Below are 53701 nucleotides of genomic sequence, written 5' to 3'. Positions count from 1 at the left end.
CAGAATGCGGTCGGCGCCGTCGGCGAGCATCGCGGCGGCGCGCTCCTGGCCGCGCGCGGGATCCTGGAACGGGCTATTGCCGCCGACCCACAGCGTCGGGGAAATCTTGACGTCGGGCTTGGCCTGTTTGGCGCCTTGAATGAAGGCGTCGGTGTAGCGATGCAGGAACGGGATATCGAGCGCGCTGATCGCGCCGACCTTGCCTGTCTTGGTGGTCAGCGCGGCCTCGGCGCCGGTGAGGAAGCTCGCCTCATATTCGCGGAACACCGAGCAATAGATGTTGGGCTTCATCTTGCCGAACGGGCAGGAATCGATCTGCAGGAATTTCACATTGGGATAGGCGGCGGCGACGTCGGGCAGCATGTCGTTGAATTCGAAACCGATCGCGATCACCACCGCGGCGCCCGCCTTGGCGGCGGCTTCGAGATTCTGCCGCTGCGTCGTCGGATCGGTGCTCTCATAGGTCTTGGCGTCGGCGCCGAGCGCCTGGGCGACCCGATCCGTGCCGGCCTTGCCGAGCTTGAGGAAATCGTCGACGCCCAGCGCATTGGGCGAGACATAGACGAACAGGGGCTTGGCGGCGGCCGCCGACGCCGCGGACGCGAGAAGGCCGGCAAACGCCAGGGCCGCCAGTTTCGAGGAGAGTTTCACGCTTTTGCTCCGGTCTTGCGAGAACGGGCCGAAGACGGCCCCCCAGGGAATGTCCGGGCGAATTCGATCAGAACTTTTGCTGCGGCGCAATGAGGGGGCGTGGCGGGGCGCGGGCTGCGTCGGCGCCGTGGGCGCAGACCGTAACGCCCAACAGCGACCCACCTGGGCCGTTCAGCCAGAGGAGCCTAGCATGAATATCTTCTTGAAACTGTGCGCGGCCGGTCTTGCCTGCGCTTTCATCGCCGCCGGAACGATCGCGGCGAACGCCAATCCGATCCCCGCCGATGTCACCGCGACGACGGTCGCCCCATCGACCAGCGCAATCGTCATCGCCTTGAATCCGCAGCCCCTGCCGCCGGGCCGCGCCGACGACTTCGACGATTACGATTTCGAGGGATAGTCGCGAAGAGGAGCCGCGAAAGCGCGCGGCTCCGTCCGCGAATGCCCGGAATCGACCGCGAGCGGTCTTTCGCTATAGCGCTCAACCGACCGTCGGCGCGCGGAGCCAGCATAAAGCGGGTTGTTCTGAGGCGCGTCAGCCGTTGCGAAACGTGTAGCTGTAACCGTTGAGCGCCGGCGCGCCTCCCAGATGGGCGAAGAGCACCTTCGATCCTCTTGGGAAGAACCCTTTTTGGACGAGGTCGATCATACCCTGCATCGACTTGCCCTCGTAGACAGGGTCGGTGATCATCCCTTCCAGCCGTGCGGACATGCGTATCGCCGCAACGGTCTCCTTCGACGGCACGCCATAGACCGGATAGGCGTAATCCTCCAGCAGAACGATGTCGTCCGCCGTGATGTCCCTGCCGCCGACCAGGGCCGAAGTCTTTTGCGCGATGTCGAGCACCTGCGCCTTGGTCTGCATGGGGGTGCACGAGGCGTCGATACCGATGACATGGCGTGCGCGGCCATCGGCGGCAAAGCCCACCACCATGCCGGCATGGGTCGAGCCGGTGACGGTGCAGACGATGATGAAGTCGAATTTCACGCCCATCTCTTTTTCCTGCGCCCGCACCTCCTCTGCGAACCCGACATAGCCCAGGCCGCCGAACTTGTGCACCGAGGCGCCCGCCGGGATCGCGTATGGCTTGCCGCCCTTGGCCTTCACATCCTCAAGCGCCGCCGTCCAACTCTCGCGGATGCCGATGTCGAACCCTTCATCCACCAACTGGATCTCGGCGCCCATGATGCGGGAGAGCAGGATGTTTCCCACCCGGTCGTAGACCGCATCCTCGTGCGGAACCCAGCTCTCCTGGATCAGCCGGCATTTCATCCCGATCTTCGCCGCGACCGCCGCCACCATGCGCGTGTGGTTCGATTGCACTCCGCCGATGGAGACCAGCGTATCCGCATTGGCCGCGATGGCGTCGGGCACGATATATTCGAGCTTGCGCAGCTTGTTGCCGCCGAAGGCCAGGCCGGAATTGCAGTCTTCGCGCTTGGCGAAAATCTCGACATCGCCGCCCAAATGCGCGGTCAATCGGGACAGCTTTTCAATCGGACTGGGACCGAAGGTCAACGGGTAGCGTTCAAATTTCGACAGCATCGCAGCCGCCTCCTTATGATGACGATGCCGGTACGCTACCAAAAACAAAGCGAAATGTGCTCTCGACTTGCTCGGTCTGATTGCAGTATCCTATCGTCGGATGACCGCCATGAGCGGATATCATCCAATAGTTTGCTAATAAACGGAAGATTCTCTCATCGCTGATCGACTCGACAAAATCGATTTCAAAATTCTCCGCCTGTTGCAGGCGGACGGGCGCATGGCCAACGCCGAGATCGCCATGCGGGTGAACACCAGCGCCGCGACCTGCCATCGTAGGATGCAGCGGCTGTTCGAAGAGGGTTACGTCAGCGCGGTGCGCGCGCAAATCGCCCCTCACAAGGTCGATCGAGGATCTCTGGTGATCGTGGGGGTCGTTCTGGATCGTTCAACGCCGGAGAGCTTCGCCGCTTTTGAAAAAGCGACCCGATCCATACCCATGATCCTGGACTGCCACCTCGTCGCCGGCGACTTCGACTATTTCCTCAAAATTCGCGTGCGCGACATGGCCGATTTCAACCGGCTCCACAGTGAGAAGTTGATCGCCTTGCCGGGCGTGCGGCAGACGCGGACTTTCTTCGTGATGAAGGAAGTCATCGACAACGCCCCGTTGAACATATGAATGTGGCGCGCGCGTTTTGACCGCTCTCCCGTTGCGGTCATTCTCAACCGGCCGTCGTATTCGCCGGTCGCGCGCAATTGCGGCGAGGCGCCCGTACTTACCAAATCATCAAGAGGTCGACGACGATGCGCTATGAGGCAAGACGGGACGCATCGTTGCAAACCCCGCTCAATCACTGATTCCTTGCCGCCCTTCGAGCGCCATCAATGTCGCGGTGAGCAGCGCGATCAGCTTCTGCTGTCCCCCGCTCTCGGCGAACACCTCTGTCTGGGCAAGCGTCAAGGTGCGGCCGGCCTTGACCACCCTGCCGCGCGCCAGGATGCGATCGCCGACTGCGGGCGCGACGAGATTGATCTTGAACTCGGTCGTCAGCACGCCCCTGTCCGGCGGCATCAGGCTGAGAGCGGCATAGCCGGCCGCCGTATCGGCGATGGCGCTGACGGCGCCCGCGTGAACAAAGCCGTGCTGTTGCGCGACCGCCGGCGTGGGGCTGAGCGCAATCTCGACGAGACCGGGCGCGACGCTGACGAGCGTGGCGCCCAAGGTGCTCATCAACCCCTGCTTGGCGAAGCTCGCTCGAACGCGGTCCTCATAACCGGCAATCTCTGTTTCACGGCTCACGGCTGACCCTCCGACCGCCGAACGTGACATTGGCTCAGGCGGTCTGCAATAGGTCGAAGCAGCGCGAGCCTCGGCGCCGTCCGGATCCGAGCCGCCTGATTTAAGGCGCGTTGCCCGATGGGCGCGCGCCGTAGCGCAGCCCGTCGACGAGCAGGGCGACCATGCGTCGCGCATGTTCGGGTCCCTGATTGTAGGCGTGCATGCTCAAGCTCGCGACTGCGTTCAAAAGATCGGCGGCGGCGATATCGGTGCGGACCGCGCCAGCGGCTGTCGCCGATTCAAGCAGCGCCCGAAGCGCGGGTTCCTGCCGCTTCTGGAAGTAAGCGGGCAAGGCGCCATATGCCGGGTCTCCTGAATGGAGGGCCGTGGCGAGTCCGCGCTTGGCCGCGATGAAATCCACGTAACGCTGCATCCATCGCGCGAGCGCCTCGCCGGGCGCGTGCTCGGCGGCCAAAACGGCCGCAGCGTCCGCGCAGGCGTCGATTTCACGACGGAAGACGGCCGCGATGAGGTCGGAGCGCTGCGGAAAGTGGCGGTAAACGGTGCCGACGCCAACGCCGGCCTTCTCGGCGATCTCCCGCACCGGCGCGTCCACGCCGGAGGTTTTGAACACCGCCATCGCCGTCTGGAGCAACGTGTCGATATTGCGCCGCGCGTCGGCGCGCACGGGACGGTCCGCGCTTTCGCTCGGTTTTGAACCCTCATCCTGCTTCTTCGGTTTGCCGCCCATCACAACACGCTTGCTAAACGGAACAACGTTCCGTATAATCGGAATCACGTTCCATTTAACACCCATAACGCAACGCGGCGGCTTTGGCCACAGCAACCCACAATGGAGATTACCATGGAATATCGCTCGTTGGGCCGAACCGGCATCAAGGTCAGCCCCTATTGCCTGGGCGCTATGATGTTCGGCGGCATCGCCAATTCCGATCACGACGACTGCATCCGCGTCATTCACAAGGCGTTGGACTTCGGCATCAACTTCATCGACACGGCCGACCGCTACAGCGCCGGCGAGTCCGAAGAGATCGTCGGCAAGGCGCTGAAGGGGCGGCGCGACAAGATCGTGCTCGCGACCAAAGTCCATGGGCCGATGGGCGACGATCCCAACCAGCAGGGCGCGTCGCGGCGTTGGATCATGCAGGCGGTGGACAACTCGCTGCGCCGCCTGCAGACCGACGCCATCGACCTCTACCAGATCCATCGGCCAGCGCCGGACACCGACATCGAAGAGACCTTGTCGGCGTTCACCGATCTCGTGTGCGCGGGCAAGGTTCGCGCGATCGGCTCCTCGACCTTCCCGGCATCGGAGATCGTCGAAGCGCAATGGGTTGCCGAGCGGCGCGGGCTGGCGCGTTTTCGCACGGAACAGCCGCCGTATTCGATCCTGGATCGCGGCATCGAGCGTGAGGTGCTGCCGGCGTGCGAGCGTTACGGAATGGGCGCGATGGTTTGGAGCCCGTTGTCGAAGGGCCTGCTCACCGGACGCTACCGCAAGGGACAGCCGCTGCCCGACAGCCTACGGGTGAAATACCTTCCCCGGCAGATGTCCGACGCGCGCAGTCTGGAGGCGGTCGAACAGCTCATCCCGCTGGCGGAAGAAGCGGGGCTGTCGCTCACCCATATGGCGATGGCCTTCGTGATGGCGCATCCTGGCGTAACGTCGGCCATCCTCGGGCCGCGCACGATGGCGCATCTCGACGATCTGCTCGCCGGCGCCGAGCTTCGTCTCAGCGACGAGGTTCTGGACCGGGTCGATCAGATCGTCCCGCCTGGAACCGACGTCGGATTGAATGAGGCGGCCTACAATCCGCCGGCGATCCTGAAGGCCGATCTGCGCCGCCGGCCCAACGCCGAACGCGCCGCCGCATAGCGCCCAAAGACAGCGCCCGGAAGCCCAACATTCGTGGGACTGAAGGGTAGGACAATACCCACTCGAAGGAGATGACAATGCCAAACAAACCCGTCGCACTCGTTACCGGCGCCAATCAAGGAATCGGTCTGCAAATCGCTAGGGATCTCGTCGCGCAGGGCTTCACCGTTCTCGTCGGGTCGCGCAATCTCGAACGCGGCGAGGCGGCGGCCAAGGAGGTTGGGCCGGACGCGCACGCGCTCCAGCTCGACGTGACGGATCAGGCTTCGATCGCCGCCGCGGCGGCGCGCGTTCGCAAGGAGTTTGGCCGCCTCGACGCGCTTATCCAGAACGCGGCGATCTCGAATACGAACAAGCGGGCCGGCCAATCCGTCGAGGAATATGCAAAGACCACCCGCCCGAGCAATGTGTCGCTCGATGAAATGCGCGCGGTGTGGGAAACCAACGTCTTCGGCGTTCTCGCCGTCTACCAGGCAATGCTGCCGTTGCTGCGGGAGACGCCGGGCGCCCGCATCGTCAACGTGTCGAGCGGCGTCGGGTCGCTGGCGAGGAACTCGGACCCGGCCTTCGCCTACCGCGCGATCTTCGGCCCCGTCTACCCCGCGTCCAAGACCGCCCTCAATGCATTGACCGTCGCCATGGCGATCGAGCTGGAGCCGGAGGGGATCAGGGTCAACGCCGTCTCCCCGGGCTTCACCAAGACGAACCTCAACGGATATGCGGGCACAGAGAGCGTCGAAGAGGGCGCCCGCGAGGCGGTGCGCGTGGCGCTGCTCGGTCCGGACGGCCCGACAGGGACATTCTCGGGCGCGAGCGGCCCGATCCCGTGGTGATGAAGTCTCCAACACGTGAGACTTAGCGCAGCAGGCCGGCGTCGGCTGCAGATCCATGAACAAGAAAGAACAGACCATGCAATACCGCACGCTCGGAAGAACCGGAATCAAAGTCAGCCCTTATTGCCTGGGCGCGATGATGTTCGGCGCCGTGGGCAATGCCGACCATGACGACTGCATCCGGATCATCCACAAGGCTTTGGATGCGGGAATCAACTTCGTCGACACCGCCGACTTCTATAGCGCCGGCGAGTCGGAGGAGATTGTCGGCAAGGCGCTCAAGGGCCGCCGCGACAATATCGTGCTCGCCACCAAGGCGCATCTGCCGATGGGCGCCGATCCGAACCAGCAGGGCAATTCGCGGCGCTGGCTGACCCGCGCGGTGGAGGATTCCTTACGCCGCCTGCAGACCGATCACATCGACCTCTATCAGATTCACAGGCCGGCGCCGGAGACCGATATCGAGGAAACCCTTTCGGCGCTCACCGACCTGATGCGGGCAGGCAAGGTGCGCGCGATCGGGTCGTCGACCTTCCCCGTCTCGGAAATCGTGGAGGCGCAATGGGTCGCGGAGCGACGCGGGCTGGCGCGCTTCCGCGCCGAGCAGCCGCCCTATTCGATCCTCAACCGCGGCATTGAGCGCGAAGTGCTGCCAGCTTGCCAGCGTTACGGAATGGGCGCGCTGGTCTGGAGCCCGCTGGCGATGGGCATACTCACCGGCCGCTACCGCAAGGGCCAGCCGCAACCCGATAGCGCGCGCGCCAAGAGATTCCCCAAGCAGATGGCCGACGAACGCAGGCTGGACGCGGTCGAACGCCTCATTCCCGTGGCCGAAGAAGCCGGGCTGTCGCTGACGCATATGGCGATGGCTTTCGTGATGGCGCATCCCGGCGTGACATCAGCGATCCTGGGACCGCGAACGATGGAGCAATTCGACAATCTGCTGGCGGGCGCGGAGATCGTGCTGGATGATCAGGTTCTCGACCGGATCGACGCGATCGTTGCGCCGGGCGCCGATCTTGGATCGCTGACCGCGGCCTACGATCCGCCGTCGATTACGCAAGCGCCTCTGCGCCGCCGGCCAACCGCCGAACGCGCCGCGGCGTGATCGGCGTCAGGGGCAGGAAGCCAGAAAAGCCGGCCCCTCATTGCTTATAATCGTAGTCGCTCAGCAGCTTGGCGATCCGCACCGGCGCTTCGGAGCCGCTTTTGGTCTCAATGTCGTCGATCTTCCATTGGCCGTCCTCGCGCACGAAAAAGTAGGTGTTGACGCAGGCAACGGCGAGGTTGGTGAATTTGACCGTCACCGTCGCCTTGTCGCCGGCGACGACGAGGGCGTCGACTTTGACGTTCGACAGCGTCCAGGCCTGGCCGTCGATGATGAAATCCCAGTCAAGCGCGCAAACGCCGCCCTCCTTCACTTCGCAAGCGTCGTCCCGCTTGAACAGCGCCGCAAGCGATTTCGAGGCCCGTTTCCCCATGAGCTCGGTGCTCGACGATATATCCGACGGCGACTTTTCCGCGCGATGGTAGAGAGCGTAGATCTGGCGCAGCCAAACCGCCGGGTCGGGCTCGCGCGCATTCACCTGCGCGCGCGCCGGCGCCCCGCTCACCAAGAGCGCTCCCGCGAGCGCCGCCGCCAGCGCCCAATGCTTACAACCCGTCATCGCCCCGCCTCCTCGCGCTTGTTCCCGTTCGCCGATGGGCGTCCGGGCTCGAATCAATGCCGTTTGCGATAGTCGCCGCTGACTTCGCAGGACGGCCCATGAAAATTAAGGCAGCCGTCTTCTTCTTCGACGCTGACGCCCTTCTTGGTGCGGCGAATAACGAGAACGCAGGTGTAATTGTCCTCTTTGGCTTCGGCTTTCAGCGTGTCGCCGTCCGCTGCGCCGAGCGCGTCGGCGACCATGCCCGAGCAGCCCTCCGTCCCGACGACGGCCGTCACGTCGAAGCGGCCGTCCGCGCGATGCTTGATCGTGAGTTCCTGCCTATAATCCTTGGAGCCCGCGACATAGCGCCCCTCGAACGCCAGAGCCGCCTGAGAGGCGAAAAACGCCGCGCCGAACGCCAACGCCGATGTCATCCATTTCGACATGAGGGCGCCGATGATCATTCGGTTCATTGTCCTGACCCTATGCGAAGCCGATGAGCGCGGAGCGGCGCATCGAAGAGAGCTTTACGGAATGACAAAGTTCAATTTTCGGTTAATTCGGACGCCTTTTTACCGGCCTGTGATCATTGGCGTCGGCGCGCCATCGAGGCCCGCAAATTTTGATGGCCGGCGCTGAAACGGCATATTTCCCGATGCGGTTCGAAACCAAGCCGTCGATAAACCGACAGCGCCGCCGGATTGGCGCTTGAAACGCTCAGTCCAGCGGGGCGATCCAGTCCAGCGCCGGCTGCTTGCAGGGCGCAATACGCCAGCGTGGTTCCAAGCCCTCGCCCCTGGTATTCAGGATCGGACGAAAACCCCTCGAGGCCGCGGCGCGCGCGTCGGCGAAGCGACCAGTCGGCGACGGTTCCACACCTATTCCACGTGACCGCCGAATAAACATCCTGCCCGCGCTTTGCTCGCTAGTCCGGCAATCCGTCACAACATTGGTTGATGAATTGCTGTACCAAGCGCGCCCGATGAGCATCGATTCGGCAGCGCAATACTCGCCCCTCGCGGGTCTGCGTGATGAGTCCGATGCCCGCCAGCTCCGCCAGGTGGTGAGAGACGGTGGATTTGGGCAGTTTCAGAGCCTGCTGGATGTCGGAGACCTTGCATCCGGTCTCGCCCAACTCCGCCAACAGGCTAAAGATTTGCAGACGAGACGGGTGTCCAAGTTCAGCCAAGCATCGCGCGGCGACCGCGAAAGGGAGGCTTTCCGTCACCTAGCCGCACCCTTGCAAAGACGGCCGCGCGACTTTCATGGATTCAGAGCGCGCCTTCCAGACCGGAGTCTTTCGCGGCGGGAGACGGAGGGCGTCAAGCTGATCTCTTCGAAGCCCGATATCGTCTAAATCGCGGTCCCCTAAGAGCTCTAGCCTATTCACGAAGTTCTGCCGCTCAAAATGGGCGGCGATCTCGGACAGCCAATTGTAAATTCCGTTGAGCATGGCATTGCTCCCTTCTGACGATAGTTCTAGAATAGTCGTCCTAATGCGAAAAATCAAGGGAAAAGCCGATGGCTGATCAAAGCGATTCCGCGCGGGCGACCGGAAGCTGCCTCTGCGGGGCGGTGCGCTTCTCCATACATGGCCCCATGCGCGAAGTGGTTTATTGTCACTGCGCGATGTGCCGCCGCGCATCGTCACATGGCGTGGCCTATACCGCCTGCGCCCCGGAATCGCTTCAGGTCGCCGAACGCCGCAAGCTCAAGTGGTACAGATCATCGCCTAATGCTCGCCGAGGATTTTGCAAAGACTGCGGCTCGCAACTGTTCTGGGAATCGGCGCACGCGGCGCAAATATCCGTTTCAGCGGGAAGCCTAGACCAACCGACAGGACTTCGCTCGGGGAAGCACAAGCACCTCGAGTATGTCCCAGACTACGAGAGGCAAGTAGAGCCGTAGCAGCGAGCAATGTGGGCGCCGCGGTCGCTCGACCATCGCTCAAGATTTCCCGCAGCGCCCCGTCATAGGCGCGGCTTTGCCGCCCTCTCAAATTCCTTCCGTTTTGAGAGATGACATTTGACCCGTCAGACCGCCGTCAGCCCGCCATCGACCGATAGCTCGACGCCGGTGATGAAGCTGGCTTGGTCGGACGCCAGGAAGGTCACGGCCGCGGCGACCTCCTCGGGCTGGCCAATGCGTCCGACCGGAACCTGCGCCACCATCGCCGCGGCGCGCTTCATGACCTCTGGATTGTTCGCTCCGATGGTTTGGTGGAGCGGGGTGTCGATCGGGCCGGGGCTAACAGCGTTGACCCGGATCCGCCGGTCTTTCAGTTCCGTCGTCCAGGTTCGCGCGAAGGCTCGGACAGCCGCCTTCGAAGCGCTATAGCCGCTCGCGCCGGGCATGCCCTTCACGTTGGCGATCGACGTCGTGAGAACGATCGCGCCACCGTCGGCAAGCAGAGGGAGCGCCTTCTGCACAAGGAAAAACACGCCCTTCACGTTCAGGTCGAAGGTAAAATCGAACTGTTCTTCCGTGAGCTGATCCAGCTTGCCGGGTTTGCTGCCGCCGGCGTTGGCGAACACGATGTCCAGTCGACCGTGGCGCGCTTGGATGTGCGCGAAAATGGCGTCAAGATTGGCTATCTTGCTAACATCGGCCTGCACGGCGGTCGCCCTGGGGCCAAGTTCCTGGAGCGCAGAGTCAAGCTTTGCTTGATCGCGCGCTACGATGACGACGCTCGCGCCTTCGCTGATGAAACGCCTAGCCGTCGCCAAGCCGATGCCGCTGCTGCCGCCCGTGATGAGCGCGATCTTGCCGCCAAGCATGTTCGTCATGTAATTGCGCCTTGTGTTTGAGCCAACCTTGGAGGCGCGCTCATGTCGCGAAGACGTTGGAGCACAACTCGATTTCGTCGATCATGCTCGTGTCGGCGAGACGGGGGTAGCGTCCGCCGAGGCATTTGATTTATGCTTGGGGGGCATGAGCGACCGCCTCTCCGCCCTTCGGCTCTTCGCCCGCGTCGCGCGCAAGGGCAGCTTCTCCGCGGCCGCTCGTGAGCTGGGTCTCACCCAGCCGACGGCTTCCAAGATCATTGCCGCGCTCGAACGAGAGGTCGGCGCGTCGCTTCTGGTCCGCACGACCCGCGCCGTCACTCTGACCGAGGTCGGAATCAGTTACCTCGCCCGGATCGAGCAGGCGATCGCCGAACTGGACGAAGCGGATCACGAGGCTCGCGGCGGCGGCGAACTTCGAGGCGTGCTGCGCGTCGCCCTCACCTCCAGCATTGCCGTGCGGGAAATCATTCCGCGCCTGCCAGCCTTTGCATCCCGGCATCCCGCGCTGCGGATCGTGCTGCTCGTCGACGACGAACGCCAGAACCTGCTTGAAGAGGGCATCGATGTGTCCCTTCGGCTCGGGCCGCTGGAAAGCTCAAGCATGATCGCCAGACACGTTGGCGAGTGGCCCTTCGTGGTCGTCGCCGCTCCCGCCTATCTCAATGCCGCCGGGCATCCGGCGACCCCTTCCGACCTCCGCGCCCTGTCGACGATATCCCATTCAGAGAGCCCGACAAATCTGTGGACTTTCCGGAAGGGGAACGCTGTCGAAGCGATCGAGCTGATTCCGAAATACGTCATCAACAGCAACGAGGGTTGTATCGCAGCCGCCAAGGCGGGGCTTGGTTTCACATATTCAGCCACGCTTGCGGTCAGGCGCGAGCTTGAGGAGGGTTGTCTGATTCGCATCTTGCCCGAATGGCACATCGGCTCTTTGCAATTGAATGTGCTGTTCCCTGCCGGAAAAGCGGTCAAGCCCGCGGCGCGCGAATTTGGAGCGTTCGTGCTCGGCCTGCATCTTTGACCGTCGCCATTCCGGATCGGCTTTCCTGACGAAACAGCTTTGTCTCTTAAAAGTCCCCCTATTTTCAGGCAAAAGGCGCTTCGTCGTAATTCTTGAGTTCCGTACCGCTGGCGTGCTGAAGGTCGCACTTGGCTTGATTTTTCAACCGAAGACGGGCGTGATCCGGACATCCCCATAACATCCGAAAATGCCTGTCGGCGGCACGCGCCGCCGACAGGCCTATCTATGCAAAGGAGGCCCAAATGAACAGGCTCGCCCAATGCCATTGCGGGTCGCTTCGCGCGAACATATCCGGCGACCCGCTCATGATCAGCCTATGCCACTGCCGCGATTGCCAGCGAAGGACTGGAGCGTTCGCGGGCGGCGGCGCGATTTTCGAGACGACTCAGGTCGCCATCGAAGGGGATCGCAAGGTTTTCGAGCGAGATGGACAGGAAGGGCGCAAAATTCGCTTCCACTTTTGCCCGTCTTGCGGAACATCGTTGTATTGGGATGGAGATTTCCGGCCAGGCTGGTGCGTCGTCGCTGTCGGCGCATTCGCGGACCCGACATTTCCGCCGCCTTCGGCATCTGTCTTCGAAGAATCGAAACATGCCTGGGTTCAGCTTCCCGATGGGATGAAGCATGCCCAACGTGGGCTCGCCTCGTCAGCGGCAAAGGTCGACGCCGAGCCGCGCGACGATTAGTCCCAGCCCCTTCTTGGCTGCGGTCCCGCGTGTTGCAAAACTTGATATCCTCACCACGCCCAACCAACAGCACGTACCGTTGCAGATCGATGGGCGCGACGCTATACTGCCGGCGTCGGAAAAGGCAGACTTGGTTTGGTAAGCCCAAGTCCTTTCGGAAACGGAAGCTCTGTCCCTGCCTCGTGCATGAGTTCCCCTCGACGAACGTCGGACGCCGCTCAAGCGTCCGTTGTTCGTCCGTGTGGTTCTCAAAACGACGAACCGCTCCGGTCGAACGACCCAAAGGAGTAGTTCATGCACAACCCCCACTCGGCGCCCTATGATGTCGTGATTGCCGGCGCCGGCCCCGTTGGCTTGTTTCTCGCCTGTGAGCTGCGCCTCGCAGATCTCTCGGTGCTGGTTCTGGAGCAAGCCGGGGACCCGGACTCCCCGTTGAAGCGGCTTCCATTCGGCAGGCGCGGCCTTTGGGCGCCCACCATCGAAGCCTTCCACCGTCGCGGGTTGCTGAACGACATCGCGGCGCCGCAACCCGCGAAAAATGACCCGGACGGCGGCGGCGCCTCGACGACCGCACAAGGGGCGGAGCAGCCGCGCCGCCAGGCCGGTCATTTCGCCGGCATCCCTTTCGACACCGACAATATCGACGCCTCGAAATGGCGATATCGCCTGCCAAGTCCGGCCGACGCCAATATGGCGGCCGATATGGAGCATATCGAATCCGCCCTGGCCGCTCGCGCGAGCGCGATGGGGGTCGAGATCAGGCGCGGCCGCGGCGTCGAAGACTTCGACCAGTCGAACGAAGACGTGACCATTCGCGCGGGCGGCGAGACTTTTCGCGGACGCTGGCTCGTCGGATGTGATGGCGGCCGCAGCACAGTGCGCAAGGCGGGCGGCTTCGCGTTTGTCGGCACCGATCCCGAGTTCACCGGCTATTCCGTTCAAGTCGAGATGGCTGATCCCGATAAGCTCAGCCAGGGCCGCCACTACACGCCGACGGGCATGTATTTTCAGTCGCGGCCCGGGGCCATCGCGATGGTCGAGTTCGACGGAGGCGCTTTCCATCGAACCCAGCCGATCACGCTCGAACACGTGCAGGCGGCGTTGCGTCGCATCTCCGGCGCGGACGTCACCCTGACGGCCCTCCGGCTCGCCACCACTTGGACGGATCGCGCCTACCAGGCGACGACTTACCGCAGAGGGCGCGCGCTGCTCGCCGGCGACGCCGCGCACATCCATTCCCCCTTGGGCGGCCAAGGGCTCAACCTAGGGTTTGGCGACGCCATGAACCTTGGATGGAAGCTCGCCGCCGTCATCCGTGGCGACGCGCCGGCCGGTCTGCTTGACAGCTATTCGAGCGAACGGCATCCGGTGGGCGCGCAGGTTCTTGACTGGTCGCGCGCTCAGGTCGCGCTCATGCGGCCAAGCCGGAGTTCGCGCGCGCTCGAAGCCATCATCCGTGATCTCATCGACACGCGCGACGGCGCGACCTATTTCGCCGAACGCGTGTTGGGCGTTTCTCTGCGCTACGATCTTGGCGGCGGGCACCCGCTGGTGGGCCGCAGCGCGCCCGACTTCGAGTTGCTCGACGGGACGAAGCTCGGTGAACGCCTCAGGACGGGGAAAGGCCTGTTGCTGGACTTTGACGCTCGTGCGCCGCTTCAGGCGCTTGCAAACCGCTGGAATGGTCGGATCGCGTATGTCGCCAGCGACGCCAGGGACCGGTTGGGCTTGAGCGCTGTGCTCGTGCGCCCCGACGGCTTCGTCGCCTGGGCCAGTGAGGGCGCCTCAAACCATGAGGAAGCGGCTCAGGCCGCATCGCGCTGGTTCGGCGAACCCTAAGAGATGCGCGCACCTTCCCGAGCCGACTCCTTAATCCGGCGCCGAGATGGAACGGCTACGCCACGCTGTAAGAATAGTCTCAACGTTCTGTTCGAGCGGCTGCGTCGTGTCGATTTCCAGGTTATATCGGCAGAAATCGTGCGTCTTCAGGTGGTAAGCGCCTTCGCCAATCTGACGATTTCCTCGTAAGCGCTCTCTCCGCTCAATCTCGGCCGCCGGCGCATGAACGCCAACCCAGAAAACGTTGAAGGGCGATAGCAAGGCCTTCAGATCGTCGGCCCAGCTCTGGCGTTCCACAATATGTTCCACGAGGAGGTCCAAACCTACCTCTGCGAACGCGGGTATCGATCTGTGGAATCCTTCAAAGAAAGCTTCCCTGTACTGAAACCGAACATCTTTATCGAGCGGGCGAAAGCGCGCATCTGCGAGCTGATCAGAGGAATAGTAATGAAATTGAGGCTCAAGCCGGACCCTCAATTCCTTCGCCAAGGTGGACTTGCCTGCGCTAGAAGTACCGTTCAGCAGAATGATTCTTCCCTTGGATTGCGCCATGCCGCCAACCTCAGATCGTGGATTCCATCGGGCTATATCAAGCAAATCTCGGCGCGGCCGCGATGCGCCGAACGTCAACCATGCTCGGAGGACAATAACGCATGGCGAATGATGATCGCATCAAGATAATTCCCAGGAGAACGCCCGAATCCGCAGCCATGTTGGCGAACGTCAAACGGGCGATGGCGATCACCGTCCATCTCAACCGTCTGACCTTCGACGATGCGGACGAAGTCCGGGCCTTGTTCAGCGATCTCATCGGCAAGCAGGTGGACGACAGTTTTTTATTGATCCCGCCATTCTACACAACCGGCGGGGCCGACATCACGATCGGGCGCAATGTTTTCGTCAATCAGAACTGCACTTTTTATGATCTTGGCGGCCTCGACATCGCCGACGATGTGATGATCGGGCCGAATGTGAGCCTCATCACATCAGGCCATCCCCTCGAACCGTCGCGGCGGCGCGCCTTCACCATCGCCAAGCCCATCGCGATTGAAAGAAACGTATGGATCGGCGCCGGCGCAACGATCATCGGCGGCGTGACGGTCGGCGAAAACTCGGTTGTCGCGGCGGGTTCCGTCGTCACCAAGAACGTTCCCCCCAACAGTCTTGTCGGAGGAAACCCGGCGAAGGTCATTCGTTCGATTGCCAAATGAGGGCGACTTTCCTGCGTCGTTCAAAACTCACCGATTTTAGACCTGAAATCGCTGTCACAGCCGTCTTGGATTATGCGCGCCCGATCATCGCTACGCGGACAAGCCTTGTGCAATCTTCGACGCTGCGTCCCGCCGTGTCGATCCTCAAGCGATCCCGATCCCACGGCTCGTAGTCGTGGTCCATCACGGCTTGCCAATTCGGGAGAATAAGACCGGGCACCTCGCTGCGCCTTGTTTCGACGCGCCGCCGATGCTCCTCAAGGTCTGAACATATCGTTTCGACCTCGATGATTTGAGCCCCGGCCCGCAGGGCTGCGTCTCGCCAAGCCTTCCGCGTCGCCGGCCAGCCATTCACAGAATCGCCGATGACGTCATGGCCAGGCGCAAATTGTCTTCCGCCACAGCATAGGCCGCGCGATAGCCCGCGTCGTCCATCGATCCCGGCAAAATGCCGGATTCGCGGATCGCCTGTTCTAGGGAATCGATGCGCAGCCAAAAGGCCCCGGTCTCTCTCGCCAGTTCGCGTGCGATTGACGATTTCCCGCTACCTGGAAGACCGCCGAACACGATCAGCATAGCCATTGTCTCGCACCTCGAATCATCGGCCGGTAGGGTCTCCCAAAAGCTCCGGCTTTTCGAGCTAAAATCGCTTTTGGAAAAAGCTTGATTTCTGCATCAACGACGGTGCGCGAGTTTAGAGAGCTTGCTCCATAAAAAGGCTGATGGGGGAGGCCTTGTAAGGCGAGAAGGGTTCGCGAGGCTTGTAACCGGCGCCCCGATACAGAGCCTGCGCTTCTGTGTTGTGGATGCCCACCTCCAGCAGAGCGGCATGAGCGCCGAGTCTGCTCGCCTCGATGTGGGCTTTGCTGAGCAGCGCCGCGCCGACGCCGCATCCGCGCGCACTTTCTTCGACGATCATACGCTTGATCTCGACCGTTCCGTCGCCACGCTCGAAGACGACACAGAGGCCGACCGCTGTTCCCGAAAGGCGCGCAACGAGCACATGGGCGCCCGGCTCCCCCAAGGACTCGCAAGTGATGGGCCGCCGATATTCGCCGGAATAAAGCCGGGCCGCGACACCATCCGAATGGGCAAGAAGCGCCGCGACCTCCCGCTGCAAAGGGGTTTCCACTTCCACGGACGCCAAATCCGTCACGGTCCGGGCGCTTCCCATGAGGTTGCTCCTCCAAGGCTATGCGATCCGGGGATCAAAGCCCCGCGGGCGGCCGCATTCAAGATTACGCCCTGTACCGCTGTCTCTCAAAAGCCGCTGATTTTCGGCCAGAAAACGCTGTTCCGAATATTTTGATTTTGCACGTCCGATAGATGCGCCCTCTATTCGTGATGCGCCGCGAAGGCGGCGCGCATATGCTGGCGCTGTTGAATGACTGCGAGCCACGCGCAAAACGCCAGGGCGCAGCCCAACAGGAGCGGAATTTTCAAACCCCAGGCATCGGCGACCGCGCCGATCAGCGCTACCCCCAGGGCGCTGGCGCCCTGTTGCATAAGAAACTGGGCGCTCATGATTCTTCCGCGCAATTCATCCTGAGTCGAGGTCTGGAGAAGACCCACCGTGCCGGTGCGGCATATTTCGAAGCAAAACCCGCGCGCGACCATCGAGAGCGCCCCCAGCGCGAGCGTTGAAACGCTCAAGAGGGCGCATGTCCCGATCAAATACCCGAGAAAGGCGAGCATGATCAACCCGATTTTCAATCGCTTGCGGCCCCCCTGCGCCAGCCAGAGCGCTGAGAGCGTCGCCCCGATGCCGGCGCCAGCGAGCAACGTCGAAAGACCTTCAATCCCCGCGTGCAGCCCTCGGTCGGCAAAAGCGGGCAACATCTGACGCACCGCGGCGCCAAGCGAATCCCCGAACAACATCAAGGTCAACAATCCGCGAATGCCTGCGTGAGTCCAAATCGCGCGGATTCCGTCCAACAGATCGTGCAGGAACGCCTTTGTCGGCGGTGGGGTTCGCCGGTAGGAGCTCGGGGTCCGCATACGCGCCGCTGAGGCAAAAAAGACTCCGTAGCCTGCCACATTGCTGGCGAACGCGGCAGTAGGTCCGAAATGTAAAATGATCCATCCAGCGAGCGCGGGCCCGACGAAAATACCCAGTTGCGTGTATGCGGACGCCACGGCAATGGCGGACGAAAGGCGCTCAGGGGCGACGAATCTCGGCAGCAAGCCGAAAGCCGCCGGCACGCTGAATGCGTGTATGACGCCGTGCGCCAAAGCCAAAACGGCGAGCCACTCGACCGTAAGGCGTCCGGAGAAAGCAAGAGCCGTAAGCGCCGCCGCATGAAGCGTCGCCAAGGCATAGCAGATCATCAGAACACGAAATCGGTCGTATCGGTCCGCGATGACGCCCCCCAATGGAGCCAAAGCGCCCATCGGAACCGCGTCGAGCAAGGAAACGATCGCAAGCCACTTCGTCGAGTGGGTCAATGTCCAAGTCACCCAAGCGATAGCGACGGCTTGGACGAAAAAGCTCAGCCAGGAAACAATTGAACCAACGGAATATCGACGGAAATTGGCGTCTCCCAGCGCGTCGGCTATGCCGCCAAGCCATGCCATGCCGAGATTCCACTAGGGGTGATCGTTGAAGCCTGGCCGCGTCATAACACACGATCGCTCCTCAGGGCATCAGCTTCCGAGCGACGCCCTGTGAGCGTCGTCTCCCAAAACGTCTCGAATTATGCCTGACATCGCTGTTCTCAATATCGCGATTTTCGCGTCAAAGCACCGGCACGCCCGAGAGCTTGGCCTTCGCCTCGGGTTCGACGTGGATGGTGATGAGCGCCTCGCCGTCCATATCGGTCTTCAAGGCCGCCTCGATCCGGTCGCAAATTTCATGGGCCTCGGCGACGCGAATGTCGCCGGGCACGACGAGATGAAATTCGATGAAGGTCATGCGCCCGGCATGACGGGTCCGCACGTCATGCGCCTCGATCGCGCCCGCCGCATTGTGCCCGATCAATTCCTTGATGCGCGCCACCATTTCAGGCGGCGGCGCTTCGTCCATCAACCCCGCCGCTCCCTCGCGCACCATCTTGTAGCCCGACCATAGAACGTTCGCGCCGACCAGCGCCGCCACGATGGAATCGAGCGCGAGCCAACCCGTCGCCCAGACCAGGGCGACGCCGACAAGCACGCCGGCCGAGGTGACGACATCCGTCAGCACATGCCGGCCGTCGGCAATGAGCGCCGGAGAACGCCAGCGACGGCCCCAGAGCAACAAGAGCGAGGCCCAGACGCCGTTGAGCACGCTGGCTCCGGCGTTGATCGCGAGGCCCTCAAGAGGCGCATCGAGCGGCTTGGGGGCGAGGAAGCCAAGATAGGCCGAGTGAAAGATCGAGAGCGCCGCGACGACGACCAGCACGCCCTCGAACACGGCCGAAAAATATTCCGCTTTATGATGGCCGTAGGGGTGATTGGAATCAGCGGGCTGCGCCGAGACGCCGAGCGCGACGAAGGCGGCGCCCGCCGCCACAACGTTGATGGTGGTCTCCAGGGCGTCCGAATAGAGCGCAATCGAGCCGGTCAGCCAGTACGCCGCAAACTTGAGCCCAAGCACGACAAGGCCGACCCCGACGCTCCCGAGTGCGACCTTCTGCGTGCGCTCCATAGACCCTCGCCCCTTGCCCGTGACAGGGGACGAAGTAAGGGACCGCGGATCATCCGGTCAAGGCGCGTTCGGCGATCGTAGCATAGGCTCAATCAGGTCAAATCGCGTAATCTCTCAAAACCCCAACGCTTTAGGCGGTTTTCGCGTGTCGCAAATCGCTTGATTTTTGAACCAGAGCGACAGCGGAATGACGGCGACAGACGCTTCATTCCCTCCTTGGAGTCGGACGCACGCGCCGCTGTAAATCCCCCCATCCCCCGATCGGCGGACGCGGCGACCCGGCGGGGCGCCGTAGAGGAGACCGGCGCTGATTCCGGCGCTTGGGGGTCCGGTCCTTTGACAGCCACGCGCGCAACCAAGACGAACAAAGCCAAGCAGCAACGCGCGGCGTTTCTCCTGGCGTTGGAGGGCGACGCGGCGCTGGGCGCCACGCCGGACGAACGCCGCGCCATGGGGCGGCGGATGCAAGGGATCGCGCTCGCCGGCAATGTCGCAGGCGCCCTTGCCGCCTTATGGGCGGCGTTCTGGCCCTCGCCCTATGTTTGGTCGATCCTGGCCGCCGCAGCGATGCCCGTGCTCGCTATCGCGTTGCAACGATGGGGCCGCAGGTTCTTCGCCTTCGGACAGGCGCCCGATGGCCGCTTCGCCCTGATCGTCATGTATGCCGCGCCGGCCGCCGTGCTGGCGATCCGCGCGGCGTCCGATATCGCGCTGATCGACTGGCCGATGCTCTTGCCTGTCGTCGCCGTCGTTGCGGCGGCATGCGGCGCGCTCGTCGCCGCCCTGTGCCCTGACGTGCGCAACCTGGCCGGGATCGGCCTCCTCGCCCTGACCTGCGCGCTCTACGCCTATGGCGTGATCGCGCAGGCCGACGTGCGCCTCGACGATTCGCAGCCCACAATCTACCAGGCGACCATCATGGAAAGGCTGGTGAGCACGGGCCGCGGCCACGCCCATACCTTCGTTCTCTCGGACTGGGGGCCCGACGACGACAAGATGTCAGGCTCGTTCGGCGTGAAGCCCGACCTGTTCGACCGGTTTCAGGAAGGCGACACGATCTGCGCTTTCGTCAAGCCGGGCTTCCTGCGCCTGACCTGGTATGCGCTCGACGGTTGCCCCGCTGGCCAGGCGCAATAGAGCCGCGCCATTTTGAAGAGCGGCTCATTGATCTCGTTCCACGCCGGCGGCGGGATAGGGGCTAAGGCATTCGTATAGGGGCGCCCGCCCCGCGCGCTCCACGCCTGGGCGTCGCTCAGCATCGGCGGCAGCCGCGATTGCGCAAGCTTCGCGCCTGCGCCGGTGAATTGAAATTCCTCGATATTTTTGACGCGGCGACGGCATTGACGCTGTTTTGACGCTGGCTTGACGGACGCCGTGATGCATCTCCGCGCGCGTCGCGGCGTCCGCCTGTCGACGCGCGCCCGCCTCTGCAAGCAGAAGATTCTTGCTGCGCGGATGCCGGGCAAGGCTGGCCGTCGAATGGAGGGGATTCATGAAGCACAGCTATCAGATCGTTCTTGCGCTTACGGCGATCCTCGCAACCGTAGCCGCGGCTCGGGCCGAAGATATTTCACTGACCTGCACTTATGACGATCATTCCGGCGTTTATCGGCTCGACATATCGAGTAGTTACGTCCTTCACAACGGAGACAGCCTGCAGGCGACAGATATCATAATTGCCGGCGATTCCATTACTTTCACTTGGCCTGTCATGGCTAGATGGATGCAAAAGTACAATATAAACCGCACGACCGGCGCAGCTAAAGTTGATCGATACATGGGTGACAAGGTTACGAGTCGCATGGATTCATGCGTGAAGGCGGTAGAAGCTGCTAAAAAGTTCTGACCATAGGCAAGAAAACCTTGCGTTTTCGGGCCGCATTCCGCGCTCAAAGGAGATGCCTATGTTGAAGGGAATAGGCCGAATTATCGCCGTTTTATGGACGCTGCTCTGTTTGGTCGCTTGGTTCTACTGGCCGCAAGGCGACAGCTTTCCTGAACGCCTGCATGCTTTCGCGGATTTGGCGCTTTTATGGGCGTTTCCGTGGGCGGCGTTTCACATCGTCAAATCGACCGCCGGGTGGGTTCGAGAAGGGTTCAGCAAGTAAGCCGTGGGGAGCCTCCGCCGTGAACGAGCGCGGGCAGGAAGCAAGCGTGAGCATGGAGCGATGACGTTTCCGATATTGCGAGCGTCGCCATGACCGATTTCAGCAACCCTAATTGCCGTATCGACTGCCGCTCGGTCTCACACAGAAGCAGCGTTATCGAGGTCGGCGTTATCGGGCCGGGGCAGATAGATCTTGAAGTATTCGAAATCGATCCGGACAAACACCCGGCAGGCAAGGACATTCGCAGCGGCGGCGTTACAGAAGATTCCGTGACGGCCATGACGGAAACTGTGCTGACGGAGGCGGAAGCGCAGAGGCTCATTGACCTTCTCGGCGCGGCGATCGACGAGGCCAGGCTGCTCCGACAATCGGGCGCGGCGATAGGCGCCGAAGAGGGTGGCGCGTGAGGTCGTTATATCAAACCCGACGGGCGTCCGCGGGGCGGCTTTCGCGTGTCGCCGGCGCCTCTCAAAACAATTACCGCGGCCGGCGCCTCATTCCCTCTTTCGAGGGACTGTCCGGGCGATACTGACCATCCCCTCCAGTCGCACGCCGCGTCCAGCTTCCGCGGGAATGATGCGTCGAATGGTGAGCGCGCGCCACCGTAAACGCGGGACTTGCTCAGGCGTCATCCCGAGGACGACTGATTTTCAGGCCGCGGCGCCGCATTTTTATTCCTGGCGCCCCCTTTGAATGTTTTAGATGTAAACCATATGAGCGCTGCGGACGCTTTTTCACCGTCTCCTTTTTGGATCTCGGAAATAGCCGAGGCTGGCTGGCGCCAGCGACACCCCCCGCCAAGACACAGGACAATGTCAGACGATCCCTTTCAAAAGGATGGCGCGTCGATACGCGGCCCCGTGGATAGACTGTTGGACGAAGCTATTACCGAAACCCCCAGATTTCGGGAGGCCTTTTTGCGTTCCGAGGCCGCACGCCAAGCCAAAATTCTCGCCAAGGCGGTGCGCTCCGGCGACGCCGATATGTTGCGACAGCTCAAGATTGCGATCGACAAGATTCGCCATCGAACGAGCCGGCGTTAGGCAAAGCGCGCGTGTCGCCGCAAAAGGGGGCTCGGACGGACTGCGCTCGACCCAAAACGGGCGTTTACAGCGGAGAGACCTGCGCGGTCTCATCGATGAAGAAGCGAGCGCGGTTCTCCAGACACCATTGCTCCAACTCGGTCCTCAACACGGGCCAGAGGTCGGCGGCCCAGGCAGGGGCCTTACGCCGCCAGGCTTCTTCCGTCGGCAAATACGCCGACAAGACGCCCATCAGCAATTCCAGAATGAATGAACCGCCCGGCGCGCTGACGACGAGCTCTTCCTTCCAGCGCGGGTTGAATTGAAACATCCTGCGGGTTCCAAACGTCTGACTTGCCTGTCCGGAGCATCGCCCGAAAACATGTCGGTTTCTGCTCCGTCGCCACTCTGACCCCCGAGTCCGCCGCGCGTCGGCGATGGGGTGGACGGCGTCCCCCTCACTTCCCGATCGGGAACGGAACGCCGTTAACGGTCGCCTGCGCCGGCGGCCCGCTCATTTCGATGTTCCACGCCAGCCGGCCGTCCGGGCCCGTCGTCGCCATGCCCTTGACCGCGCCGATGGCGAGCGTCGCCTTGGCGACCTCGGGCGACAGAATGGCGAAGGGCTTGACGAGGGCGATCAGCTTGTCGAGCGAGTCGACGCTGACAAGGATATGCCCTTTGACGGAATCATTGGGCGACACTTGCACTTCGCCCTGGTAGGCGAGATCGATAAGCGGGCTGCGAAGATATCCCGGCGCGAGCGTGAAGGTCGGCGCGCTGCTCTTGAAGATCTGTTCGATCTTCGCCTGGCCTTCCGGCGAAACATCCTTCTCGACCATGAAGTCATGGTCGTCAAGCGCGACCCTGGCGATCCGATCGAGGCCCTTGATCTTCATGCCGACGGCGAAATCCAGGGAGAGCGGCAGCAGGAGTTCGAAACCCTCGGGCAGGAACAGCGATCGCATATTGAATTCGTCGATCTTCAATCCGAATCCGCCCGTCGCGACCTCGGTGAAGCCGGGCAAATCGATCGTCTCGCGAAACCCCTTCATGTGCGCCTCGGCGAGCGGCATCTCGAAAGCCAGATCGCTTATGTCGGTGGTGAGGTTCATCTTCGCCCAGCCTGGGAGACCAGCGGCGAGAAGCGTCTTGAGCGTGGCGAGCGACGTCGCGTTCTTGGGCTGATCCTTCTGCGCGAGCACGAAGCGCCACGCGGCCAGCGCCTGTTGCGTTCGGAACTGATCGATCGTCCCGTCGACGGTCGCCGGTCCGAACGTGAAACTCGCGTCGATCTTGGCGTTCGGCTGCGTTTCGACAGGGATCGACATTTTCTGGACGAATGCGCGCAGGGTCTCATGCAGAGCGAGATTGGCGCCGCCATCCGTCGTCGTCTGCTTCATGTCCGCCTGGAGGTCGGAATATTGGATGCGGAGCGGGATGGTTGCGCCGCCGTCGAGGACGCGAACATCGGCGACGATGTCGCCGAAAGTCGAATGCGAGGCGAAGGGAACCGGTTGGGCCGGATCGTAGGAGATATCGAGATGCATGCCCGTCACATCGATCTTTCCCGACATCCGACCCTTGTCGGTCGGGGCGTCGAAGACGATCGAGGGAAACGCATCGGCAGTCACACGCCACGCGCCGCCGGCGCCAGGCGTGATCTGGTAGGCGAAGTCGCCCATCTGCAGCTCGTCAGGCGGCGTGGGGATGAGGTCCAGGACGCGGCGGCTATGCCAGGTGACCTTGTAGGAATCGTCTTGCGGATCGACGCTGACGATCCCCTTGTCGGCGATCGCCGGCCCAAAGATCGCGATGTAGCCGTCAAGCACCTGCTTGGCGCCTTGCGGCGTCGCCGGCTCCGCCTGCGCCTGCGCCGCGGCCAGCCCCAAGATCAGGGCGAAACTCCTTGCTTTCCACTTCATGGGGCGACCCTCCAGTTGTGCGCGGCGTTTGTAGCAGCCTGGCGGGCGCGGCGCGAGATCACAGGGCGGCGGCGGACATCGACTTGATGCGGCAGACCGGGAACGACGACGCGCGCGAGCCGAGCCATGCCCGCACCCTGCTCGCAAACGAAGACCGCGTCACTGGAATGCACTGTCACCGCAACGCTTATCTGACCGTCTCCGCGCTCCTCTTCAGGGCTTCTCGCCTCCTGGCGGCGGCGCAAGCGCCTGGTCCATGACAAAATTGGAGGCAACGGAGCAGGAGTAATCTTTCGTCGCCGCCGCCTCCATCCAGTCTCGCACGGTCGTCAATTCCGCCCGGCGCCGCTCCGGCAGCGTCCAGGGTTTCTTTCGGTTGTACACAAGCACGTCCACCGAAGCGCACAGCCTCTCGATTTCATTCGCGGGCGTAGCGTCCTTACCCGTCCGGTCCGTCATGTCGCGCGCGATCCTCGCAGCCGCGACCCAGGCGCGATCCTCTGTTGCTTCGGGAAAGGCGTCTGGCCGATCGGCTGCTATTTTGGAGAGAACATAGAGCGCATCCAGAGACCGCCCGCCGTCCAACAATCGCTGGAGCTGTTCGAATGCATCCGGCATGTCCTCGATGCGTCGCATCGCTTCCCAATAGGCCTCATGAGGGTCGGTGCGCAGAATGAAGTCGAGGAGCGGCTCCACGCCGGCCTCGCGCGGCACGCGCGCCAACGCGGTCATCACCGGAGCGATCTCCCGCGCCCTGGCTTCGTCGGCTTCCCTTTGTCTCAGAGGGGCCTCCGCCCGATATCTTTCGTGCAGGGCGTCCCATGTCACATTAGCGAAGACGCTGGTGAAAAGGGCGCCCGCGACGGCCAGGATGAAGAGCGCCCGCGATCGCCAGAACGCTCCGGCCATAACGCAAAGCGGCCATGCTCTCACGAGGATCAAATAGATCACGGGATAAGGCTGCGGCAACTCGTCGTATCTGACCGACTGCAAAGCCCCGCAGAGGAACACGACGAGCAGCGCGCCTAATGTCGTCAGGAAGACCAGGCCGCCCCGGGATATCCACTTGTTCCGCGCCGTCCACCAACTATCGAGCCCTCCGCTCGCGACCAGAAAAATAAGCGCGAGGACTAACGCAGCGGCGCGCAGGAGGGAAAACCCCACGATCGGCGCCAAAGTTTGCAGATCGGGCATGAGCGTCAGGGAAAACGCACCCGCAATGCAAAGAAACACTATGGCCAAGACGCGCAAGCATTCACCCCCGTCCCGCCTAGCCGACGACCGCCGAGGCGAGCAAAACCAGGATCAGCGCCGCCACGGAGATGATCGTCTCGACGATCGTCCAGGTGCGAAACGTCTGCGGCACGGTCATGTTGAAATATTCTTTCACCAGCCAGAAGCCGCCGTCGTTGACGTGAGAGAGGATCAACGCGCCCGCGCCGGTGGCGATCACCAGAAGTTCGACCGATGTCCCCGGAGACTTCAAGGCGATCGGCGCGACGATATTGGCGGCCGTGGTCATCGCCACCGTCGCCGATCCCGTGGCGATCCGCATGAGCGCGGCCAGAAGCCAGGCCAGCAGCAGCAACGGGACGTTGGCGCTCACGGCGAGATCGACGATGACCTTCGAAACGCCGCTGTCGATCAAGATGCGGCCGAAGCCGCCGCCGGCGCCGACAAGAAGCGTGATCGCCGCCGTCGGCGCGAGGCAGTCATTGCTGAATTTCAACATTGCGCTCGCCGAGACGCCGCGCATCGCGCCGAGCAGAATGAAGCTCGCAACGGCGCCGCAAAGGAGCGCAATATCCGTATTGCCGAGGAAGCGGAGGGCGATATTGGCGGGCGTTTTGGCGGCGAAAATGAGATCGGCCCAACTCCCGGCGAGCATCAAGATCACCGGAAGCAGAACAACCAGCATGGTGACGCCGAAGCCCGGCAGGCGCCGGTCCGGATCCTGAGTCGCGACCAGCGTCGCCGCGATCGGATTTTCGGCGGGCAGGACAATGCGCGGCGCGATGAACATGGCGAACAAAGGTCCGGCCAAGGTCGCCACGGGCAATCCGATCGCGACGCCGTAGAGAATCGTCTTGCCGATGTCGGCCTGATAGGCCTGCACGGCCAGCAGAGCGGCGGGATGAGGCGGGATCAGCCCATGCACCACGGAGAGCCCCGCCACCATCGGCAGACCGACGATAAGCAAAGAGGCGCCGGTCTGGCGCGCGACATTGAAGGCAATCGGAATCAAGAGAACGAAGCCGACTTCGAAGAACACCGGCAGGCCGACGATGAAGCCGATCAGCATCATCGCCCAATGGATGTTTCTGGCCCCAAAAAGGCCGATCAGCGTGTTGGCTATCTGCTCGGCCCCACCCGATTCGGCCAGCATTTTGCCCAGCATCGTGCCAAGCGCGATGATGATGGCGATATGGCCGAGCGCGCCGCCGACGCCCGCTTCAAAAGATTTGACGACGTCGGCGGCCGGCATGCCGGCGACGAGCGCAAGCGCCAGAGACGAGCCGAATATGGCGATGAACGGATTGACTTTGAAGCGCGCGATCAACACGACCATGCTGACGACGGCCGCGACGGCGACAAGAAGCAAGATTGTTTGCGGCATTCCCATTCACCATGTGTTGACGCGATCGATCAAAACACATGCCGGGAAAACCGCAACTGCTTTGCTTTGGGTTTGCAAAAAAGACCCTTCGGTCGGCGCGCGCGGGGCTCCGCTCCGAACAACGGGTTTACGCGGCATCACCGTAACTGCCGGCCTCGTCCGCGGCTCGACAAGGAGCGTGAGGGATGGAAGCCGTTGAATCGAATTTATGTCTACTCAACATCCGCGTTTGCGGGCGCGTCGATGAGCCTTCGAAGCAGGCTTGCGCACAGCGCCAAATCCTCTTCGCTCCAGGACGCGACCCGCTGCTGGAATGCGGCGCCCTTGGCCCGCATCGCGGCCTCCATTCTTCGGCGGCCGGCGGCGGTCAAGGATAGGATAGTGCTTCGCCGATCCGAGGGATCGATCGACGTCGCGACGAGTCCCAAGCGCACGAGATCGCCGACGAGTCGGCTTGCCGCGCTGCGGTCCATGCCGATGGCTTGGGCGACGGTGCTCGGCTTGGCCGGGCCTAAGGCGTGGAGCCAGACGGCGATATGGAAGGCGGCCGGCTGCAATTCTCTGTGAAACTTAGCCGCGGCCTGCGCCGTCAAAGCGCGAGACTGGCTCACCAGCGTGTTGAGAGCAGCGCCGAGCGCAAGCACGCACTGCTCCCGATGCCGCGCGTTCCGCAGAGTCTTGTCGTTGTGCGAACTCATCATCCCATCGATTGGCGATTCTTGTCTCGAACTCCATGTCAGATTAGTTGACAAAAATCCATTGTCGATATAGTGGATATTTATCCATTATCTAAGGGAGCGCCCTTGTCGCCGTCTGTTCCGATCTTTGTCATAACCGGAGCGACAAGCGGCATCGGTCGACTCGTGGCGATTGCGCTCGCCAGGCAGGGAGCGCATCTCGTGCTCACTGCGCGCAGCCAAACCAGGGCCGATGCAACGGTTGCGATGATCGAGGCCGCAGCGCCCGGCGCACGGGTCGATGTGCATTATGGCGATTTCGCCGATCTGGCTTCGGTCGCCACGCTGGGGCGCGAGATCGCGGCGCGCCATCCCCGGATCGACGCGCTGATCAACAATGCCGGAATTCACGCCTTCAAACCACGGTTCACCAAGGACGGCTATTCCGAGATGGTCGCGGTCAACTATCTGGCGCCGTGGCTCTTGACGAACATTCTACGGGAGACCGTGATCAGGTCGGCGCCGTCGCGCATTGTCACGGTCGCCTCGGAAGCCTCGCGGCAAGCCGCTGGATTTGATCCTCTCGCCGCCCTCATCGACAAACGCCTGTTCACTGCGCGAGGCTCCTCGGCAATCTACGGCCAGACCAAATTGATGAATATTATGTTCTCGATGGAGCTGGCGCGGGCGCTGACCGGGACCGGGGTGGCGGTCAACTGCCTATGTCCCGGATTCAATGTGACAGGCCTCGGACGTGAACTCTGGTTCGCGGCGCCGCTCGAACGGCTGCTGGCCTGGTTGAAGATCGGCAATCCCGAGCGCGGCGCAGGCATTATCGCCCGCCTGGCGAGCGATCCCGCATTCGCCGCCGTGACGGGCGGCTACTTTTCCGTCAAGGACACGCGACCGATCGTCCCCGCAGCGCCGGGCGCCGACCCGCAGGCGCGGCAAATGCTGTGGCAGGCGACCGCAGAACGAGTCGCCGCCTTTAGCCGGGATGAGGTCGTCGAAGAAAGCCGAGCAAGTCTCTGAGGCGCGCGGCCCCGGGATGGGAGCGGCGTCGCTCACCCTTCTATCGGCCGCGTCCGCGGCCACGTGACGAACAACAGGTTTACGGCGGCAGCGCATTATTGATCTGGAGTCTGCCGAACCACGCCTGGAAGCGACAGAGGCTCATTGAATGCGCCGTCGCCGTCATTGCCCCGACCGAGGCGCTTCGACGGAGCGGCGTGATCGCGCGGGGTAACGGACGTCGACACGCAACAGATTCCCAGGTCAACGCTGCGGCGCCGGTAGTTCCGCCTCAGTCTCCGTCCAACCGGCGAATAGGCGAAGGCCGGAAAGGCCGACAACAAGATACAGCGCGCCACAGACGATCAGCACCGCCAGCGCCCCGATGGCGCCGATCAGGCTGGGAACAAGCAGCATGGCGCCCAGCGTGCCGGCATTGGTCACAGCCATATAGGCGCGCGTCGCAGCCCCCATGTCAGCGTGATGCAGACGGGTCTGGCGCAGCACGGCCATCGGAATATCCTTCATCGGTCCGCCGGCCGCCCCCAGCGCGGCCGACGCCATCAGCCCCGGCAGAATCCAGGCTGCAGGAAGTCGGGTGGCAAACGCTAGCAAGAGGATCGCAAAGCCCAACAGCAGATTACCGCCGAACATCTGCGCCTGCGGTTGGGCCGGCATCGTGCGGCTGCCGATCACCAATGTGGCCGCCAGATTGGCGCAGCCATAGGCGGAGATCACCAGCCCGAAGGCTGCGATGCCGCTGCCGCCCGGCCCGGTCACGCCGTGCTGCGTTATTAGCAGCGGCAGGGCGAGATAGAATGCGGCGTACCACGCGCCATTCAGCAAACCGCTCACTTGCAGCATGAATCCGAGCAGTTTGTGGCCGCGCATCGCCCGCACGCCTCTGCCAATATTGGCCAGTACGGGCTCCCTCGCGCGCGGAAACGGCCCAGATGCCGGGCGGCATTTTCCGATCAGCGCGACCGCTGCGGCGGAGGCTAGAAAGCTCGCCGCGTCCAACGTCAGGAAATGCATCACCGGAATCATGCCGCCGAGCAACCCGATCAGGCCGGGCCCGAGCAGCCGCGCACTGCGGTCCGTGGCGTCAAGAAGCCCATTGGCCGCGGGCAACAGCCTCTTGTCTTCGATCAGTCGCGGCAAAATGGTCTGCAAGGCCGGTTGAAACACGGACTGGCCGATCGCCAGCACCGCGACGGCTCCAACCAGGCGCCATCTGCTGACCACGCCGGTGGCCATCCACGGCAGGACGATGGCCAGCAGAACCCCGGCCCGACACAGATCCGCGCCGATCATGCTGGAACGCGAATCCCACCGATCCGCCCAGCGCCCGATGCCCAGCACCGCCAGCAGAACAACGCCCGCCTGAAGCGCCGTCAGATATCCCGCATTCGCCCCCAGAACGCCCACGGCGATCCAGGTCAGCGCCACCGAATACAGTTGATCGCCAATCGCTGAGAGCGACAATCCGCTCCACAGCAACGCCATAGGCCGGCCGCGCAAGGGGGAGAAGATATGCGCCATGGCCAACCTTGTTTCGATGACTCGCGGCACCATCAAAGAGACGGTTTCCCCTGTCAACCGCTTATAGCCAGAAGCGACATAGGTTCATGGAATGCATTGTCGCTGCAACTTTGCGGAGCGCCAGCGGCCTTTCAGATCGTTCCGTATTTCGCATATTCGTCGGCGATGTCGGCCTGAATAGCCTTGGCGGCGGCGATGTCGGCGGCGGCGCCGGCCTGATCGCCTTTCTTCTGCTTGGCGAGGCCGCGCCCGTACAGGGAGCTCGCCAGCCTCGGATTTATCTTCAACGCCGCGTCGTAATCGGCGATGGCCTTGTCGAGGCGGCCGAGCCGCAGATAGAGGAAGCCGCGGGTGTCGAGAACGCCGGCGTTGTTCGGGGCCAGTCCGGCGCCGGTGTCGCAATCGACGAGGGCGCGCGGCAGATCGCGGTTGGCGGCGGCGCGCAGCCAGCAGCGGTTGTTATAGGAGGCGGCGTCTTTCGGGTCGATCTCGATCGCCGTTGTGAAGTCGGCGATGGCGCCGTCGAAATCGCCCTTGGAATTGTGCGCGCCGCCGCGGTTGTTGTAGGCGTCGGCGTCTTTGGGATTGATCTCGATCGCTTTCGTATAGTCCGCGATGGCGAGGTCGAAATCGCCTTTGGTTCTGTGGGCGACGCCGCGGTTGTTGTAGGCGGCGGCGTCTTTCGGATCGATCTCGATCGCCTTCGTGTAATCGGCGATGGCGCCGTCCAAATCGCCTTTGGCTGTTTGGGCGGCGCCGCGGTTGTTGTAGGCGTCGGCGTCTTTCGGATCGATCTCAATCGCTTTCGTGTAGTCGGCGATGGCGTGGTCGAAATCGCCCTTGGCGTCGTAGGCGTAGCCGCGGTTGTAATAGGCATGGGGGTCTTTCGGATCGATCTCGATCGCTTTCGTGTCATCGGCGATGGCGCCGTCGAAATCGCCTTTGGCTCTGTGGGCGACGCCGCGGTTGTCGTAGGCGGCGGCATATTCCGGATCGATCTCGATCGCCTTGGTGTCGTCGGCGATGGCGTGGTCGAAATCGCCCTTGGCGTCGTAGGCGTAACCGCGGTTGTAATAGGCACGGGCGTCTTTCGGATCGATCTCGATCGCTTTCGTATAGTCGGCGATGGCGCCGTCGAAATCGCCCCTGGCGTCGTAGGCGTGACCGCGGTTGTAATAGGCGGCGGCGTAGTTCGGATCGATCGCGATCGCCTTCGTATAGTCGGCGATGGCGCGGTCGAGATCGCCCTTGTTTTCGTATTCGATGGCGCGGTTATAGTAATCCGCCTTGGCGCGCGGAAGCTGACGGATCGCCTCGTCGCAGGCCTGGATCGCCGCGTCTCCGCTCAACATTGCGCAGTCTTGCTTCGCATCGGCCAGCGCCGCGGTCGTGTCGAGCGCCGCCGAAAATAACATGACCAGCGCCAATTCCCGCAGCATGGCGAACATTCCCCCATTTGCGACTGCGCCGGTCGCGCCGGCGTCTCGCCTGCGCCGGACGACGCCGCCGCCGTCAGCGACCCTGTCCTCCGCACCGGTCTGGCGCAACAGCCGATTACGGGCTGGAGCTTGGCAAGACGCCCTACCCCTTGTCGTGATGGCCGCCGTGGGGAAATCAAAGATGCTGCAACACGATGACCAGACAGGGATATCAATCATGGGTGTGCGTGATTCTGGCGCCAATCTCCACCATTGACGGCGGCGCCCATCAGCCGGCCTCTCGTCAAGGGCGCGCAAGGATGAAATCCGTAGCCTTGCCTCAGCAAGGAGGACGCCTTTGCGGCGCATTGCGCTATGCCGGAACGTCCCGCTCCGCAAAGGCGTCGACGGCCCATGCCTCGCCGCGTTTGATGTGGGCTCGCGTCACATCGAGCCAATCAGCAAGCGGCATCAATCGCAGACCATACGGCTCACACCACCCCTGGGCCTCGGAGACGAACGGCGCTCCGTCAGCAAGACGCCGCAGCACTTGGACGACATGGGTGATTCCGCGAGAACGGGGGTGATTATTAGCCCAAGCGCCGCCGCCCTGTCGCAGACCGACCGTCGCATAGGGCGGAAGGGTGTCGAGGGCAATCTCGTCGCCTTCCAGAAGCCAGCCGGATCGCCGTTCGAGTTCCTCGATCATGCGATCTGACCATGTGTCGATAGCAGCCACATGATCTCTGCCAAACCGTTCCGCGGCAAGCGGGCGATTGGCCGCCTCCATTCCGGCGCGGAGGAGCAACGCGGCCCAGCCGGAGCAATCGATAAACGGCGGATCGGCCTCTAGCCCCGCCGCTTTGATTCCGCGCTTATACCCGACTCGCCCAGTATAGCGATCGACGATCGCCCACATAGCGGCCCCGGAGGCATCGAGCCAAAGCGATTTGCTCATGTTTGGGCGCCCGTGCGTTGATCGCGGAGTTTAGGACGATCAGGGATCGCTTCCACCGCCAGAGCGCGAATTACGGTGTCCACGCCGTAGATGGGCCGTCTCACACGCGACGCCCATCGACAGGCCTGAGACCGCATGGCAACTTCATTTGGTCCGGCTCGTTGGCTTGGGCCTCATGGAGAAGACGCCTTGCGAACCCTTCTCGCGGCTTGGCTTATTTTGGCCCCTCTGTTCGCAGCGCTGCCGGCGACGGCGCAGAACGCGGCCAATCCGGCCGGCGGTTCAGGCGATGTCGCCGCGCTTCAGCAACGCTTGAGCGGCGCGGGCTGCTATGCCGGCCCAATCGATGGACTTCCCAGTGCGTCTCTGGACAATGCGATCCATGTTTGCCCCTTGCAGGACCCGCAGCTCCAGATCGAAACCGGGATGCATAGTTCAACAGACGTCAGCGTGCTGTTTCTCTCCGGCCACGGCCTGACCGACGAGAAGCTGATGTATTGGTTCCTGCCTTCGGACGCGACCGAGGATCAGGCGCATGGCAAGGGCCTGTCGCAGGACGATGTGAGCCGCGCGCTGAGAACTGCGCCCGGCAAGGTGATCTGGTTCCTCGACACCTGCCATGCCGGCGGCGCCGTGACGCGTTCGCCGGTCGACGTCAGCAAGCTCGTCAACACTGTCACCTCGCCCGAGAACGGCGGCCTTGTCACGTTCGCCTCTTCGAAGGGCGACGAGACTTCGGTGGAGAGCAGCGTGTGGAAGAACGGAGCTTTCACTCTCGCATTGGTCGAGGGCATCGAGAAAGGACAGGCGGCCGCGCGCGGCGACGACGCGATCACGGTCTCGACGCTTGACGCCTATCTTCGGCTTCGCGTGGGCAAGCTCACCAACGACGCGCAACACCCCAACATGCTGCGTCCGCCGCAGGAGACGGACTTCACCTTCGCCCAGGCGAGGACGCCGTGACCGTTTGGCGCTTGAATCAAGCTGGTGGTTTACGCCGCCAAGTTCGGCGAGCGCCAGGCGATGGCGAGCGCGCCCGATAGCGCTTCGGCGTCAAGAGGCGTCGCAATAAACTGCAAGCCTATGGCGTCGTTGCGGACGCTATCTCGACCCAAGCGCATGACGAGGACATTGTCATGCGCTTCAAAGTCGCGAATTCCCGCGAAAATGGGGGGATCGGAGCATGCTCAATCCTGAACAATCGCTGTTCAAATCTGCTGCTCCGACGAGCCTCGCCGGCTATAAGTCGACTACGGATTCCGTTGGATATCAGGCGCTTGACGTTGCGTCGTACCATTTAACTGCACTTAACTACACGGGAAGTTGAATTCGACAGTCCCGATTCTGCGCGCTCGCAGTAATCTCTTCGCAATGGGGGAAACATAATTCTCTCTCACTCATTCCCGAGGTCAGCCGATTTATCGAAACCGAATGAGCATTCCGTATCAGGAGCCAAGACAATGATCGCGTCCATCAAGAGGTTCGTCGCCAATGAGTCAGGCGCAACCGCCATCGAATATGCCCTTATCGCCTCGCTGATCGCCGTCGCGATCATCGTTTCGCTCACCGCCCTGGGCACTCAGCTCAATTCGACCTTCAACGAAGTTTCCGGCAACCTGAAATAGCCGCAGGCGACAGGCGACTTTGTTTGATACGATGCGTCGGCGATCTTGCTGCGGTCGCCGGCGCATCGGTTCCTACCCACAGTTCACGGGCTTACGGCGACTCCAGCCTTGCGCGGGAATGACGCGTCAAATGGTGAAATACTTACCCGTCAGCGTAAACCTGCTGCGGCATGACAAATGGGGAAAGGCAGGCTACCCGCGAGCCCTCCAGCCCATTGTCTCCAGAATGCGAACAAGGGCGGCCTGCGCTACGCGCATATCGGGAGGCGCGGCATCTGAAATCACGGCGCCGTCATTTCTCTTCGATCAAAGTTCGAGCGGCGATCACCGTCTCGACATCGCTTGCCTTGACGGCTTTGCCGCGCTCGTCGACGAGCGCGACCTTCAATGTCTGGCCGGATGACTTCGATTTGAGGGCCAGCGGCGGCGGCGCGCCCTCGCTCAGCCAGCGATCGCCCCACGCGGTCATGGCGATGAACGGCAAGCCGAGCGAGCGTCCCATCTCCGTCAGCGGATATTCGATCCGCGCGCGCTGACCGTCTTCCCGGTACTCGCGCCGCTCCATCACGCCGCTCTCGACCAGCCCGGCGAGGCGGTTGCTCAGGACGCTGCGCGGAATGTCGAGGTCCAACTGGAAATCATCGAAGCGCCGGAGGCCATAGAGCGCCGATCGCAGGATCAGCAATGTCCATCTGTCGCCGATCAGTTCGAAGCTTTTTGCAAGATTGCAGAGGGACGCCGGCACTGGCGAGCGGCGGACGAGCGGTGCGTCGGTCATGGCCAAAGACGATCTGAGTTGCAAAACTGGATTCAGGGGTTTATAGACCCTACATCCATATCACGGATTCAGAGTCGACGCCATCGGGGATCAACGCCATGCCAGCACGCAGCGTCAAGCAGGACGATCCGCTCGAAGATTTCAGTAACCGGGAAATGACGCTCAATGGCGCCGCCAAGACGGTCTATGGGGCTGGCGCCGGACCAGCCGTGATCATTATGACCGAGATGCCGGGCATCAGCCCGCGCGTGGCCCGCTTCGCACGATGGGTGCGGGATGCGGGATTCACCGTCTACATGCCCTCGCTGTTCGGCCGCGATGGCGCTGTGCCAACGGCCGATGAAGGCGGCGCGGTCTTTCAGCGCGCTTGCATGAGTGCGGAGTTCCGCGCCCTGCAAGGGAATGCATCCAGCCCGGTGACACAATGGCTGATGGCGCTTGCGCGTTTGGCGCACAAGGAATCGGGGGGTCCCGGCGTCGGCGCGATCGGCATGTGCTTCACCGGCAATTTTGCGCTGACGATGATGCTGGAGCCGGCCGTACTGGCGCCGGTGCTCGCGCAACCCTCGCTGCCGCTCAAGGAGCCCGCAGGACTGGAAATCGCGCCCGACGAACTCAAGGCTGTGCGCGAACGCCTGGATCGGGACGATCTCACCGTCCTCGCTTACCGTTTCGAGGGCGACAAAATTTGCCGGGCCGAGCGTTTCGCAGCCTACGCACAGGCTCTTGGCCATCGCTTCGACGGGCGGACGCTGCCGGACAGCGCGGCCAACACGGATGTTGCACCGTTCTTCGCGCGTCACGTGCCCTACCCCCACAGCGTCGTGACCCAGCATCTGATCGATTCCGCAGGGCAGCCGACGGTCAAGGCGCGCGATGAGATATTGGCGTTCTTTGCTCGAAGGCTGCGGCCCTCTGACTGAACGACGCCAAAGCGAGCGCCCGGTCTTGGCCCGCTGCTGGCGAGGCGAGGGTACGGCGATGGTGCATTTCATTATTTGTTCGCGGCGCGCCGACTGGAAGCGACAGCTAAATCAGAGCGTCTCATCGGCGGCGGAAGAAGCGCGGTCAGCGACTACAGCCCTCCGCTCGCTGCCGCATTTTTTGCAGCGCCGTTTCCATGTTCGCAATGATCTCGGGTCCCACGTTGCAATTTTTCTCCGTCGCAATTTCATCGGCGGTCGCATTAATGGTTTTGCCAGCCTGCCCACACCAGTCGGAGATGACGCCGGCATTTAGGTTGTTTTCATGCACGGCCACGTTGGACGCATGGGCGATGGCGGCGTCGGCTTTCATGCGCCTTACGCAGGCGGGCTCGCCGGCTGTCGCCGGCGCGACGAAGGCGGCTGTCATCCAGATGGCCGCAAGGCTCTTGGCAAAGCAGGAAATCGTCATGCGTCCCCCAATGAAAAAAGGCGCCCCGTAAAACCGTAAAAACGAGACGGTCTCGGGACCTTGGTCCAATTTACGCCGAAGTGGAAATCAACCACCGTGCGTGGGCGGTGCGCGGGATCGGTCTCGCGCGGATTGGTCGCTGATTTCCCCAAGGAACCAGGGGAGACGGATGGACAGACGATGGGATGGGGGGCGGCTATGAAGAGGTTGCTCAGGTGGGCAGGTCAGAATGGCGCGCTGGTCGTCATCGCCGGCGTCGTGATCGGTCTTTGCATTCCCGCGCTTTCGGAATTGGCCAGGCCTTATTTGGCCGTCGCCATATTCATCTTCACTTTCGGCTCCTTCCTGAAGTTCGACGCCAGGGCGATCGGCGGCGAAGTTGCGAATATGAAACGAAATATCCTGATGGTCTTATGGGCGACGTTTGGCGTCCCGGCGATCATCTTCCTGATCATCGTCATCGCGCGTCCCGGGCCCGAACTCTCGCAGGGTCTGTTGTTCTGGGCTCTTGCGCCAGCAAGCCCCGCCTGCGTCGCCTTCGCGGCGATCCTCAGGCTCAACATTCCGATCGCGCTGCTGGCGACCGTGTTGGGGACGGCGGCGGCGCCATTCTACATTCCGGTCCTCGCGTTGCTGTTGGGCGGGTATCATCTCGACATTGACCCGATCGCGACCTCCTTTGAACTCGTTTTGCTCGTGGGCGGCGCGTTCCTGGCGTCGGTGGCGGCAAAGCGCCTGGCAAGCGCGTTCATTGGTGAAAATCCGGAGGCCATGACCGGAATTGCGGTATTGGCGATGTTTCTTGCCGGCATGGGGTCCATGAGAGGGATGCAAGCGCATTTGCTCGCGCAGCCGCAGACCAGTCTGGCGTTCGTACTCCTGGCTTACGCGCTCCTCTTTGGCGCGGAGCTCGCGGGAACATTCCTCTTCTGGCGCTATGGCAGAGCCGCAGCCCTGACGGCTGGCCTGATCAGCGGCACGCGAACGATCACGTTGGCCTGGGTGGTGCTGGGCGACAAGGTCTTGCCGCTCGCCGATCTATTCCTCGCCACGGGAATGGTGGCGAAATACACGGCCCCCGGCCTCACGAAATGGCTGTTGGCGCGCATCATTGCATCAGGGGAGACTCTGTCTTCCGCACCGGCCCAGCGGTCCAGCTCCGCAGGTTCGTTGCAACCATGACCGCCTAAGGTTCGCTTGATTTTGCATCTTCCATCGCGCGGGCGCCCTCGGTTCAAATCGTCCCTCCCATCGTCCGAGGCTCTTGCCACACTTTGTGGCGCGGCAGGCAAAGGCCAGCGCAGTTGCATGCTGTCGATTCATGCATCAAGCCGCATTACGGCGACAGGCGCCTCATTCCCTCTTTCGGCTCGGACCGTCTGGGCGACGCCAACCATGCCCTCCAGCCGCACGCCGCGCCAGGCTTGCGCGGGAATGACGCGTCAATTGGTGAAATAGGCGCCTGTCACCGTAAACCCCATCACGTCACCCAGCGCGGCAATAGGCGTCAGAAGCTTTTCACGCAGCCCGGCGACTACGCCCTTTATCGCGATCTGCTCGCCGAGCGATGCGACAGGAACGGCGTCGCCTGCTGGGCCTATTGCCTGACGCCCAATCACGTGCACCTCATCCTGACGCCGATCGCGAGCGATGGGCTTTCGCGCGCGGTCGGCGAGGCGCATCGGCGTTATACGGCGTTCGTCAACGCCCGCGCCCGCGTCACCGGGCATTTGTTTCAGGGCCGGTTCGGCTGCGTGGCGATGGACGAGGCGCATATGCTGAACGCCGTGCGCTATCTCGCCTTCAATCCCGTGCGCGCAAAACTCTGCGCGGCGCCCGGCGAGTGGCAATGGTCGAGCGTGCGCGCGCATCTGAAAGGCAGGAACGACGCGCTCGTCGAGGTGCGACCCGTTCTCGCCGTCGCGCCGCGCTTTGGCGAACTTCTGGCGATCTCGGCGGCCGAGCAGGCGGAGCTTGCCGCCTTCGAAAGCCTTGGCGGCAATGGCCGCCCGATCGGCGACGCGACCTTCCTCGCCTTCGCCGAGCAAAAGCTCGGTCGCCGTCTGCGCAAGGCAAAGCCCGGGCCCAAGCCAAAATTGGTGGGATGAATGAGAAAGGGGATTGTATATCATGTCCCCGTAATACCGACGAAGCCACCGGCCATTCACGCGTTGCGGCGCGGGCTCTCCTGAGGCCAAGAAATACGGTTCGGTTTCCGGCATCGATTCACTGTCTGTCTCGCCCATCTCTCAAAACCCTCGACTTTCTGGGCAAAATCTTTGCTCCAAAATTCTTGATTATTTCGACCCAGAGCGATAGCGGCGCATGTTGGATAGCTGATATCAAGATTCCGAAAGAGCGATTCTTTCGTCGCACCATTTGCGAACCCCAGCCGTCATGGCCGTGCTTGTCACGGCCATCCACGCCGAGCCGCGTGTGCTAACGTCGCAAGTTATTTGTGACGGCGCGGCGTGGATGGCCGGAACAAGTCCGGCCATGACAGGAAGAGGCGGCTAGCGACAAGTCGAACTCATCGAGTCCTGCTATGCGGCGCCAGCGCCACCGGAACATCCGCATGCCGATGCCGCACCCGCGTTCCCCCCTCAATACGGCGTGTCCCCGCCATCCGCGCTGATCGCCTGGCCGCGGATGATCAGGGCGGCGTCGCTGAGGAGGAACGAGATCGTGCGCGCGACTTCGGCGGGCTCGATATGCCGGAGCAATTGCGAACTGACGAGTTTGTCGAACACGTCGGCGGGCGCGGCATCGACGAGCTTGCCATAGGCCACGGCGACCTCGCGCAGCATGTCGGTGGCGACGCCGCCGGGGCAGACACAATTCACATTGATGTCGTTCGGCGCGAGCACGGCGGAGAGCACGCGCGTCATGCTGATGAGGCCGGCCTTGCTGGCGCTATAGGCGAGCGATTCCTTGTGGCCTTTCTTGCCCGCTTCCGAGGCGACATTAACGATGGCGCCGCGCACGCCTTTGGCGATCATCGCCTTGGCGGCGAGCCGCGCCGCCTCATAGGCGCCGAACAGGTTGATGGCGAAAATCTTCTCCCAATCGCTCCAGTCGATTTCCAGGGGATCGGCATGGATGACGATCGCGGCGGCGTTGACGAGGCCGTCGATCTGGCCGAGCCGCGCCTCGGCCGCGGCGATCGCGCCGGCGATCGAGGCGGGCTTGGCGGCGTCGAGCACGATTGCAAAAGCGTTGGCATCGCCGATCGCCGTCACCGCCTTGTCGAGCGCTTCCTGCCGCACGTCGGCGAGCGCGACGCGCGCGCCCTCGGCGAGGAGAAGCTCGGCCGTCGCGCGGCCGACGCCGCCCGCCCCGCCGGTGACGATGAAGCCCTTGCCGGCGTGAACGGCGCCGGCCTGCCTGGCGCGCGCGGGCAAAGGCGCATGAGGCGGCCGCGTCGAAAAATCACCCATGGGTTGTTGCTCCTGAAGCGGTGGCGGCGGATGGCGCCGCCCCACCCCTAACCCCTCCCCGCAAGCGCGGGGAGGGGAAATGTTGGCGCCTCCCCTCCCCGCGGTTGCGGGGAGGGGGTGGGGGTGGGGGCGCGCGGCAGGCGAGCGGGCGAATAATTTCTGGCGGATTTCTGTTTTTCAGATTATGATGGGGACGGGAGCCGGTTGAAACGCCTCATCGGGCGTTATGGAGCCATTGTTCGCATGGAGGCATTTTTTTTCACCCTTGAGGACCTGTCAATGACGCGCCGGAGGCGCGCCGCCTTCGGCGATGGCCTGAAAGGCCATCATTGACAGGTCCTCAAGGGTGAAACACGCTCCGCCATGCGAAACGATGGATCACCCTCGACCATTCGCGTGTGAATGAGGGGGCCTGAGACAGAAAGAGCGAAGCGTTCGCAGGCGATCGGCTTATGGAATTCCAGAAATTTTATTTTTTCCCATTTTTCACTTGCAACCCTTTGAAATCGCTGAGTCAGGCCGCGAAAAAATTTGCAGGGCTTGCTTCCGATCTCAACAATATCAACAACTTAGCAAAAGGCCCTTTGACGTCATTCCTTGCCTTGGCGTCCCCGCCCGGCGTTTTGCAAACTTTCCGCTTGGCGCCTCGCCTCTGATCGGGCTTGATCGCGGCCATGTTCCTGTCCTTCTTCGCCTCGCTCCGCCAGGCCCATGTGCCGGTCACGCCGCGCGAATATCTCGTGCTGATGCAGGCGCTCGAGGCCGATCTCGCCGACTTTTCGGTCGAGCATTTCTACCATCTGTCGCGCGCGCTGCTGGTCAAGGACGAGCGCAATCTTGACAAGTTCGACGTCGTTTTCGCCGCTGCTTTCAAAGGGATCGTCTCGCTCAACCAGGCGGTCGAGCAAGTCGAAATCCCCGACGAATGGCTGCGCAAAATGGCCGAGCGGTATCTGTCGCCCGAGGAAAAGGCGCAGCTCAAGGCGCTCGGCTTCGAGAAGCTGATGGAGACTTTGCGCGAGCGCCTCGCCGAGCAGAAGGAGCGCCATCAGGGCGGCTCCAAGTGGATCGGCACGGCGGGCACGTCGCCGTTTGGCGCCTATGGCGACAATCCTGAAGGCGTGCGCATCGGCCAGAAGGAGGGCCGCAACCGCAGCGCCGTCAAGGTCTGGGACCGGCGCGATTTCAAGGACCTCAGCGGCTCGGAGGAGCTCGGCCCGCGCAACATCAAGATCGCGCTCAGGCGGCTGCGCCGCTTTGCGCGCGAGGGCGCGGCCGAGGAGCTCGATCTCGACAGCACGATCCGGGGCAGCGCCAACAAGGGCTATATCGACGTGCAATTGCGGCCCGAGCGGCGCAATGCGGTGAAAGTGCTGCTGTTTCTCGATGTCGGGGGGTCGATGGACTGGCACGTCGAGGCGGCCGAAAACCTGTTCTCGGCGGCGCGCGGCGAGTTCAAAAGGCTGGAGCATTTCTACTTCCACAATTGCCTCTATGAGAGCGTGTGGAAGAACAACCGCCGCCGCCATGCCGAGCGCACGCCGACGACCGAGCTCATCAACACCTACGCCAGGGATTACCGGGTGATCTTCGTCGGCGACGCCTCGATGAGCCCGCATGAGATCGCGATGCCCGGCGGCTCGGTCGAGCATGTCAATCCAGAGGCGGGCCATGTCTGGCTGGAGCGCGCGATCCGGGCGTGGCCGCGCTCGGTCTGGATCAATCCGACGCCGCGGCCGCAATGGACCTATTCGCAATCGACCGGCATGATCGCCAAGATTTTTGAAAACCGCATGTTCGCCCTGACGCCCGACGGCCTGGAGGGCGCGATGCGCGCGCTGACGCGGTAGGTTCCTTGGCCTCTATAGCGAGATGAGAATTGATTGAATCGGACCGCCATCGGCGACAGCTTCGTTGTGGAGCCATTGTTCGCATGGCGGAGCGATGGATCAGTCTCGACCGTTTCGATCAAAAGCCGTCACGCTCTACGGCCGCACGACCAGCACCGAACACAAGGCGTGGCGGACGATCGTCTTGGCGTTGGAGCCCAGGAGATAATCGCTCACAACAGGCCGGTGCGACCCGACGACGATGAGATCCGCGCCCCATTCGGCCGCCTCGGCGAGGATCTCATGATAGATGCCGCCGACGCGGACCACGCCCGAGAGACGCTCCTTGGGCATTTTGACGGCGCCGACAATGTCCTGCAGCGCCAGGCTCGCGCGCTTTTCCTGCTCAGCGTCGAAGTCGGCGGGCACATATTCCATGAAAGTCGCCGGCAGCAGAGGCTGGATATTGACGAGCCGCAACGAGCCGCCGCTGGCGGTCGCCAGCTCGACAGCCTGGGCGATTCCTTTGGGCGTCGGATCGGTGTCGGCCAAATCGACGGCGACAAGAATCTTGCTGAACATCGCCTTTTCTCCCCAGTCTGCCTTGACCAAACGCGTTGCCAAGCCGGCGGTTCCAACGATTGGAGCGCCCCAGAGTGGCGCTTGCCGCGCGGCTTTTCAAGCGGGCCGATCGGCGAGCGGCCCTCATTTCCGGCTTGATCGAGCGGGGATAATCGGGCATAGGAGCCGCTCGCAATTTCAAAGCCGTGGGTGACGCCCGCCGGCCGCAATCACCCGGGTGACCTATGAAAGTCCGTAATTCCCTTAAATCCTTGCGCAATCGGCATCGCGACAACCAGCTCGTGCGCCGCAAGGGCCGCGTCTATATTATCAACAAGACCCAGAAGCGCTTCAAGGCGCGCCAGGGCTGATTGACGCGTTCGAACGCTATGGGATGGAAGGCGCCTGACGGCGCCTTTTGTCGTTTGGGGCGCTCACCCGAATGTGACCCCTGACGCCGCGCTGGCTTTTGACCCGGCGGACGCGGCGGCTTAAACTGCCGCAATGATCGGTTTTGGTCGGGTTGTCTTCATCGCCCTTTTCGCTGCGGCCCTGAGCGGCCCGGCGTTGGCGGACGCCGGCGGCATCGCCGACCCGTCGGTCTCCCTCCCTGCCGCCATATCTATTGCCGTCACCGACCCTGGCGCGAGCGACGACGCCACGGCTCCCGACGCCAAGCCTGAACCGGCGCCGCCCGCGCCGACGCGCCAGCAAAAGCTGGACGATCTGTTCGCCCGTCTCGCAGCATCCACCGATGTCGCCGAGACCAATGGGCTGATCGCCGCGATCGATCGCCTCCAGCTCGAATCAGGTTCGAACACCGGTGATTTTCTGATGGCCCGCGCCATCGCGGCCCTTGGAACCCGCAATTTGCAGGTTTCGCGCGCGCTGCTCGACAAGATCATCGTTCTGCAGCCCGACTGGGCCGAAGCCTGGAACAAGCGTGCGACGGTGCGCTATCTCATGGACGACGAGCGGGGGTCGATGGCCGATATCGCGCGCGTGCTGGTTCTCGAGCCGCGCCATTTCGGCGCCCTGTCGGGCATGGGAATGATCCTGGAGCGCGGCGGCTTTAACGACGACGCGTTGCGCGCCTATCAGCGCGCCCTGGAAATCGCGCCGCAGCTCGCCTCGCTGCGCGCCGCCGTGGAGCGGCTGACCGCGGCGGTGAGGGGGCAAAGCCTGTGAGGGCGCCAAGGCGCCGCGCCTGATGAAATGACCGCTCTTTGGCCGGTTTTGTCAGCGCTTGCCGGCATCATCGGCGCGCTGCTGGTTTTCACGCATGGGCAGGCGCGCCGGATCGAGGCGCGCTTTCCCCCGGTCGGCGACCTCGTCGACGCCGGCCAAGGCCCCTTGCACATTGTCGAACGGGCGGCGGCCGGGCCGGAGCGCGGCATCGTTCTTCTCGCGCATGGCGCCTCGGGCAACCATGCCGATATGATGGAGGCTCTGGGCGAGCGGCTCGCGGCGCTCGGCTTTCGCGTCATCGCGGTCGACCGCCCTGGCCATGGCTGGAGTTCGCGTTTCCACGGGCGGGCTCTATCTTCCCCGGCGCGGCAGGCCGCGCTTATCCGCGCGGTTTTGGCGCGCCGCGGCGTGATGCAGGCCATCGTCGTCGCCCATTCCTGGGCCGGCGTCCTCGGGCTCGCGATGGCGCTCGAAGCGCCCGAATTTACGCGCGGGCTGGTTTTGCTCGCGCCGGTCAGCCATCCGTGGCCCGGCGGGGTGAGCTGGCATTATACGCTCGCCGCCATGCCCGGGCTTGGCTGGCTTTTCCGCCGCCTCATCGTCATGCCGGCCGGCCTGATCGCGATGAAGGCGGGCGTCGCCTCGGTTTTCGCGCCTGGCCAGCCGCCCGCCGATTACATCGAGACGACCAAATTGCCGCTGGTGTTGCGGCCGGCCCATTTTCTCGCCAATGCCGAGGATGTCGCCGATCTCAAGCCCTTCGTGGCGGCGTTGGCGCCGCGCTATGGTCTGATTCGCGCGCCGACCGCGATCGTCACCGGAGACAGCGATGGCGTGGTCTATACCCACATCCATTCGCTGGGTTGCGCGCGCGATATTCCCGGCGCGACGCTGACGATGCTCGAAGACGTCGGACATTCTCCCCATTATAGCGCGCCCGACAGCGTGATCGCGGCGATCCTCGAGGTCGAGCGGCGCGCACACGCCGGCGAGGCGGCGATGCGAACAGCCGAAAGCCCGGTCTAAGCCGATCCGCCTTCCGGCCCGATCAGCGCGATGCGCATGTTATTGGTGGCGCCCGGCGTGCCGAAGGGCACGCCCGCGACGATGATGACGCGTTCGCCCGTTTGGGCGAAGCCTTCGATAAAGGCGTGCCGGCAGGCCCGGTCGGCCATATCGCGTTCGTCGCGCGCATCATCCGTCACGACGGCATGAACGCCCCAGACCAGCGCCAGCCGCCGGGCGGTCGCGACAATCGGCGTCAAGGCCAGGATCGAGGAGCGCGGGCGCTCGCGCGCGATGCGCAGGCCGGTCGAACCCGACGCCGTCCAGGCGCAGATGACTTTCAGTTGCAGGGTTTCGGCGACATCCCTTGTCGCCACCGCTATGGCGTCGGCGCCGGTCCGCTCCGGGGTCGCGCGCTGCGAGGTGATGATCGAGGGGTAGATTTCCTCCGCTTCGACCTCTTCGGCGATGCGGTTCATCGTCGACACCGCCTCGAAAGGGTATTGTCCCGAGGCGCTTTCGGCCGACAGCATCACAGCGTCCGCGCCTTCGAACACGGCTGTCGCCACGTCGGACACTTCGGCGCGCGTCGGCACCGGCGAGACAATCATCGATTCGAGCATTTGCGTCGCCACCACGACCGGCTTGCCGTGTCGGCGGGCGAGACGGGTGATGCGCTTTTGCAGGCCCGGCACCTGCTCGAGCGGCATTTCCACGCCAAGATCGCCGCGCGCGACCATTAAAGCGTCCGAAACCGCCAGAATTTCATCGAGTCGCGCGATCGCTTGCGGCTTTTCGATCTTGGCCATGATCAGCGCGCGCCCCTGCACCACCTTGCGCACCTCGACGACGTCCTCGGGCCGCTGCACGAAGGAAAGCGCAATCCAGTCGATATCCTCCTCGAGGGCCGCGTCGAGATCCTTGTGATCCTTGTCCGTCATCGCCGAGGTCGGGATCGTGGTATCCGGCAGGCTGACGCCTTTTTTGTTGGAAACCCGGCCAGCGACCTCGACGATCGTAACGGCGCGTCCGTTTCCAGCGCTGGTCACCTTAAGCAGCACCTTGCCGTCGTCGATGAGAATTCTGTGCCCCGCCTCAAGCGAACTCAGGATTTCGGGATGAGGCAGAAAGACGCGCGTCTGCGTGCCCGGGGTCGGATCGCAGTCGAGCGTGAAGGCGTCGCCCTTGCGCAGCAGCACCGCGCCCGATTCAAACTCGCCAACCCGCAATTTGGGGCCCTGCAGATCGATCAATATGCCGATCGGCCGCCCGAATTGCTCTTCCAGCGAGCGGATCATCGCCACCCGTTCGCGCATGCCGTCGTGGGAGGCATGGCTCATATTGATGCGAAACACGTCCGCGCCCGCCTCAAACAGCGACGCGACAACCGCCCTATCCGACGAAGCGGGGCCGAGCGTGGCGATAATCTTGATGCGGCGCCGTCTTCTCATCGAACGCTTCCCTCGCAGAACCTTCTACCGACCGACTTACGCGACTGGCGCCCGCGCTGTCGACTTCAATCTGATCGGACGACGGTCTATCGCTTTTTCATGACACATTTGCTCAGGCAGGTCGCGTTCGCCCGGGGCGGCCGGACGCCTTTCAAGGGTTGGTGGGATCGGTAAGCTGCACCGTCCAGTTCTTGGCGTCCTTGCCGGTATCCACCTCAAAAAACCCGGTGCGGTCGTAGCCGCGCACAAAGCAATCCTGGCGGCCGTCGATTTTGAACTCGCGGTCGCTCGTGCACATAAAAGCCTTGCCCTTCCATTCGCCGCCGCGCTCGTCCATCGCATAGACGTAATAGAACTGCGCCGCCAACGCGCCGCGCACCAGCGTATCGCAGTCGGAAGGCTTCAGATTCCACCAGCCTTCGCTGACCCAGGCCTGGCCGTCGGTATAGGCCAGCGACACGCTCACCCGGTTGGTGGTGTTGTTGCACATCCGGAAATCGGCCAGCGCCGGCGCAGACTGGACAGCAGCGAACGCGCCCAGCAAAAGCAAGCTGATTTTACCGCTCATGACCACCCGGATTCGCGCCTCATCGCCCGCCGCCGCGCCATATTCTTCGCTCGCGTTCAAGTGTCAACTTGTCTATGAGCTAGCCGATGAAACATCCGCCCTCTCTATCGCGGCCGTGCAACGTAGATGCCGGCTAGGATCGCCAGGCCGCCTCCCGCCTGAACGAGCGTGACGGGTTCGCCAAGAATGGCCCAAGCGAACCCGGCGGCCGCGATCGCCTCCAGAAAAATCACCAATGACGAGAAAGCGGCAGGCAGACGACCGAGCGCCACCGCGAGCAAGCCTTGGCCGCCTGCGTGGCTGACCCACGCCATGGCGATGAGCGCTGCGACACCGCCCAGCGTTTGCGGCAGCAATTGGCGCTCCAACGCCAGGGCGACCGCCAGCAGCAGGATCGCGGTGATAATCGTCGCTTCGAATGTGACGCGCGCGGCTGAATTTCCGTCGCGCGCGGCCTGCACGGCGAGGAAATAAAGCCCAAAGAAAATGCCGGTGATGAGGCCGTAGATGTCGCCCAGCGCGCCGCTCGCGTGCAGGTGAAAACTCTGCGCGAGCAGCGCGCCGCCACCCAGAATGCAAAGGCCAAGGCCGGTCAGCACGCCGGCTGAGGGGCGATGGCGGAAAATCAGCCAGCCGAATAGGACCACCCAAATAGGCGCCGTCGTGGCGAAGAATGTCGCATTGGCTATGCTCGTGGTGACGATCGACAAATGCCAAAAAAACAGATCGCTGGCAAAGGCGAGGGCCGCCCAAATTGTCGCTCGCGAAAACCTGGCGATCGGCTGCGATTGCCCACGCTCGCTGATTCGCATCCAGAGGTAGAGCACGGGCAACGCGAGCGCGACGCGCCAAAAGGCGCTGGTGAACGGACCAACACCGGCCAGTCGCACAAAAATGGGCGATACGCCCATGGCGAGCGCGCCCAGGACGAGCGCCGCAAAAGGGGCCGCAATGCTTGCGGGCCGGCTCGCTGTCGACAAAGAGGGAGTCATTGAAATTCCAGCTTGCGACGCCAAAACTTTGTTATGAAGTTCTTTGTTTTGGCTCTGCTTCGTCACGCAAGCCGAGATCCGCTTCGCCTAGTCTCAAAAACCGATACGCGCTATTTAATCAAGCGAACGCTGTCCTTATTCTGGCCGCATCGCTCAAGCAAGTGACCTGCATGCACGCCTCCTTACAGACAGAAATCGGCAAGGTGGAGAATAGTTTCGCCCCTGTCGAGCAGATCGACGGGGCGTTGGACGCTGGCGTTATCGTGATTTGCGACCACGCGTCCAACGGCTTGCCCGCCGCTTATGGCGATCTCGGATTGAGCCGAGAATCGCTTCAGCGCCATATCGCCTATGATATTGGCGCGGCCTGGTTGACGCGCCGCCTCGCCCATCTTCTCGGCGCGCCAGCAGTCCTCTCCAGATTCTCGCGCCTGCTCATCGATCCCAACAGGGGCGCCGACGACCCCACCCTTGTCATGCGCCTGTCCGATGGCGCGATCGTGCCCGGCAATGCGCAGGTCGATGCCGTCGAAATCGATCGCCGGCGGGCGCAGTACTGGACGCCCTATCGTCATGCCGTCGCGCAAGTCGTCGACGCGATGTGCGCGACAGATCGGGCGCCCGCTGTCGTCTCCATCCATTCCTTCACGCCGTATTGGCGCGGCGCTATGCGGCCCTGGAAGGTCGGCGTCCTCTGGGATGTCGATCCACGATTGCCCGCGCCTTTGTTGCACGCCCTTGCCTCCGAGAGCGATTTGGCGCCGGCGCGCGAGATCGTCGGAGACAATGAACCCTATGACGGCGCACTTGAAGGCGATACGATCGACGACATTGCGACGGCGCGCGGTCTGGCCAACGCGCTGATCGAAGTGCGGCAGGATTTGATCGCGACCGAGCAGGGCGCTCAAGCTTGGGCCGACCGCCTGGCGCGCGTGCTTAAACCGATACTCGCTCGGCCGGAACTCCACATGCGCGCCGATTTTGGCAGCCGAGCGTCGGGCAAATTGCGTCAAGGCCCAGAACAACGGGGATGAGGCGCCTCCCGCGCTTGACGCGGAGCGCTGACCCGGCCATGGCTCCGGGCCTCGTTTTCACCTCAGGGAATAATGGACCAGGGCATGAGCACGGATAACGCCAGCACCGAGCACGTCAATGCGGGACATTTGCGCGCCTTCATCGAGCGAATTGAAAAGCTCGAGGAAGAAAAGAAAGCGCTCTCCGACGACATCAAAGAGGTCTATGGCGAGGCCAAAGGAACGGGGTTTGACGTAAAAATCATCCGCAAAATCGTCTCTATTCGCAAGCAAGATCGTGATAAGCGCCGTGAGGAAGAGGAAATTCTCGGTCTCTATCTCTCCGCCCTCGGCATCGAGTAGCTTGCCCGCGCGCGTTCGCGACACTAGATTGCGACCCCTGTTTAACATGTCTAGGATGGTTTGATGTCTGCACAACCCGTCGAAGCGACGTCTTCGCCTGAGCGCCTGAGCGCCGCGGCCGCCCGCGTGGCCGATGCTTTTGCGGCGTCGATCGCCAAACGCCAGGTCTTCGACGAGCCCTATCGCCATTTTCTGATCGAGAATTGTTTTCCCAAAGACGTGGCGGATGAATTGGCTGATTTGCCTTTCGCGGCGCCAGTGCTGGACGGCGTTTCGGGCAAGCGGGAGTTGCACAACGACCAGCGCAGTTATTTCGACGCCGCTGCGATGGCGCGGTTCCCCGTGATGCGCTCTGTCGCGGAGGCCCTGCAGTCGCGCCGGATCGCGCGCCTCATCCACGATACTTTCGGCGCTCCGATCGACGATACTTTCTTGCGGCTGGAATATGCGCAGGACATTGATGGTTTCTGGCTGGAGCCGCACACCGACCTTGGCGTGAAGAAATTCACATGCCTGATCTATCTGTCTGAGGGCGCCGGTCACGAGAAGCTGGGGACAGACATTTATTCACGCCGGGACCGCCATTTCGGCTCGTCGCCGTTCAAACGCGGCGGCGCTATGATTTTTGTGCCCGGCGACAATACCTGGCACGGCTTCGAGAAACGGCCGATCGATGGCGTGCGCCGTTCGGTGATTTTGAATTATGTCACGCATGACTGGCGCGCGCGCGAGCAATTGTCGTATCCCGATACGACGATTCGGCTCTAAGGCGCTCGGGACAAATCAAGCGCCGACTTTGCGTTCTGGCGCTTCTGGCAACAGCCCCAGTCGCCGGCACACCATGAATAGTCGTCGCCCCTGCGTTACGCTGAGAGCGATCATGAGAGCTAGGCTGGCGCTGCCGAGGACGGAACGCAGCGCCATCGCCTCGGTCAACGGCATGATCAGGCCAAGCCAATAATAGAAGGCGGCCTTGATGAAAAAATAGACCGCCCAGAGCAGCGTAAAAAGCTGAAAGAACCGCCTGACGTCGGCGCCTTCCGGGAAGGTCATGTTTCGTTGTTTTTCCGACAATTCCTGGAGCATCGGTTTCGCGCCGCGGGCGCCGATGACGAATGCTGCGCCGGTCGCGATATTGGTGATCACGGATTCGTATTTCAGCATGAATGGCGTAACGGCGACGAGATCGATCGCGCCGAACATCACGGTGAGTGTGCTCGAAAATATATAAAGACGCGTCACCGGGATGCGGCGGCTATAGCGCCATAGGGCGTCCGCGATGATGTAGGCGACCGAGCCGGCGATCGCCGCTTTCGCGCCGAACGACAGCGCCAGCACCCAGAATATGATCAAAGGACCAAATTCTAACAATACAAACCGCAAGTGGGGCGCAAGACGCGAAAGAAAATTCATTTCGGCATCCTAGCATCGTCGTCCAAATGTGGCGCCATCGGCATGGCGTCACCCCAAGTCATCCACCCAGATCGGGTTAGTCCAGGCGCGTCGTCCCGCCGCATCGATGATCGTGGCGCGAACCCATGTCGCCGGAGCGTCTTTGGCGCGATTGTTCTGACCGACTTGGGTGAGATCGAAAGTCGCGCCGGTGATCTGCCTCCCTATTTTGACGAGCGCGCGAGAAGTGCCCGTCGTCAATGTTATCGCCTGCACCGGCGAGCAGTCGATCGATGCTTCGTTGGCGTCGAAAGACAAATCATGGATGCGCGGGCCCTGGCTTGAATAGAAACTCCCGGCCTTGAGCGCTTCCAGCAAAGCTTCCGGCTCCAGGCTTTCCGCCTTCACCTCAACGAAGCCGCCAAAAGCGTCGTAGTCGCCGTGGCGGAAATGCGCATCGTCGGTGGCGATCGCCGTCAGGCGATGACCCTCGTTGAGCAACTGGTCCATCAGATAGAATCCGTCGCCGCGGTCGTTCTCGACGGCGCAGCCGTGGTTGTAGATCTCAACGGCGTGGGCGCTGGCGAGCGCACGCCCGTCCTCGATCGTCAATTGCGACCAGGCGGGATGAGCGATCGCCACAAAAGCGCCGTTCGCCCGCGCCCGCGCGGCAAGCTCCGGCCCGCTTTCTCCCGGCGCTGGCGCGGCAAAATCGAGCGGTAGACCGGCGGCGACGATATGCCAGAGTTCGCCCACTTTGGTCGCCGGCGCATGAAGTTCGGCGCCGATCAACGTAGTGAAATTGTTGGAGCGCCAGCGCCGCGTGTCGGCGATCGGCCAATTGTAGCGTTCCATGAAGTGATCGGAGAGTTGGATGAAATCGTAGCCGGCGCTTTTATAGGCTTCGATCACTTGTCCGGGCGCGAGCGCGCCATCGGACAGGTTGGAATGGGTGTGCAAATTGCCCCGCCAAAAACGGCCCGGCGTTGAGAAGGGCGCAATGCTCATATTTTCTGTCTTTCTCGATAGGCGTGTCGCCGATGCGATCATTGATTGTAGCGGGCGATCGCGGCTAGATTGACGCCAGAATGAAACTTTCAAGCGATGAGATCGAGCGTTATTCTCGCCAAATCGTGCTTCGCGGCGTTGGCGGGCCTGGGCAGAACAAGCTCAAGGCGGCGCGGGTGATGGCGATAGGAGCGGGCGGGCTCGGTTCGCCGCTGCTGCAATATCTGGCTGGCGCGGGGGTCGGCGAAATCGCCATCGTCGACGACGATCGCGTGTCGCTGTCCAACCTTCATCGCCAAGTGTTGCATTCGACGGGCGATATCGGGCGCCTGAAGGTCGACAGCGCGCAAGAGGCGCTGGCCCGGCTCAACCCGTATGTGCAAGTGGAAAAGATCGTCAAGCGCCTCGACGAGGCGAACGCCCGCGCGCTCGTCGCCAGCTACGATGTGGTCGTCGACGGTTCCGATAATTTTGCGACCCGTTATGCCGTTTCCGACGCCTGTTTTTTCGAGCGCCGGCCGCTGGTCAGCGCGGCGATCGGCGAGTTCGACGGTTCGCTGACCATGCTCAAGCCGTACGAGCGCAACCGCGAGGGCGCGCCGAACCCGACCTATCGCTGTCTTTTTCCCGAGGCGCCGCCGCCCGGGACCGTTCCGGCCTGCGCGGAAGCCGGCGTGCTGGGGGCGCTCGGCGGCGTTCTTGGGTCGCTGATGGCGCTCGAAGTCATCCGGGAAATCGTCGGCGGTTTCGGCGATGGCGATCTTGGCCTCCTTGGCCGGCTGTTGCTGGTGGACGCGCGCGCAATGCGTTTCGAGACGCTGACCTATGCCTGGGATGAGAATAATCCGCTCAGCGGACGAGGAGCGCCGGGCGCGCTGACGCTGTGACGCGTAGCAAGACTTTCTTATCGCCGATCGGCTAATACAAGCCATTCCGATCCAGTAAAACTGGACTGGCGCCGGGGCGAAGCCGCCTTGCGCGAACTGGATTTGACCGATGGTTGTCGGGTTTGCCTTCGCTTCGAACGCTTTGTTCAATTTCCTCGTCGGGTTGCTTGTCGCCAAATTTCTCGGGCCGGCGGAATTCGGCCGTTTCGCGATCGCCACGGCGACGGCTGTCCTCATTAACACCGCGGGTTTCGACTGGATCCGGCTTTCGGCCGTGCGTTTCTATTCCGCGCGCACGCGCAGCGACCGTCCCGAAGTGCGCGCCACGCTCGACGCCGGATTTGCGGCGCTGGTGGCGATCGCGAGCCTCGCCGCTGTCGCCCTGAGCTTTTCCGGACTTAAGCTGCCCCTCACGCCCGGTTTGCTGCTGATGGCGGGCGCGACGGCGGTGTTCAGCGCCCTTTACGATTATCGCACCGCGCTCGCTCGCGCCCGGTTCCACGACGGCGCCTATGCGCGCACGATCATCGTCAAGAATATTCTCGGCCTGGCGCTCACGGTCGGCGGCGCCTGGTGGTTCGCCTCGGCGCCGATCGCTTTGGCCGGCATGTGTCTAAGCGTCGCGGGCGCCCTGCTGAGTTCCTGGCGCACGTTGCGGGACGCGGGCGCGTTTGTGACCAACGGGCGACGCGCCCTCGCTCTCGAATATATGGCCTATGGCCTGCCGCTCATCGGCGCTTCGATCCTGTTCCAGCTCATTCCGCTCGCCAACCGGCTCATCGTCAGCGCCCTCTATGGATTTGGCGAAACGGGCCAATTTTCCCTGGCCAATGATCTGGGCGTTCGCATTCTCGGCGCGATCGCCTCGACATTCGACGTGCTGCTGTTTCAGCTCGCGGTAAGGGCCGACGAAACGCACGGCGCCGAGGGGGCTGGGGCGCAACTCGCCGAAAATATGAGCGTGATGTTCGCAGTGATATTGCCGACGACCGTTGGGCTCTGGGTGGCTTTGCCGAGCTTTCAGGCGCTGATCGTCCCTGAAGCGTTTCGCGGTCCTTTCGCCTTCTATTTGACTGCGATGTTGCCAGGACTGTTCTGCTACGCGCTGCTGCAATATGCAGTGGCGCCGATATTTCAGATCGGCAAACGCACCGCGCCGATGATCGCCTCGGCGCTGGCGGCCTGCGCGGTCGACGTCGTTCTGCTGGCCGCGCTGCCGCATGGCGCCGATGGTTATTGGCTCGCGCTGTCCCAAACGGGCGCTTTGACCGTCGGCCTGATCGTCGGTCTGGCGCTGGCGGCGGCGACAAAACCCATGTGGCCGAGCGCTCTGGACATTCTGTCGACGCTCGTCGCGACCGCCGCGATGGCGGTCGCGGTTCTGCCGCTGCGCATGCAGCCGCCCGGGCTGCTGATCCTCGTCGCGCAGGTTGGTCTTGGCGGATTGGTCTATGGCGCGGCGGCCTATGCCCTGAATGTCGGGAGGTTTCGCACGAAGATCGCCGGCATGGTCAGGTCGCGCGCCTAACGCCCTGCTAATAAAGCATTCACCGCGTTTGCTCATAGAAATTTCAGGATGATTTCTAAGCTTGTGTTTACTTTGCCGGACGCGTCACGTTCCAATAACCATCACGTCTAAATTGCATATTCGACAATTAATATTCGCGTATGATTGACCCCGCCGGGCTCTGAGAGCCGCGGCTTCGGGAATGCGATCATGCGACGCGAAGTTCGGACTTTCATCCCAGGAGCGGCGACGCTCCTTCCTGTCATGCTGGCGGTTGCAGCTCTGGCGTCGGGCGCCCCGGCGGCGCGCGCCGCGCAAGACCCTTTGGTCATTCCCGGCATCTCGCCCGAGCAGATGGCGCGGCCGGTCGTGCGGATGGATCAGCGGCCGGCGCCGCGCCCCGGCGCCTATGGCGGCGGGTTCATCGACTATCTCGTCACCGGCTATACCGGCTC

General features: G+C 62.8%; 60 protein-coding genes and 3 pseudogenes (1 of these 63 cut by a window edge). 31 read left to right on the top strand and 32 right to left on the bottom strand.

Annotation, left to right across the window (positions count from 1 at the left end; translation table 11 throughout):
• Nucleotides 1-651: the 5' portion of a BMP family ABC transporter substrate-binding protein gene (locus GSQ90_RS25420; RefSeq protein WP_246731772.1), read on the bottom strand. 366 nt of this gene lie to the left of the window's left edge; the window shows 651 of its 1017 coding nt (coding positions 1-651); it begins with the start codon at nt 649-651; the stop codon falls past the left edge of the window.
• 190 nt (nt 652-841) lie between these two features.
• On the opposite strand from GSQ90_RS25420, the gene GSQ90_RS25415 reads away from it, so the two are divergent.
• On the top strand, nt 842-1051 hold the full coding sequence (locus GSQ90_RS25415) for a hypothetical protein (protein ID WP_158817768.1): 210 nt from the start codon (nt 842-844) through the stop codon (nt 1049-1051).
• 135 nt (nt 1052-1186) lie between these two features.
• Here the strand turns inward: GSQ90_RS25415 and GSQ90_RS25410 are convergent, their stop codons facing one another.
• Nucleotides 1187-2197, bottom strand: coding sequence for a 1-aminocyclopropane-1-carboxylate deaminase (locus GSQ90_RS25410; RefSeq protein ID WP_158817767.1), 1011 nt, complete (start codon nt 2195-2197; stop codon nt 1187-1189).
• 157 nt (nt 2198-2354) lie between these two features.
• On the opposite strand from GSQ90_RS25410, the gene GSQ90_RS25405 reads away from it, so the two are divergent.
• Nucleotides 2355-2819 carry an Lrp/AsnC family transcriptional regulator gene (locus GSQ90_RS25405; protein WP_158818167.1) on the top strand — a complete coding sequence of 155 codons (465 nt, stop codon included), beginning with the start codon at nt 2355-2357 and terminating at the stop codon, nt 2817-2819.
• 168 nt (nt 2820-2987) lie between these two features.
• Here GSQ90_RS25405 and GSQ90_RS25400 read toward each other — a convergent pair whose 3' ends face one another.
• Together GSQ90_RS25400 and GSQ90_RS25395 are read right to left on the bottom strand one after the other, a co-directional pair.
• Nucleotides 2988-3440 carry a PaaI family thioesterase gene (locus GSQ90_RS25400; protein WP_246731771.1) on the bottom strand — a complete coding sequence of 151 codons (453 nt, stop codon included), beginning with the start codon at nt 3438-3440 and terminating at the stop codon, nt 2988-2990.
• Nucleotides 3441-3540: 100 nt separating this feature from the next.
• Nucleotides 3541-4170, bottom strand: a complete 630-nt coding sequence (locus GSQ90_RS25395) for a TetR/AcrR family transcriptional regulator (protein WP_158817765.1) — start codon at nt 4168-4170, stop codon at nt 3541-3543.
• A gap of 114 nt (nt 4171-4284) precedes the next feature.
• Between GSQ90_RS25395 and GSQ90_RS25390 the strand changes: the two genes are divergently transcribed.
• The 3 genes from GSQ90_RS25390 (at nt 4285) to GSQ90_RS25380 (ending at nt 7257) form a co-directional block, all read left to right on the top strand.
• Nucleotides 4285-5316 (top strand): aldo/keto reductase, encoded by a 1032-nt coding sequence (locus tag GSQ90_RS25390; RefSeq protein ID WP_158817764.1) that lies wholly within the window; start codon nt 4285-4287, stop codon nt 5314-5316.
• Nucleotides 5317-5393: 77 nt separating this feature from the next.
• Complete coding sequence (locus tag GSQ90_RS25385) at nt 5394-6149, top strand: SDR family oxidoreductase (RefSeq protein WP_158817763.1); 756 nt, start codon at nt 5394-5396, stop codon at nt 6147-6149.
• Between the two features lie 76 nt (nt 6150-6225).
• Nucleotides 6226-7257, top strand: a complete 1032-nt coding sequence (locus GSQ90_RS25380; protein ID WP_158818166.1) for an aldo/keto reductase — start codon at nt 6226-6228, stop codon at nt 7255-7257.
• A 37-nt stretch (nt 7258-7294) separates the two neighbouring features.
• Here GSQ90_RS25380 and GSQ90_RS25375 read toward each other — a convergent pair whose 3' ends face one another.
• The 4 genes and pseudogenes from GSQ90_RS25375 to GSQ90_RS25360 all read right to left on the bottom strand — a co-directional run bounded on the left by GSQ90_RS25375 (nt 7295) and on the right by GSQ90_RS25360 (nt 8987).
• On the bottom strand, nt 7295-7816 hold the full coding sequence (locus tag GSQ90_RS25375) for a DUF3828 domain-containing protein (RefSeq protein WP_158817762.1): 522 nt from the start codon (nt 7814-7816) through the stop codon (nt 7295-7297).
• A 53-nt stretch (nt 7817-7869) separates the two neighbouring features.
• Nucleotides 7870-8271, bottom strand: a complete 402-nt coding sequence (locus GSQ90_RS25370) for a hypothetical protein (RefSeq protein ID WP_158817761.1) — start codon at nt 8269-8271, stop codon at nt 7870-7872.
• A gap of 113 nt (nt 8272-8384) precedes the next feature.
• A pseudogene (locus GSQ90_RS32945) lies at nt 8385-8663 on the bottom strand (GNAT family N-acetyltransferase); the annotation flags it as partial.
• A 60-nt stretch (nt 8664-8723) separates the two neighbouring features.
• On the bottom strand, nt 8724-8987 hold the full coding sequence (locus GSQ90_RS25360) for a helix-turn-helix transcriptional regulator (protein WP_158817760.1): 264 nt from the start codon (nt 8985-8987) through the stop codon (nt 8724-8726).
• 332 nt (nt 8988-9319) lie between these two features.
• Here GSQ90_RS25360 and GSQ90_RS32940 point away from each other — a divergent pair, with 332 nt between their 5' ends.
• Nucleotides 9320-9706 carry a GFA family protein gene (locus GSQ90_RS32940; protein WP_158817759.1) on the top strand — a complete coding sequence of 129 codons (387 nt, stop codon included), beginning with the start codon at nt 9320-9322 and terminating at the stop codon, nt 9704-9706.
• A gap of 125 nt (nt 9707-9831) precedes the next feature.
• Here the strand turns inward: GSQ90_RS32940 and GSQ90_RS25350 are convergent, their stop codons facing one another.
• Nucleotides 9832-10584: an SDR family NAD(P)-dependent oxidoreductase gene (locus GSQ90_RS25350; RefSeq protein WP_158817758.1), complete on the bottom strand. Its 753-nt coding sequence runs from the start codon at nt 10582-10584 to the stop codon at nt 9832-9834.
• 145 nt (nt 10585-10729) lie between these two features.
• Here GSQ90_RS25350 and GSQ90_RS25345 point away from each other — a divergent pair, with 145 nt between their 5' ends.
• The 3 genes from GSQ90_RS25345 to GSQ90_RS25335 all read left to right on the top strand — a co-directional run bounded on the left by GSQ90_RS25345 (nt 10730) and on the right by GSQ90_RS25335 (nt 14133).
• Nucleotides 10730-11608: a LysR family transcriptional regulator gene (locus tag GSQ90_RS25345; protein ID WP_158817757.1), complete on the top strand. Its 879-nt coding sequence runs from the start codon at nt 10730-10732 to the stop codon at nt 11606-11608.
• A 242-nt stretch (nt 11609-11850) separates the two neighbouring features.
• Nucleotides 11851-12294 carry a GFA family protein gene (locus tag GSQ90_RS25340; protein ID WP_158817756.1) on the top strand — a complete coding sequence of 148 codons (444 nt, stop codon included), beginning with the start codon at nt 11851-11853 and terminating at the stop codon, nt 12292-12294.
• Nucleotides 12295-12588: 294 nt separating this feature from the next.
• A complete protein-coding gene (locus GSQ90_RS25335; protein ID WP_158817755.1) occupies nt 12589-14133 on the top strand; it encodes an FAD-dependent monooxygenase in 1545 nt (514 codons plus the stop codon).
• Nucleotides 14134-14163: 30 nt separating this feature from the next.
• On the opposite strand, the gene GSQ90_RS25330 is transcribed toward GSQ90_RS25335, so the two are convergent.
• Nucleotides 14164-14685: a chloramphenicol phosphotransferase CPT family protein gene (locus GSQ90_RS25330; protein ID WP_158817754.1), complete on the bottom strand. Its 522-nt coding sequence runs from the start codon at nt 14683-14685 to the stop codon at nt 14164-14166.
• 158 nt (nt 14686-14843) lie between these two features.
• On the opposite strand from GSQ90_RS25330, the gene GSQ90_RS25325 reads away from it, so the two are divergent.
• Nucleotides 14844-15344 (top strand): sugar O-acetyltransferase, encoded by a 501-nt coding sequence (locus GSQ90_RS25325; RefSeq protein ID WP_246731769.1) that lies wholly within the window; start codon nt 14844-14846, stop codon nt 15342-15344.
• 70 nt (nt 15345-15414) lie between these two features.
• Here the strand turns inward: GSQ90_RS25325 and GSQ90_RS25320 are convergent.
• The 4 genes and pseudogenes from GSQ90_RS25320 to GSQ90_RS25305 all read right to left on the bottom strand — a co-directional run bounded on the left by GSQ90_RS25320 (nt 15415) and on the right by GSQ90_RS25305 (nt 18969).
• Nucleotides 15415-15920: pseudogene (locus GSQ90_RS25320) on the bottom strand (AAA family ATPase).
• A 118-nt stretch (nt 15921-16038) separates the two neighbouring features.
• On the bottom strand, nt 16039-16518 hold the full coding sequence (locus GSQ90_RS25315; RefSeq protein WP_158817752.1) for an N-acetyltransferase: 480 nt from the start codon (nt 16516-16518) through the stop codon (nt 16039-16041).
• 161 nt (nt 16519-16679) lie between these two features.
• Complete coding sequence (locus GSQ90_RS25310) at nt 16680-17918, bottom strand: MFS transporter (protein WP_158817751.1); 1239 nt, start codon at nt 17916-17918, stop codon at nt 16680-16682.
• Nucleotides 17919-18078: 160 nt separating this feature from the next.
• Nucleotides 18079-18969: a cation diffusion facilitator family transporter gene (locus tag GSQ90_RS25305; protein ID WP_158817750.1), complete on the bottom strand. Its 891-nt coding sequence runs from the start codon at nt 18967-18969 to the stop codon at nt 18079-18081.
• A gap of 336 nt (nt 18970-19305) precedes the next feature.
• On the opposite strand from GSQ90_RS25305, the gene GSQ90_RS25300 reads away from it, so the two are divergent.
• The 4 genes from GSQ90_RS25300 (at nt 19306) to GSQ90_RS25285 (ending at nt 21484) form a co-directional block, all read left to right on the top strand.
• Nucleotides 19306-20106: a hypothetical protein gene (locus GSQ90_RS25300; RefSeq protein WP_158817749.1), complete on the top strand. Its 801-nt coding sequence runs from the start codon at nt 19306-19308 to the stop codon at nt 20104-20106.
• A gap of 355 nt (nt 20107-20461) precedes the next feature.
• Nucleotides 20462-20815: a hypothetical protein gene (locus GSQ90_RS25295; protein WP_158817748.1), complete on the top strand. Its 354-nt coding sequence runs from the start codon at nt 20462-20464 to the stop codon at nt 20813-20815.
• 58 nt (nt 20816-20873) lie between these two features.
• Nucleotides 20874-21077: a hypothetical protein gene (locus GSQ90_RS25290; protein WP_158817747.1), complete on the top strand. Its 204-nt coding sequence runs from the start codon at nt 20874-20876 to the stop codon at nt 21075-21077.
• Nucleotides 21078-21166: 89 nt separating this feature from the next.
• Nucleotides 21167-21484, top strand: coding sequence for a hypothetical protein (locus GSQ90_RS25285; RefSeq protein WP_158817746.1), 318 nt, complete (start codon nt 21167-21169; stop codon nt 21482-21484).
• A 408-nt stretch (nt 21485-21892) separates the two neighbouring features.
• On the opposite strand, the gene GSQ90_RS25280 is transcribed toward GSQ90_RS25285, so the two are convergent.
• The 6 genes from GSQ90_RS25280 to GSQ90_RS25255 all read right to left on the bottom strand — a co-directional run bounded on the left by GSQ90_RS25280 (nt 21893) and on the right by GSQ90_RS25255 (nt 27285).
• Complete coding sequence (locus GSQ90_RS25280) at nt 21893-22102, bottom strand: hypothetical protein (protein ID WP_158817745.1); 210 nt, start codon at nt 22100-22102, stop codon at nt 21893-21895.
• A gap of 82 nt (nt 22103-22184) precedes the next feature.
• Nucleotides 22185-22430 (bottom strand): hypothetical protein, encoded by a 246-nt coding sequence (locus tag GSQ90_RS25275; RefSeq protein ID WP_158817744.1) that lies wholly within the window; start codon nt 22428-22430, stop codon nt 22185-22187.
• A gap of 127 nt (nt 22431-22557) precedes the next feature.
• Nucleotides 22558-24024 (bottom strand): hypothetical protein, encoded by a 1467-nt coding sequence (locus GSQ90_RS25270; RefSeq protein ID WP_158817743.1) that lies wholly within the window; start codon nt 24022-24024, stop codon nt 22558-22560.
• 213 nt (nt 24025-24237) lie between these two features.
• Nucleotides 24238-25188, bottom strand: coding sequence for a hypothetical protein (locus GSQ90_RS25265; RefSeq protein WP_158817742.1), 951 nt, complete (start codon nt 25186-25188; stop codon nt 24238-24240).
• A 106-nt stretch (nt 25189-25294) separates the two neighbouring features.
• The gene (locus GSQ90_RS25260) at nt 25295-26641 is read right to left on the bottom strand and encodes a gluconate:H+ symporter (RefSeq protein WP_246731768.1); all 1347 of its coding nucleotides are present in this window, start codon (nt 26639-26641) and stop codon (nt 25295-25297) included.
• A gap of 212 nt (nt 26642-26853) precedes the next feature.
• Complete coding sequence (locus tag GSQ90_RS25255) at nt 26854-27285, bottom strand: MarR family winged helix-turn-helix transcriptional regulator (RefSeq protein ID WP_210254982.1); 432 nt, start codon at nt 27283-27285, stop codon at nt 26854-26856.
• Between the two features lie 159 nt (nt 27286-27444).
• Between GSQ90_RS25255 and GSQ90_RS25250 the strand changes: the two genes are divergently transcribed.
• Nucleotides 27445-28350: an SDR family NAD(P)-dependent oxidoreductase gene (locus GSQ90_RS25250; RefSeq protein WP_158817739.1), complete on the top strand. Its 906-nt coding sequence runs from the start codon at nt 27445-27447 to the stop codon at nt 28348-28350.
• A 243-nt stretch (nt 28351-28593) separates the two neighbouring features.
• Here the strand turns inward: GSQ90_RS25250 and GSQ90_RS25245 are convergent, their stop codons facing one another.
• The 3 genes from GSQ90_RS25245 to GSQ90_RS25235 all read right to left on the bottom strand — a co-directional run bounded on the left by GSQ90_RS25245 (nt 28594) and on the right by GSQ90_RS25235 (nt 32247).
• The gene (locus GSQ90_RS25245) at nt 28594-29871 is read right to left on the bottom strand and encodes an MFS transporter (protein WP_158817738.1); all 1278 of its coding nucleotides are present in this window, start codon (nt 29869-29871) and stop codon (nt 28594-28596) included.
• Between the two features lie 131 nt (nt 29872-30002).
• Nucleotides 30003-31310, bottom strand: a complete 1308-nt coding sequence (locus GSQ90_RS25240; RefSeq protein ID WP_158817737.1) for a tetratricopeptide repeat protein — start codon at nt 31308-31310, stop codon at nt 30003-30005.
• 352 nt (nt 31311-31662) lie between these two features.
• On the bottom strand, nt 31663-32247 hold the full coding sequence (locus GSQ90_RS25235) for a hypothetical protein (RefSeq protein ID WP_158817736.1): 585 nt from the start codon (nt 32245-32247) through the stop codon (nt 31663-31665).
• A 189-nt stretch (nt 32248-32436) separates the two neighbouring features.
• Between GSQ90_RS25235 and GSQ90_RS25230 the strand changes: the two genes are divergently transcribed.
• Nucleotides 32437-33210: a caspase family protein gene (locus GSQ90_RS25230; RefSeq protein ID WP_158817735.1), complete on the top strand. Its 774-nt coding sequence runs from the start codon at nt 32437-32439 to the stop codon at nt 33208-33210.
• 497 nt (nt 33211-33707) lie between these two features.
• The gene (locus tag GSQ90_RS25225; protein WP_210254981.1) at nt 33708-33872 is read left to right on the top strand and encodes a Flp family type IVb pilin; all 165 of its coding nucleotides are present in this window, start codon (nt 33708-33710) and stop codon (nt 33870-33872) included.
• A 292-nt stretch (nt 33873-34164) separates the two neighbouring features.
• On the opposite strand, the gene GSQ90_RS25220 is transcribed toward GSQ90_RS25225, so the two are convergent.
• On the bottom strand, nt 34165-34650 hold the full coding sequence (locus GSQ90_RS25220) for a helix-turn-helix domain-containing protein (protein ID WP_158817734.1): 486 nt from the start codon (nt 34648-34650) through the stop codon (nt 34165-34167).
• Between the two features lie 98 nt (nt 34651-34748).
• Between GSQ90_RS25220 and GSQ90_RS25215 the strand changes: the two genes are divergently transcribed.
• Nucleotides 34749-35573, top strand: a complete 825-nt coding sequence (locus GSQ90_RS25215) for a dienelactone hydrolase family protein (RefSeq protein ID WP_158817733.1) — start codon at nt 34749-34751, stop codon at nt 35571-35573.
• Between the two features lie 145 nt (nt 35574-35718).
• Here GSQ90_RS25215 and GSQ90_RS25210 read toward each other — a convergent pair whose 3' ends face one another.
• Entirely contained in the window at nt 35719-36045 is a 327-nt protein-coding gene (locus GSQ90_RS25210) for a hypothetical protein (RefSeq protein ID WP_158817732.1), read from the bottom strand.
• A 198-nt stretch (nt 36046-36243) separates the two neighbouring features.
• Between GSQ90_RS25210 and GSQ90_RS25205 the strand changes: the two genes are divergently transcribed.
• Both GSQ90_RS25205 and GSQ90_RS25200 read left to right on the top strand, forming a co-directional pair.
• The gene (locus tag GSQ90_RS25205) at nt 36244-37227 is read left to right on the top strand and encodes a hypothetical protein (RefSeq protein ID WP_158817731.1); all 984 of its coding nucleotides are present in this window, start codon (nt 36244-36246) and stop codon (nt 37225-37227) included.
• A 122-nt stretch (nt 37228-37349) separates the two neighbouring features.
• On the top strand, nt 37350-38153 hold the full coding sequence (locus GSQ90_RS25200; protein ID WP_246731767.1) for a transposase: 804 nt from the start codon (nt 37350-37352) through the stop codon (nt 38151-38153).
• A 495-nt stretch (nt 38154-38648) separates the two neighbouring features.
• Here the strand turns inward: GSQ90_RS25200 and GSQ90_RS25195 are convergent, their stop codons facing one another.
• Nucleotides 38649-39482 (bottom strand): SDR family NAD(P)-dependent oxidoreductase, encoded by an 834-nt coding sequence (locus GSQ90_RS25195; protein ID WP_158817730.1) that lies wholly within the window; start codon nt 39480-39482, stop codon nt 38649-38651.
• Nucleotides 39483-39934: 452 nt separating this feature from the next.
• Here GSQ90_RS25195 and GSQ90_RS25190 point away from each other — a divergent pair, with 452 nt between their 5' ends.
• A complete protein-coding gene (locus GSQ90_RS25190) occupies nt 39935-40138 on the top strand; it encodes a hypothetical protein (protein ID WP_158817729.1) in 204 nt (67 codons plus the stop codon).
• Nucleotides 40139-40156: 18 nt separating this feature from the next.
• On the top strand, nt 40157-41332 hold the full coding sequence (locus GSQ90_RS25185) for a VWA domain-containing protein (RefSeq protein ID WP_158817728.1): 1176 nt from the start codon (nt 40157-40159) through the stop codon (nt 41330-41332).
• 135 nt (nt 41333-41467) lie between these two features.
• Here the strand turns inward: GSQ90_RS25185 and GSQ90_RS25180 are convergent, their stop codons facing one another.
• On the bottom strand, nt 41468-41893 hold the full coding sequence (locus GSQ90_RS25180; protein ID WP_158817727.1) for a universal stress protein: 426 nt from the start codon (nt 41891-41893) through the stop codon (nt 41468-41470).
• A 224-nt stretch (nt 41894-42117) separates the two neighbouring features.
• Between GSQ90_RS25180 and ykgO the strand changes: the two genes are divergently transcribed.
• The 3 genes from ykgO (at nt 42118) to GSQ90_RS25165 (ending at nt 44086) form a co-directional block, all read left to right on the top strand.
• Nucleotides 42118-42243 (top strand): type B 50S ribosomal protein L36, encoded by a 126-nt coding sequence (gene ykgO / locus GSQ90_RS25175; protein WP_158817726.1) that lies wholly within the window; start codon nt 42118-42120, stop codon nt 42241-42243.
• 133 nt (nt 42244-42376) lie between these two features.
• A complete protein-coding gene (locus tag GSQ90_RS25170; protein WP_158817725.1) occupies nt 42377-43060 on the top strand; it encodes a hypothetical protein in 684 nt (227 codons plus the stop codon).
• 27 nt (nt 43061-43087) lie between these two features.
• Nucleotides 43088-44086 carry an alpha/beta fold hydrolase gene (locus GSQ90_RS25165; protein ID WP_158817724.1) on the top strand — a complete coding sequence of 333 codons (999 nt, stop codon included), beginning with the start codon at nt 43088-43090 and terminating at the stop codon, nt 44084-44086.
• Here GSQ90_RS25165 and pyk read toward each other — a convergent pair.
• The 3 genes from pyk to GSQ90_RS25150 form a co-directional block, all read right to left on the bottom strand.
• Nucleotides 44083-45516 carry a pyruvate kinase gene (gene pyk, locus GSQ90_RS25160; protein ID WP_158817723.1) on the bottom strand — a complete coding sequence of 478 codons (1434 nt, stop codon included), beginning with the start codon at nt 45514-45516 and terminating at the stop codon, nt 44083-44085. The genes GSQ90_RS25165 and pyk overlap by 4 nt on opposite strands.
• A 151-nt stretch (nt 45517-45667) precedes the next feature.
• Nucleotides 45668-46084: a DUF1036 domain-containing protein gene (locus tag GSQ90_RS25155; protein ID WP_158818163.1), complete on the bottom strand. Its 417-nt coding sequence runs from the start codon at nt 46082-46084 to the stop codon at nt 45668-45670.
• 104 nt (nt 46085-46188) lie between these two features.
• Complete coding sequence (locus GSQ90_RS25150) at nt 46189-47076, bottom strand: DMT family transporter (protein ID WP_158817722.1); 888 nt, start codon at nt 47074-47076, stop codon at nt 46189-46191.
• Between the two features lie 170 nt (nt 47077-47246).
• Here GSQ90_RS25150 and GSQ90_RS25145 point away from each other — a divergent pair, with 170 nt between their 5' ends.
• From GSQ90_RS25145 to GSQ90_RS25135, 3 genes are all read left to right on the top strand, one after another.
• Nucleotides 47247-48110, top strand: coding sequence for an N-formylglutamate amidohydrolase (locus GSQ90_RS25145; protein ID WP_158817721.1), 864 nt, complete (start codon nt 47247-47249; stop codon nt 48108-48110).
• A 72-nt stretch (nt 48111-48182) separates the two neighbouring features.
• Nucleotides 48183-48452 (top strand): DUF2312 domain-containing protein, encoded by a 270-nt coding sequence (locus GSQ90_RS25140; RefSeq protein ID WP_246731766.1) that lies wholly within the window; start codon nt 48183-48185, stop codon nt 48450-48452.
• A 63-nt stretch (nt 48453-48515) separates the two neighbouring features.
• Nucleotides 48516-49220, top strand: a complete 705-nt coding sequence (locus GSQ90_RS25135) for a 2OG-Fe(II) oxygenase (RefSeq protein ID WP_158817720.1) — start codon at nt 48516-48518, stop codon at nt 49218-49220.
• A gap of 15 nt (nt 49221-49235) precedes the next feature.
• On the opposite strand, the gene GSQ90_RS25130 is transcribed toward GSQ90_RS25135, so the two are convergent.
• On the bottom strand, nt 49236-49865 hold the full coding sequence (locus GSQ90_RS25130; protein WP_256366628.1) for a septation protein IspZ: 630 nt from the start codon (nt 49863-49865) through the stop codon (nt 49236-49238).
• 48 nt (nt 49866-49913) lie between these two features.
• A complete protein-coding gene (locus GSQ90_RS25125) occupies nt 49914-50852 on the bottom strand; it encodes a CehA/McbA family metallohydrolase (protein WP_158817718.1) in 939 nt (312 codons plus the stop codon).
• Between the two features lie 80 nt (nt 50853-50932).
• Between GSQ90_RS25125 and GSQ90_RS25120 the strand changes: the two genes are divergently transcribed.
• The 3 genes and pseudogenes from GSQ90_RS25120 to GSQ90_RS25110 form a co-directional block, all read left to right on the top strand.
• A complete protein-coding gene (locus GSQ90_RS25120; RefSeq protein ID WP_158817717.1) occupies nt 50933-51739 on the top strand; it encodes a molybdopterin-synthase adenylyltransferase MoeB in 807 nt (268 codons plus the stop codon).
• A 109-nt stretch (nt 51740-51848) separates the two neighbouring features.
• Complete coding sequence (locus GSQ90_RS25115) at nt 51849-53267, top strand: lipopolysaccharide biosynthesis protein (protein WP_158817716.1); 1419 nt, start codon at nt 51849-51851, stop codon at nt 53265-53267.
• Between the two features lie 189 nt (nt 53268-53456).
• Nucleotides 53457-53701 (top strand): annotated as a pseudogene (locus tag GSQ90_RS25110) (hypothetical protein); the annotation flags it as partial.

It is taken from the genome of Methylocapsa sp. S129 (genome assembly GCF_009765995.1).
In the GTDB taxonomy this organism is placed as follows: Bacteria; Pseudomonadota; Alphaproteobacteria; order Rhizobiales; family Beijerinckiaceae; genus Roseiarcus.
The sequence above is the reverse complement of the archived record's forward strand: the minus strand, read 5'-3'. Positions and strand labels throughout refer to the sequence as shown.

Excerpts from the sequence above, each read along its gene's own strand:
- GSQ90_RS25415 (WP_158817768.1), top strand. The coding sequence starts at position 842 with ATGAATATCTTCTTGAAACTGTGCGCGGCCGGTCTTGCCTGCGCTTTC.
- GSQ90_RS25410 (WP_158817767.1), bottom strand. The coding sequence starts at position 2,197 with ATGCTGTCGAAATTTGAACGCTACCCGTTGACCTTCGGTCCCAGTCCG.
- GSQ90_RS25395 (WP_158817765.1), bottom strand. The coding sequence starts at position 4,170 with ATGGGCGGCAAACCGAAGAAGCAGGATGAGGGTTCAAAACCGAGCGAA.
- GSQ90_RS25390 (WP_158817764.1), top strand. The coding sequence starts at position 4,285 with ATGGAATATCGCTCGTTGGGCCGAACCGGCATCAAGGTCAGCCCCTAT.
- GSQ90_RS25385 (WP_158817763.1), top strand. The coding sequence starts at position 5,394 with ATGCCAAACAAACCCGTCGCACTCGTTACCGGCGCCAATCAAGGAATC.
- GSQ90_RS25380 (WP_158818166.1), top strand. The coding sequence starts at position 6,226 with ATGCAATACCGCACGCTCGGAAGAACCGGAATCAAAGTCAGCCCTTAT.
- GSQ90_RS25375 (WP_158817762.1), bottom strand. The coding sequence starts at position 7,816 with ATGACGGGTTGTAAGCATTGGGCGCTGGCGGCGGCGCTCGCGGGAGCG.
- GSQ90_RS25370 (WP_158817761.1), bottom strand. The coding sequence starts at position 8,271 with ATGAACCGAATGATCATCGGCGCCCTCATGTCGAAATGGATGACATCG.
- GSQ90_RS32940 (WP_158817759.1), top strand. The coding sequence starts at position 9,320 with ATGGCTGATCAAAGCGATTCCGCGCGGGCGACCGGAAGCTGCCTCTGC.
- GSQ90_RS25350 (WP_158817758.1), bottom strand. The coding sequence starts at position 10,584 with ATGACGAACATGCTTGGCGGCAAGATCGCGCTCATCACGGGCGGCAGC.
- GSQ90_RS25345 (WP_158817757.1), top strand. The coding sequence starts at position 10,730 with ATGAGCGACCGCCTCTCCGCCCTTCGGCTCTTCGCCCGCGTCGCGCGC.
- GSQ90_RS25340 (WP_158817756.1), top strand. The coding sequence starts at position 11,851 with ATGAACAGGCTCGCCCAATGCCATTGCGGGTCGCTTCGCGCGAACATA.
- GSQ90_RS25335 (WP_158817755.1), top strand. The coding sequence starts at position 12,589 with ATGCACAACCCCCACTCGGCGCCCTATGATGTCGTGATTGCCGGCGCC.
- GSQ90_RS25330 (WP_158817754.1), bottom strand. The coding sequence starts at position 14,685 with ATGGCGCAATCCAAGGGAAGAATCATTCTGCTGAACGGTACTTCTAGC.
- GSQ90_RS25325 (WP_246731769.1), top strand. The coding sequence starts at position 14,844 with ATGTTGGCGAACGTCAAACGGGCGATGGCGATCACCGTCCATCTCAAC.
- GSQ90_RS25315 (WP_158817752.1), bottom strand. The coding sequence starts at position 16,518 with ATGGGAAGCGCCCGGACCGTGACGGATTTGGCGTCCGTGGAAGTGGAA.
- GSQ90_RS25310 (WP_158817751.1), bottom strand. The coding sequence starts at position 17,918 with ATGGCATGGCTTGGCGGCATAGCCGACGCGCTGGGAGACGCCAATTTC.
- GSQ90_RS25305 (WP_158817750.1), bottom strand. The coding sequence starts at position 18,969 with ATGGAGCGCACGCAGAAGGTCGCACTCGGGAGCGTCGGGGTCGGCCTT.
- GSQ90_RS25295 (WP_158817748.1), top strand. The coding sequence starts at position 20,462 with ATGAAGCACAGCTATCAGATCGTTCTTGCGCTTACGGCGATCCTCGCA.
- GSQ90_RS25290 (WP_158817747.1), top strand. The coding sequence starts at position 20,874 with ATGTTGAAGGGAATAGGCCGAATTATCGCCGTTTTATGGACGCTGCTC.
- GSQ90_RS25285 (WP_158817746.1), top strand. The coding sequence starts at position 21,167 with ATGACCGATTTCAGCAACCCTAATTGCCGTATCGACTGCCGCTCGGTC.
- GSQ90_RS25280 (WP_158817745.1), bottom strand. The coding sequence starts at position 22,102 with ATGGCGAATCTTGTCGATCGCAATCTTGAGCTGTCGCAACATATCGGC.
- GSQ90_RS25275 (WP_158817744.1), bottom strand. The coding sequence starts at position 22,430 with ATGTTTCAATTCAACCCGCGCTGGAAGGAAGAGCTCGTCGTCAGCGCG.
- GSQ90_RS25270 (WP_158817743.1), bottom strand. The coding sequence starts at position 24,024 with ATGAAGTGGAAAGCAAGGAGTTTCGCCCTGATCTTGGGGCTGGCCGCG.
- GSQ90_RS25260 (WP_246731768.1), bottom strand. The coding sequence starts at position 26,641 with ATGCCGCAAACAATCTTGCTTCTTGTCGCCGTCGCGGCCGTCGTCAGC.
- GSQ90_RS25245 (WP_158817738.1), bottom strand. The coding sequence starts at position 29,871 with ATGGCGCATATCTTCTCCCCCTTGCGCGGCCGGCCTATGGCGTTGCTG.
- GSQ90_RS25240 (WP_158817737.1), bottom strand. The coding sequence starts at position 31,310 with ATGCTGCGGGAATTGGCGCTGGTCATGTTATTTTCGGCGGCGCTCGAC.
- GSQ90_RS25235 (WP_158817736.1), bottom strand. The coding sequence starts at position 32,247 with ATGAGCAAATCGCTTTGGCTCGATGCCTCCGGGGCCGCTATGTGGGCG.
- GSQ90_RS25225 (WP_210254981.1), top strand. The coding sequence starts at position 33,708 with ATGATCGCGTCCATCAAGAGGTTCGTCGCCAATGAGTCAGGCGCAACC.
- GSQ90_RS25220 (WP_158817734.1), bottom strand. The coding sequence starts at position 34,650 with ATGACCGACGCACCGCTCGTCCGCCGCTCGCCAGTGCCGGCGTCCCTC.
- GSQ90_RS25215 (WP_158817733.1), top strand. The coding sequence starts at position 34,749 with ATGCCAGCACGCAGCGTCAAGCAGGACGATCCGCTCGAAGATTTCAGT.
- GSQ90_RS25210 (WP_158817732.1), bottom strand. The coding sequence starts at position 36,045 with ATGACGATTTCCTGCTTTGCCAAGAGCCTTGCGGCCATCTGGATGACA.
- GSQ90_RS25205 (WP_158817731.1), top strand. The coding sequence starts at position 36,244 with ATGAAGAGGTTGCTCAGGTGGGCAGGTCAGAATGGCGCGCTGGTCGTC.
- GSQ90_RS25195 (WP_158817730.1), bottom strand. The coding sequence starts at position 39,482 with ATGGGTGATTTTTCGACGCGGCCGCCTCATGCGCCTTTGCCCGCGCGC.
- GSQ90_RS25190 (WP_158817729.1), top strand. The coding sequence starts at position 39,935 with ATGGAATTCCAGAAATTTTATTTTTTCCCATTTTTCACTTGCAACCCT.
- GSQ90_RS25185 (WP_158817728.1), top strand. The coding sequence starts at position 40,157 with ATGTTCCTGTCCTTCTTCGCCTCGCTCCGCCAGGCCCATGTGCCGGTC.
- GSQ90_RS25180 (WP_158817727.1), bottom strand. The coding sequence starts at position 41,893 with ATGTTCAGCAAGATTCTTGTCGCCGTCGATTTGGCCGACACCGATCCG.
- ykgO (WP_158817726.1), top strand. The coding sequence starts at position 42,118 with ATGAAAGTCCGTAATTCCCTTAAATCCTTGCGCAATCGGCATCGCGAC.
- GSQ90_RS25170 (WP_158817725.1), top strand. The coding sequence starts at position 42,377 with ATGATCGGTTTTGGTCGGGTTGTCTTCATCGCCCTTTTCGCTGCGGCC.
- GSQ90_RS25165 (WP_158817724.1), top strand. The coding sequence starts at position 43,088 with ATGACCGCTCTTTGGCCGGTTTTGTCAGCGCTTGCCGGCATCATCGGC.
- pyk (WP_158817723.1), bottom strand. The coding sequence starts at position 45,516 with ATGAGAAGACGGCGCCGCATCAAGATTATCGCCACGCTCGGCCCCGCT.
- GSQ90_RS25155 (WP_158818163.1), bottom strand. The coding sequence starts at position 46,084 with ATGAGCGGTAAAATCAGCTTGCTTTTGCTGGGCGCGTTCGCTGCTGTC.
- GSQ90_RS25150 (WP_158817722.1), bottom strand. The coding sequence starts at position 47,076 with ATGACTCCCTCTTTGTCGACAGCGAGCCGGCCCGCAAGCATTGCGGCC.
- GSQ90_RS25145 (WP_158817721.1), top strand. The coding sequence starts at position 47,247 with ATGCACGCCTCCTTACAGACAGAAATCGGCAAGGTGGAGAATAGTTTC.
- GSQ90_RS25140 (WP_246731766.1), top strand. The coding sequence starts at position 48,183 with ATGGACCAGGGCATGAGCACGGATAACGCCAGCACCGAGCACGTCAAT.
- GSQ90_RS25135 (WP_158817720.1), top strand. The coding sequence starts at position 48,516 with ATGTCTGCACAACCCGTCGAAGCGACGTCTTCGCCTGAGCGCCTGAGC.
- GSQ90_RS25130 (WP_256366628.1), bottom strand. The coding sequence starts at position 49,865 with ATGAATTTTCTTTCGCGTCTTGCGCCCCACTTGCGGTTTGTATTGTTA.
- GSQ90_RS25125 (WP_158817718.1), bottom strand. The coding sequence starts at position 50,852 with ATGAGCATTGCGCCCTTCTCAACGCCGGGCCGTTTTTGGCGGGGCAAT.
- GSQ90_RS25120 (WP_158817717.1), top strand. The coding sequence starts at position 50,933 with ATGAAACTTTCAAGCGATGAGATCGAGCGTTATTCTCGCCAAATCGTG.
- GSQ90_RS25115 (WP_158817716.1), top strand. The coding sequence starts at position 51,849 with ATGGTTGTCGGGTTTGCCTTCGCTTCGAACGCTTTGTTCAATTTCCTC.